Source organism: Corynebacterium sp. HMSC034E11 (assembly GCF_001835905.1).
In the GTDB taxonomy this organism is placed as follows: Bacteria; Actinomycetota; Actinomycetes; order Mycobacteriales; family Mycobacteriaceae; genus Corynebacterium; species Corynebacterium coyleae.
Genome location: NZ_KV826394.1, coordinates 340,541 through 397,555 on the forward strand (window position 1 = coordinate 340,541; position 57,015 = coordinate 397,555).

General features: G+C 61.3%; 55 protein-coding genes and 1 riboswitch (2 of these 56 only partly in view). Of the genes, 11 read left to right on the forward strand and 44 right to left on the reverse strand.

Annotated features, from left to right (window positions below; all coding sequences use genetic code 11):
- The 4 genes in view from HMPREF2690_RS05625 to lspA are tightly spaced (at most 38 nt apart) and all read right to left on the reverse strand, a layout consistent with a single transcriptional unit that may run on beyond the window.
- On the reverse strand, positions 1-197 hold the 5' end (the start) of the coding sequence (locus HMPREF2690_RS05625) for an efflux RND transporter periplasmic adaptor subunit (RefSeq protein WP_070450906.1). 1,393 nt of this gene lie to the left of the window's left edge; only the first 197 of its 1,590 coding nucleotides appear in the window; the start codon lies at positions 195-197; the stop codon falls past the left edge of the window.
- Between the two features lie 38 nt (positions 198-235).
- Positions 236-754, reverse strand: coding sequence for a hypothetical protein (locus tag HMPREF2690_RS05630; protein ID WP_070820355.1), 519 nt, complete (start codon positions 752-754; stop codon positions 236-238).
- Positions 735-1,661 (reverse strand): RluA family pseudouridine synthase, encoded by a 927-nt coding sequence (locus tag HMPREF2690_RS05635; protein ID WP_070422209.1) that lies wholly within the window; start codon positions 1,659-1,661, stop codon positions 735-737. Before HMPREF2690_RS05635 ends, HMPREF2690_RS05630 begins: the two co-directional genes overlap by 20 nt.
- Positions 1,654-2,160, reverse strand: coding sequence for a signal peptidase II (lspA, locus tag HMPREF2690_RS05640; RefSeq protein WP_070422208.1), 507 nt, complete (start codon positions 2,158-2,160; stop codon positions 1,654-1,656). Before lspA ends, HMPREF2690_RS05635 begins: the two co-directional genes overlap by 8 nt.
- A 63-nt stretch (positions 2,161-2,223) precedes the next feature.
- Between lspA and HMPREF2690_RS05645 the strand changes: the two genes are divergently transcribed.
- On the forward strand, positions 2,224-3,144 hold the full coding sequence (locus HMPREF2690_RS05645) for a hypothetical protein (RefSeq protein WP_083308108.1): 921 nt from the start codon (positions 2,224-2,226) through the stop codon (positions 3,142-3,144).
- A gap of 1 nt (position 3,145) precedes the next feature.
- On the opposite strand, the gene HMPREF2690_RS05650 is transcribed toward HMPREF2690_RS05645, so the two are convergent.
- Entirely contained in the window at positions 3,146-3,742 is a 597-nt protein-coding gene (locus HMPREF2690_RS05650; RefSeq protein ID WP_070570073.1) for a WKL family lipoprotein, read from the reverse strand.
- Between the two features lie 75 nt (positions 3,743-3,817).
- On the opposite strand from HMPREF2690_RS05650, the gene HMPREF2690_RS05655 reads away from it, so the two are divergent.
- Positions 3,818-4,711, forward strand: a complete 894-nt coding sequence (locus tag HMPREF2690_RS05655; RefSeq protein WP_070820422.1) for an asparaginase — start codon at positions 3,818-3,820, stop codon at positions 4,709-4,711.
- On the opposite strand, the gene HMPREF2690_RS05660 is transcribed toward HMPREF2690_RS05655, so the two are convergent.
- On the reverse strand, positions 4,700-6,082 hold the full coding sequence (locus HMPREF2690_RS05660) for a DNA polymerase IV (RefSeq protein WP_070820356.1): 1,383 nt from the start codon (positions 6,080-6,082) through the stop codon (positions 4,700-4,702). The two genes, HMPREF2690_RS05655 and HMPREF2690_RS05660, sit on opposite strands and share 12 nt — an antisense overlap.
- 42 nt (positions 6,083-6,124) lie before the next feature.
- Complete coding sequence (locus HMPREF2690_RS05665; protein WP_070820357.1) at positions 6,125-7,423, reverse strand: HNH endonuclease signature motif containing protein; 1,299 nt, start codon at positions 7,421-7,423, stop codon at positions 6,125-6,127.
- Between the two features lie 217 nt (positions 7,424-7,640).
- On the opposite strand from HMPREF2690_RS05665, the gene HMPREF2690_RS05670 reads away from it, so the two are divergent.
- Positions 7,641-8,804, forward strand: a complete 1,164-nt coding sequence (locus HMPREF2690_RS05670) for a S1 family peptidase (RefSeq protein ID WP_070820358.1) — start codon at positions 7,641-7,643, stop codon at positions 8,802-8,804.
- 74 nt (positions 8,805-8,878) lie between these two features.
- Here HMPREF2690_RS05670 and ileS read toward each other — a convergent pair whose 3' ends face one another.
- The 21 genes from ileS to HMPREF2690_RS05775 form a co-directional block, all read right to left on the reverse strand.
- The gene (gene ileS, locus HMPREF2690_RS05675; protein ID WP_070820359.1) at positions 8,879-12,043 is read right to left on the reverse strand and encodes an isoleucine--tRNA ligase; all 3,165 of its coding nucleotides are present in this window, start codon (positions 12,041-12,043) and stop codon (positions 8,879-8,881) included.
- A 218-nt stretch (positions 12,044-12,261) separates the two neighbouring features.
- Complete coding sequence (locus tag HMPREF2690_RS05680; RefSeq protein WP_070570081.1) at positions 12,262-13,221, reverse strand: DivIVA domain-containing protein; 960 nt, start codon at positions 13,219-13,221, stop codon at positions 12,262-12,264.
- Between the two features lie 131 nt (positions 13,222-13,352).
- Positions 13,353-13,661 carry a YggT family protein gene (locus HMPREF2690_RS05685; protein WP_070422201.1) on the reverse strand — a complete coding sequence of 103 codons (309 nt, stop codon included), beginning with the start codon at positions 13,659-13,661 and terminating at the stop codon, positions 13,353-13,355.
- A gap of 22 nt (positions 13,662-13,683) precedes the next feature.
- Positions 13,684-14,166 carry a cell division protein SepF gene (locus tag HMPREF2690_RS05690; protein ID WP_070820360.1) on the reverse strand — a complete coding sequence of 161 codons (483 nt, stop codon included), beginning with the start codon at positions 14,164-14,166 and terminating at the stop codon, positions 13,684-13,686.
- Positions 14,167-14,201: 35 nt separating this feature from the next.
- Positions 14,202-14,888: a YggS family pyridoxal phosphate-dependent enzyme gene (locus tag HMPREF2690_RS05695; protein WP_070820361.1), complete on the reverse strand. Its 687-nt coding sequence runs from the start codon at positions 14,886-14,888 to the stop codon at positions 14,202-14,204.
- Positions 14,881-15,606 carry a peptidoglycan editing factor PgeF gene (gene pgeF, locus HMPREF2690_RS05700; protein WP_070820362.1) on the reverse strand — a complete coding sequence of 242 codons (726 nt, stop codon included), beginning with the start codon at positions 15,604-15,606 and terminating at the stop codon, positions 14,881-14,883. Before pgeF ends, HMPREF2690_RS05695 begins: the two co-directional genes overlap by 8 nt.
- A gap of 14 nt (positions 15,607-15,620) precedes the next feature.
- A complete protein-coding gene (gene ftsZ, locus HMPREF2690_RS05705; protein ID WP_070422197.1) occupies positions 15,621-16,835 on the reverse strand; it encodes a cell division protein FtsZ in 1,215 nt (404 codons plus the stop codon).
- 132 nt (positions 16,836-16,967) lie between these two features.
- Positions 16,968-17,645 (reverse strand): cell division protein FtsQ/DivIB, encoded by a 678-nt coding sequence (locus tag HMPREF2690_RS05710; protein WP_070422196.1) that lies wholly within the window; start codon positions 17,643-17,645, stop codon positions 16,968-16,970.
- A 17-nt stretch (positions 17,646-17,662) separates the two neighbouring features.
- A complete protein-coding gene (gene murC / locus HMPREF2690_RS05715; protein WP_070422195.1) occupies positions 17,663-19,084 on the reverse strand; it encodes a UDP-N-acetylmuramate--L-alanine ligase in 1,422 nt (473 codons plus the stop codon).
- On the reverse strand, positions 19,084-20,160 hold the full coding sequence (locus HMPREF2690_RS05720; protein WP_070570093.1) for a UDP-N-acetylglucosamine--N-acetylmuramyl-(pentapeptide) pyrophosphoryl-undecaprenol N-acetylglucosamine transferase: 1,077 nt from the start codon (positions 20,158-20,160) through the stop codon (positions 19,084-19,086). The genes murC and HMPREF2690_RS05720 overlap by 1 nt, the downstream gene beginning before the upstream one ends.
- Before the next feature lie 12 nt (positions 20,161-20,172).
- On the reverse strand, positions 20,173-21,567 hold the full coding sequence (locus HMPREF2690_RS05725; protein WP_070422193.1) for an FtsW/RodA/SpoVE family cell cycle protein: 1,395 nt from the start codon (positions 21,565-21,567) through the stop codon (positions 20,173-20,175).
- Between the two features lie 43 nt (positions 21,568-21,610).
- Positions 21,611-23,005, reverse strand: a complete 1,395-nt coding sequence (murD, locus tag HMPREF2690_RS05730; protein ID WP_246819513.1) for a UDP-N-acetylmuramoyl-L-alanine--D-glutamate ligase — start codon at positions 23,003-23,005, stop codon at positions 21,611-21,613.
- Positions 23,002-24,108 (reverse strand): phospho-N-acetylmuramoyl-pentapeptide-transferase, encoded by a 1,107-nt coding sequence (gene mraY, locus HMPREF2690_RS05735; protein WP_070816328.1) that lies wholly within the window; start codon positions 24,106-24,108, stop codon positions 23,002-23,004. Before mraY ends, murD begins: the two co-directional genes overlap by 4 nt.
- A 39-nt stretch (positions 24,109-24,147) precedes the next feature.
- Positions 24,148-25,668, reverse strand: a complete 1,521-nt coding sequence (gene murF / locus HMPREF2690_RS05740) for a UDP-N-acetylmuramoyl-tripeptide--D-alanyl-D-alanine ligase (RefSeq protein WP_070820364.1) — start codon at positions 25,666-25,668, stop codon at positions 24,148-24,150.
- A complete protein-coding gene (locus HMPREF2690_RS05745) occupies positions 25,665-27,170 on the reverse strand; it encodes a UDP-N-acetylmuramoyl-L-alanyl-D-glutamate--2,6-diaminopimelate ligase (protein ID WP_070820365.1) in 1,506 nt (501 codons plus the stop codon). The genes murF and HMPREF2690_RS05745 overlap by 4 nt, the downstream gene beginning before the upstream one ends.
- 24 nt (positions 27,171-27,194) lie before the next feature.
- The gene (locus tag HMPREF2690_RS05750) at positions 27,195-29,147 is read right to left on the reverse strand and encodes a peptidoglycan D,D-transpeptidase FtsI family protein (protein WP_083279395.1); all 1,953 of its coding nucleotides are present in this window, start codon (positions 29,145-29,147) and stop codon (positions 27,195-27,197) included.
- A gap of 109 nt (positions 29,148-29,256) precedes the next feature.
- Entirely contained in the window at positions 29,257-29,964 is a 708-nt protein-coding gene (locus HMPREF2690_RS05755; RefSeq protein WP_141739360.1) for a cell division protein FtsL, read from the reverse strand.
- Between the two features lie 47 nt (positions 29,965-30,011).
- The gene (rsmH, locus tag HMPREF2690_RS05760) at positions 30,012-31,025 is read right to left on the reverse strand and encodes a 16S rRNA (cytosine(1402)-N(4))-methyltransferase RsmH (RefSeq protein WP_070483991.1); all 1,014 of its coding nucleotides are present in this window, start codon (positions 31,023-31,025) and stop codon (positions 30,012-30,014) included.
- 175 nt (positions 31,026-31,200) lie between these two features.
- Complete coding sequence (gene mraZ, locus HMPREF2690_RS05765; RefSeq protein ID WP_070422186.1) at positions 31,201-31,635, reverse strand: division/cell wall cluster transcriptional repressor MraZ; 435 nt, start codon at positions 31,633-31,635, stop codon at positions 31,201-31,203.
- 428 nt (positions 31,636-32,063) lie between these two features.
- Positions 32,064-32,456 carry a DUF3040 domain-containing protein gene (locus HMPREF2690_RS05770; RefSeq protein WP_070422185.1) on the reverse strand — a complete coding sequence of 131 codons (393 nt, stop codon included), beginning with the start codon at positions 32,454-32,456 and terminating at the stop codon, positions 32,064-32,066.
- 81 nt (positions 32,457-32,537) lie between these two features.
- Entirely contained in the window at positions 32,538-32,972 is a 435-nt protein-coding gene (locus tag HMPREF2690_RS05775) for an SAV_6107 family HEPN domain-containing protein (RefSeq protein WP_070820366.1), read from the reverse strand.
- Positions 32,973-33,139: 167 nt separating this feature from the next.
- Here HMPREF2690_RS05775 and HMPREF2690_RS05780 point away from each other — a divergent pair, with 167 nt between their 5' ends.
- From HMPREF2690_RS05780 to HMPREF2690_RS05790, 3 genes are read left to right on the forward strand one after another with little or no spacing between them, the layout of a single operon-like run.
- The gene (locus HMPREF2690_RS05780) at positions 33,140-33,727 is read left to right on the forward strand and encodes a GNAT family N-acetyltransferase (protein ID WP_070820423.1); all 588 of its coding nucleotides are present in this window, start codon (positions 33,140-33,142) and stop codon (positions 33,725-33,727) included.
- A gap of 44 nt (positions 33,728-33,771) precedes the next feature.
- Positions 33,772-34,863: a polyprenyl synthetase family protein gene (locus HMPREF2690_RS05785; protein ID WP_070422183.1), complete on the forward strand. Its 1,092-nt coding sequence runs from the start codon at positions 33,772-33,774 to the stop codon at positions 34,861-34,863.
- Positions 34,863-36,308, forward strand: a complete 1,446-nt coding sequence (locus tag HMPREF2690_RS05790; RefSeq protein ID WP_070614590.1) for an alpha-(1->6)-mannopyranosyltransferase A — start codon at positions 34,863-34,865, stop codon at positions 36,306-36,308. The genes HMPREF2690_RS05785 and HMPREF2690_RS05790 overlap by 1 nt, the downstream gene beginning before the upstream one ends.
- Here HMPREF2690_RS05790 and HMPREF2690_RS05795 read toward each other — a convergent pair.
- Entirely contained in the window at positions 36,277-36,666 is a 390-nt protein-coding gene (locus HMPREF2690_RS05795; RefSeq protein WP_070422181.1) for an Rv2175c family DNA-binding protein, read from the reverse strand. The genes HMPREF2690_RS05790 and HMPREF2690_RS05795 overlap by 32 nt on opposite strands.
- On the opposite strand from HMPREF2690_RS05795, the gene HMPREF2690_RS05800 reads away from it, so the two are divergent.
- The gene (locus tag HMPREF2690_RS05800; RefSeq protein ID WP_070820367.1) at positions 36,665-37,966 is read left to right on the forward strand and encodes a protein kinase domain-containing protein; all 1,302 of its coding nucleotides are present in this window, start codon (positions 36,665-36,667) and stop codon (positions 37,964-37,966) included. The genes HMPREF2690_RS05795 and HMPREF2690_RS05800 overlap by 2 nt on opposite strands.
- A 21-nt stretch (positions 37,967-37,987) precedes the next feature.
- Here HMPREF2690_RS05800 and HMPREF2690_RS05805 read toward each other — a convergent pair whose 3' ends face one another.
- The 14 genes from HMPREF2690_RS05805 to HMPREF2690_RS05875 all read right to left on the reverse strand — a co-directional run bounded on the left by HMPREF2690_RS05805 (position 37,988) and on the right by HMPREF2690_RS05875 (position 51,942).
- Positions 37,988-39,376, reverse strand: a complete 1,389-nt coding sequence (locus HMPREF2690_RS05805) for a class II 3-deoxy-7-phosphoheptulonate synthase (RefSeq protein WP_070422179.1) — start codon at positions 39,374-39,376, stop codon at positions 37,988-37,990.
- Positions 39,377-39,454: 78 nt separating this feature from the next.
- Positions 39,455-39,967 carry a polyadenylate-specific 3'-exoribonuclease AS gene (locus HMPREF2690_RS05810; RefSeq protein WP_070820368.1) on the reverse strand — a complete coding sequence of 171 codons (513 nt, stop codon included), beginning with the start codon at positions 39,965-39,967 and terminating at the stop codon, positions 39,455-39,457.
- Between the two features lie 9 nt (positions 39,968-39,976).
- Positions 39,977-40,192 carry a hypothetical protein gene (locus HMPREF2690_RS05815; protein WP_070422177.1) on the reverse strand — a complete coding sequence of 72 codons (216 nt, stop codon included), beginning with the start codon at positions 40,190-40,192 and terminating at the stop codon, positions 39,977-39,979.
- The gene (locus HMPREF2690_RS05820; protein WP_070422176.1) at positions 40,192-40,944 is read right to left on the reverse strand and encodes a lysophospholipid acyltransferase family protein; all 753 of its coding nucleotides are present in this window, start codon (positions 40,942-40,944) and stop codon (positions 40,192-40,194) included. Before HMPREF2690_RS05820 ends, HMPREF2690_RS05815 begins: the two co-directional genes overlap by 1 nt.
- A 14-nt stretch (positions 40,945-40,958) precedes the next feature.
- Entirely contained in the window at positions 40,959-41,921 is a 963-nt protein-coding gene (locus HMPREF2690_RS05825; RefSeq protein WP_070820369.1) for an ROK family protein, read from the reverse strand.
- A 35-nt stretch (positions 41,922-41,956) separates the two neighbouring features.
- Positions 41,957-43,084, reverse strand: a complete 1,128-nt coding sequence (locus HMPREF2690_RS05830; RefSeq protein WP_070820370.1) for a glycosyltransferase family 4 protein — start codon at positions 43,082-43,084, stop codon at positions 41,957-41,959.
- A gap of 7 nt (positions 43,085-43,091) precedes the next feature.
- Complete coding sequence (locus tag HMPREF2690_RS05835) at positions 43,092-44,120, reverse strand: C40 family peptidase (RefSeq protein WP_070820371.1); 1,029 nt, start codon at positions 44,118-44,120, stop codon at positions 43,092-43,094.
- 194 nt (positions 44,121-44,314) lie between these two features.
- Positions 44,315-45,061 (reverse strand): C40 family peptidase, encoded by a 747-nt coding sequence (locus tag HMPREF2690_RS05840; protein ID WP_070422172.1) that lies wholly within the window; start codon positions 45,059-45,061, stop codon positions 44,315-44,317.
- A 14-nt stretch (positions 45,062-45,075) separates the two neighbouring features.
- Positions 45,076-45,218: riboswitch (cyclic di-AMP (ydaO/yuaA leader) on the reverse strand.
- 391 nt (positions 45,219-45,609) lie between these two features.
- The gene (locus HMPREF2690_RS05845; RefSeq protein WP_070422171.1) at positions 45,610-47,232 is read right to left on the reverse strand and encodes a cytochrome bc1 complex cytochrome b subunit; all 1,623 of its coding nucleotides are present in this window, start codon (positions 47,230-47,232) and stop codon (positions 45,610-45,612) included.
- A complete protein-coding gene (locus HMPREF2690_RS05850) occupies positions 47,232-48,452 on the reverse strand; it encodes a cytochrome bc1 complex Rieske iron-sulfur subunit (protein WP_070422170.1) in 1,221 nt (406 codons plus the stop codon). The genes HMPREF2690_RS05845 and HMPREF2690_RS05850 overlap by 1 nt, the downstream gene beginning before the upstream one ends.
- The gene (locus HMPREF2690_RS05855; protein WP_070422169.1) at positions 48,449-49,297 is read right to left on the reverse strand and encodes a cytochrome bc1 complex diheme cytochrome c subunit; all 849 of its coding nucleotides are present in this window, start codon (positions 49,295-49,297) and stop codon (positions 48,449-48,451) included. Before HMPREF2690_RS05855 ends, HMPREF2690_RS05850 begins: the two co-directional genes overlap by 4 nt.
- A 62-nt stretch (positions 49,298-49,359) precedes the next feature.
- Positions 49,360-49,980 (reverse strand): aa3-type cytochrome oxidase subunit III, encoded by a 621-nt coding sequence (locus HMPREF2690_RS05860; RefSeq protein WP_180950032.1) that lies wholly within the window; start codon positions 49,978-49,980, stop codon positions 49,360-49,362.
- A 417-nt stretch (positions 49,981-50,397) separates the two neighbouring features.
- Positions 50,398-50,829, reverse strand: coding sequence for an aa3-type cytochrome oxidase subunit IV (locus HMPREF2690_RS05870; RefSeq protein WP_070422166.1), 432 nt, complete (start codon positions 50,827-50,829; stop codon positions 50,398-50,400).
- 18 nt (positions 50,830-50,847) lie between these two features.
- Positions 50,848-51,942 carry an aa3-type cytochrome oxidase subunit II gene (locus HMPREF2690_RS05875; RefSeq protein WP_070422165.1) on the reverse strand — a complete coding sequence of 365 codons (1,095 nt, stop codon included), beginning with the start codon at positions 51,940-51,942 and terminating at the stop codon, positions 50,848-50,850.
- Positions 51,943-52,347: 405 nt separating this feature from the next.
- On the opposite strand from HMPREF2690_RS05875, the gene asnB reads away from it, so the two are divergent.
- Together asnB and HMPREF2690_RS05885 are read left to right on the forward strand one after the other, a co-directional pair.
- Positions 52,348-54,270 (forward strand): asparagine synthase (glutamine-hydrolyzing), encoded by a 1,923-nt coding sequence (gene asnB / locus HMPREF2690_RS05880; RefSeq protein WP_070820372.1) that lies wholly within the window; start codon positions 52,348-52,350, stop codon positions 54,268-54,270.
- Positions 54,271-54,344: 74 nt separating this feature from the next.
- Entirely contained in the window at positions 54,345-55,331 is a 987-nt protein-coding gene (locus HMPREF2690_RS05885) for a S41 family peptidase (protein WP_070450852.1), read from the forward strand.
- Positions 55,332-55,403: 72 nt separating this feature from the next.
- Here the strand turns inward: HMPREF2690_RS05885 and HMPREF2690_RS05890 are convergent, their stop codons facing one another.
- Positions 55,404-55,748: a HesB/IscA family protein gene (locus HMPREF2690_RS05890; RefSeq protein WP_070422162.1), complete on the reverse strand. Its 345-nt coding sequence runs from the start codon at positions 55,746-55,748 to the stop codon at positions 55,404-55,406.
- Positions 55,749-55,885: 137 nt separating this feature from the next.
- Here HMPREF2690_RS05890 and HMPREF2690_RS05895 point away from each other — a divergent pair, with 137 nt between their 5' ends.
- On the forward strand, positions 55,886-56,602 hold the full coding sequence (locus HMPREF2690_RS05895; protein WP_070820373.1) for a DUF3043 domain-containing protein: 717 nt from the start codon (positions 55,886-55,888) through the stop codon (positions 56,600-56,602).
- Between the two features lie 3 nt (positions 56,603-56,605).
- Positions 56,606-57,015: the start of a nicotinate-nucleotide--dimethylbenzimidazole phosphoribosyltransferase gene (locus HMPREF2690_RS05900; protein WP_070820374.1), read on the forward strand. It continues 577 nt past the right edge of the window; the window shows 410 of its 987 coding nt (coding positions 1-410); its start codon is at positions 56,606-56,608; its stop codon lies beyond the right edge, outside the window.

A 57,015-nucleotide genomic window follows, 5' to 3' on the forward strand; every position in this document is an offset into this window, starting at 1 on the left:
ACGACAACACTGTCAGAGACGCCTTCCTGGGACACGACGGTGTAATCGCCGGGCTGCAGCCCGTCACCTTCGCCTTCGCCGTTGCCATCGCCACCGAATCCGCACGCGCCGAGCAGCAGTGCGGACGACGTGACAATTGCCAGGCTCACGCGTGTCAGCCGGCGACGTGCGGTCGAGTGATTGGTCTCGGAAGCCAAGGGGTCTCCTCCCGGTAGCAGGCATATAACTCCGCAAACTATACACGGCCCCCAGAGACGTTTCGGGTCAATGCAAACGCTCCCCACACAGCATCAGAAGGCAATACTTCCACGGCGAAAACAGCTGGCTGTTCGGCAACCGCGCGGAGTTCATCGCCTGAACCGTAAACGATCACTGCGTCAATTGGCTGCGTGGTTGCTTGCTGGAAGATTTCGTCACGTAGCTGCCCCGCAAGCGGTTCACCAACCGCGATAGGCGCTCCGCCGTCCGCGACCAGAGCACTCGCCCGGCGCGCCGGCGCAACCGTCACCGCAGCATCGTGAGCAGATAATGCTGTATCGAACGTCACAAGCGCGAACGCGGGGGCGTCGGCGGCACGCAAGGTGTCGTCGGCACGTTGCTTGTAGTTCTCTTCCCCGTCTTCGGGCCCGAGGGTGTCGCCTTGCAGCACAGATGGCAGTGGTGGCGTCGCAACGCCAATCGCCCACAACGCTGAGAGCGCAACAACGGCTGCAAGCAGCGTTGCGACGACCCGCCTACCCGTTACGGACCGCATCAAGCGCCACACGAAGGTCCTCCGGATACTCGGAGGTGACCTCCATATATTCACCGGTACGCGGGTGGACGAACCCAAGGCTGGTGGCATGCAGCCACTGGCGCTTCAACCCGAGTTGCTTCGACAGTGTCGGGTCCGACCCATACATCGGATCTCCCACGCAGGGATGGCCCACCGAGGACATATGCACTCTGATCTGGTGGGTCCGGCCCGTTTCTAGGTGCACCTCGATGAGACTCGCCCGGCGGAACGCTTCAATTACCTCGTAGTGGGTCACGCTCGGCCGGCCGTCCTGCGTGACGGCAAACTTCCACCCGGCGGAAGGGTGGCGTCCGATCGGTGCATCGATTGTGCCAACTGTCGGGTCCGGCAGCCCCTGCACCAACGCGTTATAGGTCTTGTCCACGGTGCGTTCTTTAAAGGCGCGTTTCAACGCGGAGTAAGCGGGCACGCTTGCGGCAACGATCATGACGCCGGATGTGCCGACGTCGAGACGCTGCACGATGCCCTTGCGCTCCGGCGGGCCGGCATCGGGAAGCGTGAATCCCATGGCTTGCAACCCACCGACCACATCGGGGCCTTCCCAGCCCAAGGTCGGGTGCGCCGCCACGCCCACAGGCTTATCCACCGCGATGACGTCGGCATCCTTGTACAGGATCTCCAGACCTTCAACGAGTTCGGTGACCGGCTGCGGCGCCCGCTTCGGCTCCGGCAGAGTGACCTCCAGCATGGCGCCTGTGTGGACTCGTTCCGATTTCTGTGCAGCAGTGCCGTTGACAAGCACGTCACCGTTCGCGGCAATTTCTGCGGCGACGGCACGGGAGACACCGAACAGCTTCGACATCGCAGCATCGACACGCATCCCGTCCAGCCCTTCCGGCACTGGAAGCGCCCGGAACTTACCCATCGTTGTCCCCCTTCCGCTCTGCAACAAAGGTGGCCACGACAAACACCACCACACCGACCGTAATAGCAGCATCGGCCAGGTTAAACACCGCGAAACTGCCTACGGAGATGTAGTCCACCACATGTCCGAACCAGAATCCAGGCTCACGGAACAACCTGTCGCACAGGTTGCCCAGTGCGCCACCTGCGACCAGCGCTAGACCAAACGCCTCCCAACGTGTGGACATGCGAGGACCAAACCACAGCGCACCAATGACAAACGCAAGTTGGAGGGTGGTGAATAACCACGTCGAATTCTGCCCCATTGAAAATGCGGCGCCCGGGTTAAACAGCAGGTAGAAGCGGAACCAATCTCCGATCACTGGGTGGGGCACTCCGGGTTCCAGCCATGCGACCATGATGATTTTCAGGAGCTGGTCCAGCGCCGCCACGATGAGCATCACAGCGATCACGACACCAAGGTAGCGGGGTGTCGAGCGGGGTTTCGTTGCCTGTTCCATCGCCGTCCCACCTTAGCGCCTCGGACGCTACCCCTGCGTATGCCGTGCGGTACGTTCTTAAAGATGTCTCGTTTAACTGCCGCCGTTGCCGCCGTTGCTTTGTCGCTGTCCCTCACCGCATGCGCGGGCGAGGAAGACCTGATCGAGGGCGTGCCCGCGTTCCCTGTGGACGAGCCGGGTGTCACTGTCGTCGATACGGGCGAACATGCTCGCGTGTTGTCGTACACCGAGAACGCCGAGCCCTGGTCCACCACGGTTGCGGTCTCGTCCGGTGTCGCGCAGACAGTGGGCGATCAGGTCCGGGGCGGCGATGTGGCGATCACGACGTTGCCGCTGGACATCTCGGTTGGTGACGCACCTGAACCCGGCGAGGGAGAAGCAGCTGCTTCTCGACGAATCGACTTCACCGTCGGCTCCGGCAAACACTCCAACCTGGACATCGGCCAGGACGTCGCCGCCACTGAAGGCTTCCGCATGAGCTGGCGTGGCGACGACTCTGGGAAGATCTCCACCATCAAACTGCTCGCCCCACCGGAAGCACCGGAGCGCGGCCTGCAGCATGTGGAGCCCGCCCTGCTGGCGCTGATCACCCAAAACGTCGTGTTCCCCACCGAACCAATCGGTGAGGGTGGCGTGTGGAAGGTGGAAAACCGAGTCGCCGGCGACAACACGATGTTGCGCACCACCACCTACACTGTCGAGTCGCTTACCGATTCCACCGTTGACCTCGCCGTCGACATCGAGGAACGCCCCTCGGAAAAGGACATGACGATCGACGCCGATGCCGCCGGGGACCTCAACGGCCAGCACATCGAGGTGGAGTCCTCTTCCACCACGTCGAAGGGGCACATCACCGTCGATTTCTCCCGCCCGTTGCCAGTGTCAGGCGAGGTGGAAGCGACAACCCACCTGGTGTACTCCGGCGGGGAGCAAACAACCCGCGTGGTCCAAGACATCACGCGGGCTGTGCGGTACGGCGCTTAACTTACAGGCCAGGAGCTGCCGGAGGCGCCTGCTCGGCTGGGGCTTCGGCCGGGGCCTCAGCCGGTGCGGCCGGTGCGGCCGGTGCGCCGGTGTTGCACATGTCCGGCACCTGCTCCGGCGGCAAGGTGTTGCTGACCAGGAAGCACGCCCAGCTTTGCGAGATCTTCCAGTGGCCCTCCTCGTACACAAACTCCACATCCTCAGCCAGCTGCGATTCCGCGTCCGGTCGGGTGAAGTTCACCGTCGCCAACACCGAGTTGGTGGTGTAGCCCGGCAACACCGGGTTGACCACCTGGAAGTTCGCGCCTGATTCCTGCTGAGACTGGGTCATCAGATCGAACAGTTCCGGCGTGGTTTCGCCACCCTGGACGGTGTTCGCGCGTTCTGCGATGGGCAGGTTCGGGTCGGCAGCGCGCTGCAGGACTGCGTTGAGCTCTTCTGCGGTGGGCATTTCTGCCACGGGCGCTGCGTCGGATGCGCTTGCCTGTTCGGCTGCGGTGGTGGTGTTCTCCGTGTTGTCGGACTCGCCCGAGCAGGCGGTCAGACCCAGCGCGAGGCTGGCCGCTGCAAGTGCCGCAGCAAATCGCTGTGCTTTCACGTGTTCTCCTTGCATACCTTGATTGACTTGCTCAACGTTACTGCACTGAAGCCCATTTCTGGCACTCTGGTGCACATGACCGTCTTCGTTGTCTCTACTGGAGGCACCATCGCCTCTACCGCCGATGCGTCCGGGGCGCTTGTGCCGACCTTGTCCGCCGATAAAATTGTCGCCCGCAGCGAAACCACCCGTGACGTGCAAACTCGCGAGATTGCTAGCCTGGATTCGTCGTCAATGGGGCTTGCCGACATCGATCGTCTTCGTGCGCTCACAAGCGCGTTGCTTAACGACGACACCCTCACCGGCCTCGTCATCACCCACGGCACCGACTCCATGGCAGAGACCGCCCTCGCACTGGACCTCGTCCACCGCGATGATCGCCCGGTTGTGCTCACCGGCGCCATGCGTGCCGCCGACCATCCCCACCCTGATGGACCCGCAAACCTGCGTGGCGCGATCGAGGTGGCCGCCACCCAACGCGGCGGTGGCGCCTTCGTTCACTTCGGTGGCGCAACCTTGCCTGCACGCGGCCTACGCAAGCGGCACACTACCGATCTGGACGCCTTCGACGTCCCCGTTTCACTGCGCCGACCTATGCCTGTCCCCGCTGCGCCATTGGACGGCTTGTTCGTGCCGATCCTGCGTGCATGGCCAGGTGACGACGGCACCGTTGCACATCTTGTCGCCTCGAAGTCCCCCGACGGCGTCATTGTCGAGGCCCTCGGTGCCGGCAACGTCTCCGACGGCACCGGCGAAGCACTTCGCGACATGCTGCGCCGCGGCATCCCCGTAGTGATTGCCACTTCTGCCCCCTACGGTGCAGTGACCTTCGCCTACGGCGGCGCAGGTGGCGGCTCTACCCTCGGCGACCTCGGCGCGCTGCCCGCCGGCCATCTCTCCCCCGGCCAAGCTCGTATCGCACTGCTCACCGCCCTGGCCACCGGTGTGAATCCCAGCTCACTGCTCTGACAGCCAGTCCTCCCACGCCAACGAATCGACGGGGTCGGCCGGGACGAGCGCGGGGTCGTCGCTACGCAAGCTCTTGACCCTGCCAGGCCCCGTCGCGCGCGTTTCAAACCGCACCGTGACCCATCCCTTGCCGGCCCCTTGCACCCAACCGTGCCCAAACTCAGGGTGAAATACATCTTGTGTAGCGCGCCACTGCCCTGGCGTGTCTCCCATCTCTGAGACCACCTCGAGTCCAGCCGGTGCGGCATGATCACTCACCCCAGTTTCGTAGTCCTCCGCCACCGGCGCCGGCTTCACAATCTCCTGATCCAACTCCGGAAACAACACATCCTGCAGCGCATCCTCCAGGCCCGAATACGACACCCCCACAAGCCTGATTGGCCCGACTTCGTCCGGGTAACGCACCAGTCGAAACGCCGTTGCGAGCAGGGTTTCCGCATCGTCGGTTGCATACGGCAGGGTCGCCGAGCGGGATTCGATGCGAAAGTCCGCCATCCGCAGCTTCACTGTCACCGTGCGAGCCCCTCTCCCGTCCTTGAGCAACCGTCGATGCGAATCCGCTGCCGCACGTTCCAGCGCAGTGTCTACCTCCGACGGCTGGGTTAAATCGTTCGGGTAGGTGTGCTCGGAGGAGATCTGCTTCGCCACAGCACGCGGGGCAACCGGCCGCTCATCCACACCGCGAGCAAGCCACCACAGCTGCTTGCCCACCGCACCACCAATCGCGATATCGAGTTCTTTCTCGGTCAGCGCCGCCAAATCCCCAATCGTCTCGATCCCCGCCGACGCTAACTTCGCCTCCGTCACCGGCCCCACACCCCACAACTCATTGACCGGCATCGGATGCAGGATCTCTAACTGTTCTTCATGCGGGATGACAAACACTCCGTCCGGTTTCGCGCGGCCCGAACCAATCTTGGCGTATTGCTTGCCCGACCCAACTCCGATCGAGCTCGGCAAGCCAGTCTCCTCCTTGATCTCCGCGCGCAACTGGTTCGCCCACTCACGCACCTCGTCAGGGGTAGCACCAATGAGCTCAGCTGGCTCCATGAAGGCTTCATCGATAGACAGTTGCTCCACCACATCAACGTGCTTGCTAATCACCTCGAACACTCGCCTCGACGCGGTCGTGTACACCGCCCGCCGGGGTGCCACAAGAACTGCTTTTGGCCCCACCAGACGTGCCGCCCGGTGTGTTGGCATGGCGGAGCGCGCCCCATACTTTCTTGCCTCGTAACTGGCGCCCGCCACGACCCCGCGGCCGGTCACACCCGCAACGAGCACTGGCCGCCCTTTCAGCGTGGGACGGGTGAGCTGCTCACATGACGCGTAGAACGCGTCCATGTCGATATGCAGCACCCAGCGAGTCATGCCACCACTGTGCACCACCGCTACCGCCGAGTTCCAATTTCGTCATTCATCGAATGAGGTACCCGTGATGAAATCCAGGCGACGCGGCAACCCTCGCCCGCGGGAAACAAACCGCGCACCATCGTTAAACGTGAAGAACAGGTCGGTTCCCCTGCTTTCAATTGTGATCGTCCCGTGGCTAACCTGCGAGTGACAACTCGAGCACAGTGGAATGAGGTTATCCATGTTGGTCGAGCCACCATGCTCCCATTCTCGGATGTGGTGGATCTCAATAAACCGGCGATGCGAGCACCCAGGCATGGCACATTGATACCCCCACGTTGCTAGCAACGCCTGCACCTGGCCGTCAGTGGCGAACCGCTGTGCACGGCCGACGTTGATGGTCAGCCCATGTTTGTCCATCAAGTGCAACCGCACCACGGCGTTAGCAAGGTAGCTTCGCACATCCTCTGACCGTGCGGCACGGTTTTCGGGCATCCAACAGCCCCCGCCCTGATTCACCATGAGATTGACCTGCACACCGGGGCTACGAAGCGGACTAATCGGGTGAGCCCGCACCATATCCACCATGGCCAGCAACGCTGCGTAAACGTCCTGTTTCTCCGGAGGCCCGTAGCGCGAAACCGTCTTCGCGATGTCTTCGGCGGTGATCTTTGTCCGTTTCCGTGGTTCGCGATCCTGCTCAGAGGCGACAGCATCCTTGGCGTTGGTGGCGTCGTCGATAAGCAATTGCACCTTTTGAGGATCGTTGAGATCCTCCGGATCGACGTCCTCCAGACCAAAACTGGCCAACTGCGCCATTTTCAGTGCGGTCAGAAGTTTCTGCCCAGCCACGGCGGGAAGGCGGGCCTCGAACGCAAGCATGCCATCGTCGCACTCTCTGGCCCGGGCGAAAGGTTCGGTCGGCTCATCGCCTTTCGGCCCGGCACCGGCGAGCACAAGTTTCAGGTCCGAAAACGCCAGAGACAACGCAAGAGCGACAAGCTCCTCTTCGTTTTGCTCGTCCAGAAACTGCAGGAGAAAACGAACCGTCGAATACGGCATCACCCCAGACTCAAACGCATCAAATAACCGGCGATACCTGCGCAGGCCCCGGGCAACCCGCACATACTCAAAGGCCGTCGGTTCGGGCAGGTTGAGTTCCCTACGCAACCACGTCGCGGTCGACTTCTCCCCATACTGCGACGCGAGATCCTGCTCATCGAACTGCCCGACTGCTTCAAGCATCCGCGCACGATGGTGATTGGCCGAAAGGTGGTTGACCTTAATCCGGTCTTCGAGCACCTCTGCCGACAAATCATTCGTTCGATCAGCCACCCACTGGCTCACTGCAACTGTCATGTTCACACCCCTTGTTTACAAACATTCACACCTTTATATATCGCATGCGTGTTCGAGTCAATAGTTTTCCTCAAATCTACCCAAAGAGGCCATTCCCCCACCTTGGCTGCCCAGCCTATTCACTATGCCGCTGCATAGTTTGGAGCAGACGGCGGTTCTTTGTTCGAAAAACTATGCCGCTGCATAGTCGACACATTCGTCGCCACGATGTGTCACCATGACATCTGTGAAGATCATCCGAACGTTAATCTCGCTAGCGCTCGCATCCGCGACCACGCTCACTGCGCTCACTGCCTGTTCCGATGCAGAAGATATCGCCGCCGATGCTCCCGAGACCAAACTGACACCGACTGAGGTCGCCGAATTATGTCAGAACGCCGCCAGAAACGCGTCCACCGCCGACGGCGTTGCCTACGACGCCCTAACGGTCTATGCACACGAAGTGCCCACTGACGCAATCACAGGACAGACGTTCGACAGCGAGATCTCCGGTTTTCTCAGCAATGACGAATACATCGGTGAATTCACATTCCGTTGCAGGATCGACGACTCCGACGCCCAAGTGAGCAATTTTTATTTCCCTCCCGAGAACTTTCTCGCCCCGCAATCGGAATCCAGCCCCACAAGGCAAGCACAGCGACAGCACGCACAGCCGCAGCAACCACAGGCACAGGCCGTGGACCCGCAACGCATCGACCCACGAAACAACGGCGCGGGAGTAACCGGCAGGGACGACAACCTGGGCATTTACTATCACAACAAACAAGACTGGCTGTTTCTCGAGGCTCCGGGCAAGGTTGTACCTGGCGCGAAGATTTACAACGTGAACAAAAGCTACTGCTCTACTGGTTTTATCGCGTCGCGGGAAAACCGCACATTCATCGTTACTGCCGGGCACTGCGGCGATGTGGGTGACCAGTTCTACGTCAATGACCAATACGGCGGGTCACTGGTTGTGGGCGAGATGGTCGAATCCTTCTACGAGCGCGACAACACGGGCTTTATTGGCACCGACATCGGACTGATTGAGATTTACGACGATGCCAAGCCGTACGTGGATTCCGCACTGCCCGTAAATTCCCGATTGAAGGGCTGGATCACCCCAGCCCAAGCGGGGCAAGGCAACATGACCATTTGCCGTCTCGGTGCCACCACTGGCTACTCCTGCGGCAAATTCGTCGAGGTAGATAGGGCCGGCCAATTCGTGTTTCGCAACATCGCTGACAGAGGCGATTCCGGAGGCGCGATCTTCGCGTTCGACGGCACGGACGCATGGGCACTAGGGGTGACGTCGAACGGCAGCGACTACAACAAGACGCTCACCAGCGGCATGGAAATCGCCGGCGCAATGCAGCACTGGGGCCTCACGCTTCACGGCTAGCCCCTAAAAACACTATGCCGCTGCATAGTGGTCCGGGTCAGGATCCACTATGCAGCGGCATAGTCCGTCAGCGCCTAATTCTTGCGAACGGTGGCGGTCACACCGTCGACAACATCATGGCCTTCGACTGGTTCGGTGACCACATCGAAGGAGGTTGCCAACGTTTCAGCGGCGATGTGCTCTGCGTGACGACGAGCCCACTCCTCCTTCTCAGCCGGCACCGCAAGCACAACCGCAATGCGATCGGAGACCTCAAGGCCCTCACGCTTGCGCGCATCCTGCAGGCCACGGATGACATCGGCGGCCCAGCCTTCAGCCTCGAGTTCCTCAGTGACGTTGGTGTCCAGGACGACGAGGCCGACGGCGGCGTCGGCGTCGACACGCGCAGTGCTCTCCGGGTTCTCAGCGACGAGACGCTCGGTGTAGAGCTCCGGAGTCAGCACGATGTCTCCGTCGACCACCACGTCGTCGCCACGACGCTCATAGTTGCCAGCCTTGACGTTCTTGATCGCGCGCTGGACATCCTTGCCCAGCTTCGGACCAGCAACCTTCGCATTAACGACGACCTCGAACGAACCAGCCGAGTCCACATCCGCGGTGAGCTCAACGTCCTTGACGTTCACTTCGTCGCGAATGGTGGAGCGGAACGGCTCAAGTAGATCAGCCTCTGGCAGAGCAACAGTGAGCTTCGGCAGTGGAAGACGGTTACGCAGCTTGTTCGCCTTGCGTACCGACGACGCCGCCGAACACACCGCACGCGTCGCATCCATCGCAGCGACCAGGTCAGCATCCGCCGGCAGGTTGTCTGTCTTCGGGAAGTCAGTCAGGTGCACCGAACGGCCGCCGGTGAGACCACGCCAGATCACCTCAGAGATGTACGGCAGCAACGGCGCGACGGTACGGGTCACGACTTCAAGCACCGTGTAAAGCGTATTGAACGCCTCCGGGTGGGCCTCCTGGCCTTCCCAGAAACGATCACGGGAGCGACGCACGTACCAGTTGGTCAGGGTGTCCGCGAAGCGACGCACCTCATCGCAAGCATCGGCGATGCGCGTGTCGTCGAGAGCCTCGCCCACGGCCTCCACCAAGTCGTGGGTCTTGGCCAGGATGTAACGGTCGAGCACGTTGTCGGAATCCACCGACCACTGAGCGTCCTCAGAGGAGTACAGCTGCAGGAAGGTGTACGCGTTCCAGATCGGCAGCAGCGCCTGGCGCACGCCCTCGCGGATGCCCTGCTCAGTGACGATCAGGTTGCCACCACGCAGGATCGGCGAAGACATCAGGAACCAACGCATCGCGTCGGAACCGTCGCGGTCGAAAACCTCGTTGACGTTCGGGTAGTTGCCCTTGGACTTGGACATCTTCTGGCCGTCGGAACCAAGCACGATGCCGTGGGCGACGACCTTCTTGTACGCCACACGGTCGAACAGCGCGGTAGACAGCACGTGCTGGACGTAGAACCAGCCACGGGTCTGGCCCGAGTACTCGACGATGAAGTCAGCCGGCTGGCGAGCGTCGTGCTCCTCGCGGTTCTCAAACGGGTAGTGGTACTGCGCAAACGGCATAGAGCCGGATTCGAACCAGCAGTCGAGCACGTCCGGCACGCGGCGCATCATGGACTTACCGGTCGGGTCGTCCGGGTTCGGACGCACCAGTTCATCAATGTGCGGACGGTGCAGCGACTTGGGGCGCTCACCGAAGTCACGCTCGAGCTCATCGAGGGAACCGTAGACATCCACGCGCGGGTACTCCGGGTTATCGGATACCCACGCCGGCACCGGGGAGCCCCAGTAGCGGGTACGCGAAATGTTCCAATCGCGAGCGCCTTCGAGCCACTTGCCAAACTGGCCATCGCGGATGTGCGACGGGATCCAGTCGATCTCCTGGTTGAGCTCGACCATGCGGTCGCGGATGTCCGTGACCTTCACAAACCAAGCCGGCAGCGCCATGTAGATCAGTGGCTCGCCGGAGCGCCAGGAGTGCGGGTAAGAGTGGACGATGGTCTGGTCACGCACGACACGGCCCTTGGCGCGCAGGTCGCGGATGATGTCGCGGTTCGCGTCGAAGACCAACTTGCCTTCGTAGTCCGGAACCAGCGAGGTGAACTTGCCGTCGGCGTCGACGGGGATGACCAAATCGATGCCGTAGTCCTGGCAGGTGAACATATCGTCTTCACCGAAGGCGGGCGCCTGGTGGACGACACCGGTGCCGTCCTCGGTGGTGACGTAGTCCGCGTTAAGCACCATGAACGCGTTCTCATGATCGCGGAAGTAATCGAATACCGGCTCGTACTCCAGGCCCTCGAGCTGGGCGCCGGTGAACGTGGAGATGACCTCGTACTCGCCGAGTTCCTTCGCGTATGCGCCGAGCAGGTTCGTCGCCAAGAGCAATGGCGTATCGACGACACCCTCATCCCCCGGCTTCACCAACGAGTATTCAACCTCCGGGTGAACCGCCAACGCCAAGTTCGACGGCAGCGTCCACGGCGTGGTGGTCCAGGCGATCGCAGCCGCATCGTGCAGTTCAGGGTGCTCAGCCCACGTCTTCTCCGCAGCGTAGCCGGCGCGCCCGCCGGTGAACGGCATGGTGACGGTGACGGTAGGGTCCTGGCGGTCGCGGTAGGAATCGTCGAGACGCGTCTCCTGGTTGGACAGCGGCGTGTGCTCTGCCCAGGAGTACGGCAGCACACGGAAGCCCTGGTAGATCAAGCCCTTGTCGTAGAGCTCCTTGAACGCCCACATGACGGATTCCATGTACTCCGGGTCCATGGTCTTGTAGCCGTTCTCAAAGTCCACCCAACGAGCCTGACGGGTGACGTACTCTTCCCACTCGCCGGCGTAGTTCATGACGGACTTCGCGCAGTATTCGTTGAACTTCTCCAGGCCCATGTCCTCGATCTGAGCCTTGTCGGTGATACCGAGCTGCTTTTCCGCCTCAAGCTCCGCAGGCAGACCGTGGCAGTCCCAGCCGAACACACGCGGCACATGGAAGCCGGTCATCGTGCGGTAGCGCGGAACGATGTCCTTGACGTAGCCCGTCAGCAGGTGGCCGTAGTGCGGCAGACCGTTAGCAAACGGCGGGCCGTCATTGAACACGTATTCTTCGCAACCTTCACGCTGCTCAAGCGATGCCTGGAACGTTTCATCCTTGTTCCAGTAGTCGAGCACAGCGCGTTCCATCTCGGGAAACTTGTCGCTGCCTCCGGTCATATCGACCTTAGGGTAGACGTTGCCAACCATGACACTCCTCCACACACAATCTGCAGGGACGCATGTGCTGCGCGGTACCACCCTGCTTGGGGCGAAAGCCCCCACTTCATTTGTGGTGAAGGAAGTGACGTCTTCCCATTTAACGTCCGGTTCTAATAAGCGTAATGCCGTTCTTCCGGAATGCTCCCCGGTGATAGCCGGATCAAAGCGTTACGCCCGGAAGTGTAGCACTCCCGGGCGTTGAGGTTTTACTTCTCGTTCGGCGCCGTAGTTGAGCGGGCCTCGAGTTCCTCGAGCTGGGACTCAAGCAGCGTCTTCAGGCGAGTACGGTACTCGCGCTCGAAGGTGCGCAGCTCCGCAATGCGATTCTCCAGCGCAGTCTGCTGCTGCTTCACCGTGTTCATAATCTCGGTGTGCTTGCGCTCTGCATCTGCCTTGAGCTTGTTGGCCTTCTCCTCCGCTTGGCGGATCTGGGCCTCGGCGCGGGAAGCGGCCTCGCCAGTGGTCTCCTCGGCCTTCTTCTGGGCCTCGGCGACGAGCTGCTTGGCGCGAGTCTCCGCCTCCTGCAGCTGAGACTGGGAGCGGGTCTGAGCGTCCTGCAGTTGCTTCTTGGACTTCGCCTCAGCCTCGGCCACCTCACGCTCTGCAGCGCTGCGTGCGTCTGCCAGCATGGAGGTTGCCTCTGCCTGGGCATCGCTGGTCAGACGGTCTGCCATCTCCTGTGCAAGGCCGAGCACCTTGGCAGCCTGGATGTGCGAATCCTGCGAAGGCTCTGCCTTCTGCGGGGCGGTGTTGACCGCCTTGGACACGCCTTCAGCCGGACGCTTCGCAGCCTGTGCGCGAGCTTCCTCAGCCTGCTTGCGGGCTGCTGCCGCATCTTCCTTGGCAGCCTTAGCCTCAGCCTCAGCCTTGTCCTTGGCTTCCTTCGCGGAACGCAGCTGCGCCTCGTAGTCAGCGCGGATCTTCTGCTCCACCTCGCGGCGGATTGCAGCCTCGTCTGCGGAAGAACCGGCTGCTGCCGGTGCCGCTACGCCAGCGCCACCCTCTTCGAGTCGTGCGCGGAGCTCTTCGTTTTCATCCTGGAGCTGTGCAAGCGCGTCTTCAACCAGGTCGAGGAACTGATCAACTTCGTCCTCGTTGTAGCCCCGCTTGCCAATCGGGGGCTTGCTGAAAGCGACATTGTGCACGTCAGCTGGCGTCAACGGCATTTGCGTTCCCTTCATGTTCTTGTAACGGACCCGCGTCTGCGGGTCGCGAATGCGCCCCACGTTACGGGAACGTACTTAATTTGTCTGCTGAATTGTAACTGTTTCGTCTACACAACGCACATGACAGCGCGCTAATGCAGTGCCGGAACGATCATCGTCGCCCGGATAACCATCTGGAGCAGGGAAAGTGCCAGGAAAAGCACGATCACGCTCACATCGAGCCCTACTCCCCCGTTCAACCTCAACGGGGGGATGAGCTTGCGTAATGCAAACACTGGAGGGTCGGTAATTTTGAACAGTGGTTCCGCCACCATGATGAACCAGTGGGGCGGGTCGAAGTGCTTCGAAAATGCCTGAATCATCTCAATGATGATGCGCACGACGACAATCAGCGAGTAGATGCCGATGACGGCGTAAAGAATTGCTCCGATAAGTGCCACGCGTTCACACCCTACAGGTTGTCTAGCGCAGGCCCGCGGAGCGCTTCAGCGCTTCCTTGTCCACATTGCCGTGCTCCGGGACGATCGCGAACAGACGCTTGCGAGTGTCCTCACCACGGGACAGGTTGTGCATGCTGCCACGCAAGCCAAAGCATAGGCCGGCGGCGAAGTCGACGATGCGCTTTGCATCGGCGGTGTCCAGATCGGTCAGATCCATAACCACTGCGTCGCCATCGCGGAACGGCTCGCCGATCTCCTTGGCATCGTTGTAATTACGCGGAGACACGTTGACGATGCGCGGGGTCGGACGGTAGCTGGCGCGTGTCGACGACACCTCGCGGTGGTCACGCTCATAACGCGACGGACGCTCAGCACGGTCGTACGCGCCAGCGCCAGCAGTCGAGGAAGTTTCGGAGTAGCGCGAATCCTCAAAGTAGGCGTCGTCCTCGTTGTTCTCGATCGGACCGAGGCCGAAGAATTCTTTTGCGCTGCCAAAGAAGGACATAGTGGGGCTCCTTGGGGGTGGTTTTGCAATGAAGGTCAGCCTACGGGGCGGGGCCCAAGCAGCGCTGTTCCGACACGCACGAGATCGGATCCGCACGCGATTGCTGTCTCAAAGTCCCCGCTCATACCGGCCGACAAGATGAGGTCGCGACCGAGGTGGGCGGAGGTGTCGTCGACAAGCGCACGTGCCCTGCGGAACACCGTCTCGGGGTCGGAGTTCAACGGGGGCACGACCATGAACCCGTCGAGGCGAAGATGCTCGGAGTTTTCGACTGCCTCGATGATTTCCGGCACGTCGTCGTAGGAGGCGCCGCCACGGGCGGTATCGCCGTCGTCGGAAAGCTGGATCAGGCACGGCAGGGTGTCCGTGGTGCGGTCGCCGCGCTCGAGGGCAAGCGCCATGCCCCGGTCAAGGCCGTGGGCGAGTTTGACCGAGTCGAGCGAGTGGACCTGAGCCGCCCAACGCGCGACGGCGTTAGCTTTCTTGGACTGGATCTGGCCGATCATGGCGATCTGGCACCGCCCATCCAGAGCTTCAGCCTTCGCGCGGGCCTCCTGCTCGCGGTTCTCACCGACGAGGGTGATGCCTGCCTCGGCGAGTTCAATAATGCGCTCAACGGGGTGGAATTTGGTCACGGGCAAGAGTTGCACGCTGCCTTCCGGGCGGCCGGCGGCGCGCTCAGCATCGTGAATCTGCTTGGTTACGGTTTCAAGGTTATGCATCTGGCATCCAAATCACGCCGGCCTGACGTCCGGTGACGCCCTCGCGGCGATGGGAGAAGAAATCGGTATCGGTGATGGTATCGCGCGGATCTGCGTCGATGTGGGTCACGCCCATGCTCATCAGTTGGCGCACAAGCCCGGCACGGACGTCGATGCCCGCGGTCCCCTGCTTGGTGGTTGTGCGCGAGCCGGGCAAATGCTTTTCGACGTCCGCAGCCATCTCGGCAGGCACCTCATAGGACTCACCTGCCGCCGCCGGCCCGAGCAGCACCTGGATACGCTCCGGGGCTGCGCCAAGCGCCACCATCTCCTCGACGGTGCGGTGCACAATGCCGTTGCGCGCTCCCATACGGCCCGCGTGGGCTGCGGCGATCACACCTGCGCTGTGGTCGGACAGCAGCACGGGGGTGCAGTCCGCAACCAGCACGCACAGTGCGAGGTTTTTCTCGCGAGTCACGATCGCGTCAGTGGTCGCAACCGGCTCATCCGCAGGCCCGTCGACCACGGTGACGGTGTTGGTGTGGAGTTGTTCCATCCACACGAAACGCTCGGCGGGAAGGCCCAAGATGTCGGCGAGACGCTGACGGTTCGCGGCGACGTCGGCTGGGTCGTCGCCAACATGCGTTCCCAGGTTGAACGCATCGTACGGAGAACGCGAAACCCCGCCAGCACGGGAAGTAAACACCATGCGGACGGGGCGGTTGGAAAGATCTGGCATGCCAGCCAGTCTAACTAGCGCATGAAATCAGGCACATCCAAGTCGTCGAAGCCGCCGCCGAACTCCTCGTCGCGGCGCGGACGGGAGTCCTCACGGTCCGTAAACAGGCCACGGTTTGGCTCGTAGCGGTGACGAGCCTGGTAGCTCTCCGACGGCTGCTCGGCGCGGGTCTCGGTCCGGGTCTCAGTGCGTGGCTCGGCCGGCTTCTCCGGCTGGGACTCAAGCTCCTCGGCCGGAGCGACGACGCTTGCCTGCGGGGCGTCCTCGGCAGGACGAGCGTTGGCCTTCTCGTCGAAGCCAGTGGCGATGATGGTCACGCGGACCTCGTCGCCCAGGTTGTCGTCGATAATCGTGCCGAAGATGATGTTGGCATCGTCGTCGGCCTTCTCCTCCACGATGGAAGCAGCGTTGTTAACTTCCATCAGGCCGAGGTCGGAGCCACCGGCGACGGAGATGAGCACGCCCTTGGCGCCCTCCATGGTGGTCTCCAGCAGCGGGGAGTTGATGGCCTGCTCAGTTGCGGTCATCACACGGTTCTCGCCGCGCGCAGAGCCGACGCCCATGAGCGCGGAGCCAGCGTCAGCCATAACGGAGCGCACGTCCGCAAAGTCGACGTTGATCATGCCCGGGATGGTGATCAGATTGGTAATACCCTGAACACCGTTGTAGAGCACCTCGTCAGCCGCGCGGAACGCTTCCATCATGGAGAGCTCCGCGTCTCCCAGCTGCAGGAGGCGGTCGTTCGGGATCACGATGACGGTGTCGCAAACTTCCTTCAGGTTCTCAATGCCAGCCAGCGCCTGGCGGGTACGGCGCTTGCCCTCAAAGGTGAACGGGCGGGTCACAACACCAATAGTCAGTGCGCCCATCTTCTTTGCAATACCTGCGACGACCGGGGCCGCACCAGTACCGGTGCCGCCGCCTTCGCCTGCGGTAACGAAGACCATGTCGGAGCCCTTCAGGGACTCCTCAATCTCCTGCTTGTGGTCCTCGGCGGAAGTGCGGCCAACCTCGGGGTTCGCGCCTGCGCCCAGCCCACGGGTGGCTTCTCGACCAATGTCGAGCTTGGTGTCGGCATCGGTAAACAGCAGCGCCTGCGAGTCAGTGTTGATGGCGACGAATTCGACGCCCTTCAACCCCTCCTCAATCATTCGGTTCACAGCGTTGACGCCGCCCCCGCCGACACCGACGACGCGGATCATGGCGAGGTAGTTGGCGGGAGAAGTCATAGCGTAAGTCTCGCCTTTCAAAACTCGGGTGTTCAGTTGCGTCCCATCATGTTTGAAAGCGAAGCATTTTTTGTGTTCTCCCCCGGCGTGTCACAACCCTAAACCTGTACTTTAGGGTTGTGACCTGGGGTTTTATCGCGAGGTCACCAACTCGGGGTTAGAAATATTGAACTCGTGGCCTTCCAACTGGAGCACGGTTTCGAGCGCCAGCGCCTTATTCGCATTGTCGGTTGCAGCTCCCCACTGGACTACGCGGTCGTCGTCAAGCACGAGCGTGTAGGTGTAGTCACCGTTGGCTTTGAGCGCGCGGACGCGAGGCCGGGCAACATCGCTAATCGACGACGCCACCTCCACCGCCTGCGCAAACCGCTCCTGGGCCACCCCCTGGATCTCCACAGCGCCTGCGGGCGGCGCCGCAACGATGAAATCGCGGCCCTCCCGGTCGATCAGGTGCGGCTGGCCATCAATGTCCACCCACGCCACCGGATCATGCTCTGTGATCTCCACACTGACACCGTTCGGCCACGCGCGCGACACTGTTGCGGAATCCACCCAGGGGTTTGCGGCAACATTCTCGGCGGCTCGGCGCGGCTTCACCTTGCCTATCGGCGTGCCGTAATCAATCCCGGTGAGGTTGCGTACTTCCTCCTCGGGCAGGTTCACGGACCCCTCGACGGCAATATCGTTCACGCTCATCAGCGGCGTGAACGGCACGGCCGCGCACACAGCCACAACAATGGCCACCGTTGCTGCGATCGCACCGTACGGGATCTTCCGGTGCTTCGGCTGCTCCTCGGTTGAGTCAGGCATGGGAACTTTTGTGGACATTACTTGCCCGCCAACGCATCCAGGATCTCGTCTGCCAGCATGGTCACACTGCCCGCCCCCATCGTGAGCACCAAGTCACCCGGCTCGGTCACGGACGCAACGGTTGCAGGAGCAGCAGAGAAGTCCGGTTCAAGGTGCACCGGGATGGTCATTTCGTCGCTAATAATGCGCGAGGTCACACCCTCAACCGGGGTTTCACGGGCACCGTAGATATCTAACAGCACGCACTCGTCTGCCAGCGACAATGCCTTAGCAAACTCGCTGGAGAACTCCTGGGTGCGCGAGTACAGGTGTGGCTGGAAGCACACGACCACACGCGCACCGTTGCCTTCTGCTTCCACCTTGTCGCGGGCCGCGGTAAGCACCGCCTCCACCTCGGTCGGGTGGTGGGCGTAGTCGTCGTACACGCGAGTCTCGCCGACGCTGCCTTTGTACTCGAAACGACGGCGCACGCCCGTGAACTCGCTGAGCCCCTGGGCGAGCTTCTCCGGATTCGCGCCGACGAGTACCCCACCGAGCAGCGCTGCTGCCGAGTTGAGCACCATGTGGCGGCCCGGGATAGCCATGCTGTAGGTGACCTCGCCGGAGACATCAGGCGTGCGCAAACGCACACCGACTGCGGTGTGCTCGCCTTCCTGGCGCTCTTCGGTAATCACCGCCGCTGCCGGCACGCTCGGGTGGCGCTTTGCGGCTTCTTCAGTGCCGTATCCGTAAACCGTCAGACCACGCTCGATTGCGCGTTCACCGCAAGCTGCGGCGTGTTCGTCATCTAGGCACACCACGATGTTCTTCGCAATGTCCGCAAAATCATCGAACACCTTGAAATACGCCTCACGCGTGCCGTAGAAGTCCAGGTGATCCGGCTCAATGTTCGTAATCACGGCGACATCTGGGGAGTAACGCAACAGCGACGCGTCCGACTCGTCGGCCTCCGCGACAAAAACCTCGCCCTGGCCGTGATGAGCGTTCGTGCCGGCACGGTTGAGCTGCCCGCCGATCGCGAACGACGGGTCTTGCCCTGCTGCTTGCAACGCCACGACCGCCATCGACGTCGTCGAAGTCTTGCCGTGCGTGCCAGCGAGCAACAGCTGAGTACGGCCCTCCATCAACTCGGCCAGCAGGTCCGAGCGGCGCAGCAGCGGAACACCCTCCCGCTTGGCGCGGACGAGTTCGGGGTTGTCCTGCGGGATAGCAGCAAAGCTCGTCACCACCGCGGTGGGCAGCTCGCCTGAGAGCTGCAGGTTGGCCTCGTCGTGGCCAAGCGCCACCTTCGCGCCCTTGGCCTTCAGTGCGCGAACCGGACGGGAGTCCTTCGCGTCAGAGCCAGTCACGGTTGCGCCTCGGTCCAACAAGATATGCGCCACGCCCGACATGCCGGCACCGCCGATGCCAATGAGGTGCACGCGTGAGAGATCCGTCATCAGTTTTCCTTTCCAGCCGCATCAGCAATGCGGCGCGCGAGGTCCTCGGCAACATTGCCGGCACCGGATTGAGCAATTGCGCGACGCATCTCGGCACGCGCATCGTCGTTATTGAGCAAAGGCAGCAGCTTCTCGACGAGTACGTCGCCGTTGAGCTCGGCGTCGTCGATACGCAATGCCGCCCCTGTGGCAACCAAATGTGCCGAGTTCAACCCCTGCTCGCCATTGCCATGCGGCAACGGGATGTAGATCGCCGGCACACCAGCCGCAGAGTTCTCCGCAACCGTCATCGCACCGGAGCGACACACAACAACATCTGCGACCGCGTACGCCGCCTCCATGTCGTCGATGTACGGCACTGCCGTATAACCCTCGTGGGGTGCAGGGGCATCATTTTTGCGCCCATAGGCGTGCAACACCTGGTGACCCGCAGCGGTAATACGCTCAACCGCGCCAGCGAGTGCCGTATTGATACTCACCGCACCCTGAGAACCACCCGTAACCAACACCGTGGTCTTCTCCGGATCCAGCCCCCACGTGCGCAAGCCACGCTCGCGCTTCGCCCCGTCCGGATCCACTCCGACACCAGGGCGCACCGGAATACCGACGACATCGCCAGCCATGCCCGAATTCGCCACCGCATTCAAGCCCACGCCGCCGAGCTTGACCCCAAGCTTGTTCGCCATGCCCGCAAGCGCGTTGGTTTCCAGCACGAAAAACGGCAGCCGCAGCGACTTCGCCGCCAAGTACGCCGGCGCGGACACATACCCGCCGGTACCGAGCACCACCTGAGCACCCGAAGACTTCATCGCCTCCTTGGCCTGATTGACCGAACGCAGCAGCTTCGCCGGCACCGCAGCCAACTTCCACGGCTTCTTGCGCGGAATGGGCACCGGATCAATCAACGCCAACTGAAAACCGCGGGCGGGAACAATCGTGGTTTCCAAACCACGCTCCGTGCCCAACGCGACAACATTGGCACCGAACTGATCACGCAACACCTCCCCCACGGCGAGCGCCGGCTCAATATGGCCTGCGGTGCCGCCGCCTGCCAAGACGACGTTGAGTTCACTCATGTAATCCTCCTGCTATCTACGCACGCGGCGCGGCCCACCAGTGGCTTGACGCACCGGCGCCGTCGGGCGGTGATTGCGCTGTACCTGCTCACGTGGGTGCTCGCGAGGCTGGCGTTGCTGTGTGATCGGACGGGGCTCCTGGACGCCAAGCATGCGGTCGAACACTGGGCGGCCGTAGTTCTGCATCGCGGAAATCGCATCCGGCTCGTGGCGAGCCACGTTTGCCAACACACCCATCGCCCCCAGGGTGATCACAGCCGAGGTACCGCCGGCAGAGAGCATCGGCAGCTGAATGCCGGTCACCGGCAGCAGACCGATGACGTAGCCGATGTTGACAAACGCCTGCGAAACAACCGCTGCCGTCAGCGCCGCCGCCATCAGCGTCTGGTACTGCGACTGCGCACGCCGAGCGGTACGGAAACCGAAAAAGCCGAGCAAGGCGAACAGGGAAATAACCAAGGTGCCGCCCCACAGGCCGAGCTCTTCGCCGATGATCGCGAAAATAAAGTCGTTGCGTGCCTCAGGCAGGTAGAACCACTTCGCGCGGGACTGGCCAAGACCGACACCGAAAATGTGACCGTCTGCGAGCGACAAAAAGCCTTGGTGGGACTGGAACGCAATACCTTGCGTGTCATCGAAGTGGCCGCGCAGTGCGTCGAAGTACACGTGGAAACGCGCAGAGCGGAAACCTCCGGACAAGAACGCCACAATCAGTGAGAACGCGCCACCAATTCCCAGGTAAACGATTGCCTTCTTTGGCACACCCGCGAAGATCAGGATGAAGGCGACCACAACCGCGAACGACAAAGCCATACCCATGTCGCCCTGTGCGGCAATCAGCGCGACACAGATTGCAGCCACGATAAAGAACGCGAGGAAACCGTTGTTGGCCTGGAACAAACGTTGCGGATTTCTGTGTTCGAGCACCTTCGCGCCCCACATCGCGATAGCCACACGGGCCACCTCCGATGGCTGCAGGCGCAGCGGGCCCAGCACAATCCACGACTGGGAACCTACCTCTTCGCGGCCGGTGCCCAAGGGCGTGAGCACCAAGATCAGCAAAATAACGGAAGCGGCCATCAGGACAGCGGAGAAGCTGCGCAGCCGCTCAGGCGGCGTTTTCAGCGCCACCCAAAACGCGATCAGGCCACCGATGACCATGACGGTTTGACGGATGGCCACGCCCCAGACGCTCTCGGAATCTGCGAACGACGTCGCCATTGACGACGACATCACCATGACCACACCAAGACCTGCAAGCACCAGGACAATGCTGCGGATCATGGTGTAGTCGATGAGCGGCCGGGAATCCAGAAACTCCTCGAATTTGCGCACCTTAAGCGCCAATTTTGAGGTTGGCTCGGTCGATCGCGGGGCACGCCGCGTTGTCCCCTGTTGCACCGCCATGCAGCTGCCCTTTCATTCGAGAAGTCTCAACGTGAAGTTGAGCTTACTTGTTATCCGGGCTCCAGTGTCGCATCGCTGCCGCTGCGAAGGCGTCGCCACGCGCTGACATGCCCGAAAACATATCCAAGCTCGCAGCAGCCGGCGCCAACAGCACCGTATCGCCCGGCTGCGCCTGGGTCGCCGCCCACGCAACAACCTCATCCATGGCTTGTTCCGGATCCGTGGAGTCAGAGACAAACACCGGAACGTCCGGGGCGGCCGCGTTGACAGACGCGCGGATGAGCTCACGATCCACACCGAGCAGAGCAACGGCGCGGAACTGATCAGCGTGTGCTTTGACGACACCGTCGACGGCAGCGCCTTTGAGCTGTCCTCCCGCGACCCACACCACCGTGCCCGCACCGGTGAGCGCAGAATCCGCCGCGTGCGGGTTCGTGGCCTTGGAGTTATCCACCCAATCCACACCGCCGCCGGAGTGCACCACCGCCCCACGGTGACCGGCCACGCGGTACTTCTCCAGTGCCCGCTGGATGTGATGCGGCTTGGCCCCCTGGGTCAACGCCACCGCAGCGGCCGCGAGTGCGTCAAGCAGACCGGCGGCTCCGGCGGGCTCGATGCCGTCGGCACTTGCAACGTCGATAGTTTCGCCGCCGAGTTTGGCCACGATCCTGCCGCCCGAAACACCGACCTGGTTGTCGCCAGGCTCTTGAAGTGTGAACCCGATGATGTCGTCGCGACCAGTCTGCTCAGCTAAACGCTGCACCTCCGTATCGTCGATACCTGCAACCGCATGCGTTGCTTGCAATACCTTCGCCTTCGACGCGGCGTATTCCGCAAACGAGCCGTGCCAGTCAATGTGGTCTTCAGCCAGGTTCAGCAGCACGCCAGCATCCGGCACGAGCTCGGAGGACCAGTGCAGCTGGAAGCTGGACAGTTCGGCAACGAGGACATCGACGTGTTCGTCGAGAAGCAGTACCTCTCCGACCGCGGTGCCGATGTTGCCGCAGGCACGTGCGATACGGCCGGAGTCGGCGCCGACTTCGGTCATCATCGCCGCCAGCATGCCCGTAGTCGTGGTTTTGCCGTTGGTGCCCGTGACGACGAGCCACGTCCGCGGTGCGCCAAACACGCCGGCGCGGTCAAGGCGGAAGCACAGTTCAACATCGCCGATGACGTCGATGCCGGCGGCGGTGGCGTCGACAAGCAATGGCGTATCAGGTCGCCACCCGGGCGAGGTGACCACAAGGCCAGTGTCAGCGAAGCGCTCGCGCGCTTCAGCGCTGGAACACACCGCGAAGCCTTTTGCGGTAGCGGCTGCGCGCCCATCCGGGTTGTCGTCGACAACCGTGAAATTCGCACCCGCCTTCGTCAGCAAGTGCGCTGCGCCGAGGCCAGAAACACCGGCACCGGCGACTAAAACATGATCTGGCAGCGTCACAGGCCCGCTCCGTTCAGCGAGAGCCACTCACCATAAAACGCGGCGAGGCCAAGCATGACCGACATCCCGGAGATGATCCAGAAACGCACCACTACGGCAGTCTCTGGCCAGCCGCCGTTTTCAAAGTGGTGGTGGAACGGCGCCATGCGGAACACTCGCTTGCCGGTGGTCTTGAAGGACGCAACCTGAATCACCACGGAGGCGGCCTCCAGGACGAACAACGCGCCGATGACAACCATCAGCAACTCGGTGCGCGAAGCAACCGACAGGCCCGCAACAAGGCCACCGAGTGCCAGCGAGCCAGTATCCCCCATAAAGATCTTCGCGGGTGCGGCGTTCCACCACAGGAAACCCACGCAGGCACCAAAACCGGCCGCCGCGAGGATAGCCAGGTCCAACGGGTCGCGCACCGAGTAACAGCCAGCGGTCGCGACAGCGTCACAAGAGTTACGGAACTGCCAGAACGTAATGCCCGAGTAGGCAGCCATCACAAGTGCCGTCGTACCAGCGGCCAACCCGTCGAGACCGTCAGTCAGGTTCACTGCATTCGACCACGCGGCGAGCAGGATGTAGATGAACACTAGGAAGATGATGGTGCCCACCACACCCCCGCCGATGGCGAGGTTGATCGTGTCGATGTCGCGCACGAACGACAAGAACGTCGAGCCAGGTGTCAGACCGTTCTCGTCCGGGAACTGCAAGATAAGCAGCCCGAAGGCGATCGAAATGGCAAACTGCGCCACAAGCTTCGCTGTCTTATTGAGGCCAAGGTTGCGGTGCATGAACAACTTAATGCCATCATCGGCAAAACCTACGAGGCCGAGCGACAGCGTAAGCCCCAGCACGATCAGGCCCGAGGCAGTAAACGCCGTGTGGCCCGTAGCCAACGCTGAGAGACTGCCGCCGACGTAGCCAAGCGCGATTGCTAACAAAATAGCGATGCCGCCCATTGTTGGCGTGCCACGCTTGCGGGCGTGCGACTTCGGGCCGTCCTCGCGGATCTCCTGCCCCATCTCGCGGCGATGGAAGTATCTAATGAGCAGCGGGGTCACAAAAATCGAGACCAGGAAACTAAGAATCCCGGCGCAAATGACTTGAACCATGAAGTGTTACCTCGCTGCTGTTTCGTTATTCATGTTGAACTATCTAAGCGTATGCCCTTGCAGTAGCGCCTCGGCCACTGCCCACAGTCGCGCAACGTTTGATGCTTTTACCAGCACGACATCGCGGTCGGTGCGCGACTGCCAGTCGTCGATACCCGCTGGCGGCATAGCCAACAGTTCGCGCACTACCTCGCTGGCTTCGGCAGCATCGGCGACGCTGCTGGTGCGGATGCCGAATTGCTCAGCACGCTCGGCCAGCGCTTCCATCGACGCATTATTCCCGACAGTGATGAGGTCGGTGACGCTGTAGCGCGCCAACTCATCGGCAAGCGCCGCGTGCTCGTGTTCCGCACCGGCGCCAAGTTCGCCCATCTCCCCCAGCACCGCAAGAGAGCGCACACCTGGGCGCGCCGCGGCGGTGTAACCCAACGCGGCAATGGCAGCCCGCATCGATTCAGGGTTGGCGTTGTAGGCATCGTTGATCACGGTCACGCCATCGGCGCGGGTGTTGACGTCCATGCGGTTGACCGACACGGAGTGCGCATCAGACAACGCCTGCGCGACAGTTGCGGCATCCATGCCCGATTCAATGCCGACTGCAGCTGCAGCCAGCGCATTGCCCACCTGGTGGGCACCGAACACGTTGAGGGTTACGCGCTGCGGATCACCCTTCGGGGTGTGCATGATAAACGACGCACGCGCCACCGCATCCAGTTCCACATCGGTGGCGTAGTAATCCGCTGCCGTATTGCCGTTGGCGGAAAAGCGCACCACGCGTGCCTTCGTCCGCGGAGCCATCGCGTTGACCAGGTCGTCGTCGGCGTTGAGCACCGCGATGCCATCGGCAGGCAGCGCCTCAACGAGTTCGCCCTTGGCCTGCGCGATGTTCTCGCGGGAGCCGAACTCCCCCAGGTGCGCCGAGCCCACGTTAAGCACCACACCGATCTGCGGTGGTGCAATCGTGGCCAAGTGCGCAATGTGGCCGATACCGCGCGCCGACATCTCCGCGACGAGGAACTTCGTCTCCTCCGTGCAGCGCAGCACTGTGTATGGGTGGCCGATCTCGTTATTAAACGACCCCGGAGGCGCCACCGTCTCACCCGCGCGCTGCAGCACCGCCGCGATCAGGTCCTTCGTCGAGGTCTTGCCGGCAGAACCAGTCACGCCGATGATCCGCAACCCGTGGTTGTCCGTCAGCTCGCGGGCCACATAGGTGGCCAACTTTGACATCCCATCCACAACGCCTGCTGCAGAGCCAGTTGGATCGTTGACCGCCAGGTCCGAGTTGTCGTCGGCACTGGGCGGTCGCTTCTCGACGACCACAGCCGGCCGACCGACCTCCCTCGTGGTCAACGACGCCGTGGCACCCGCCGCAGCCGCCTTGCCCACAAAGTCGTGGCCATCCACGTTCGCACCCGGGAACGCAACGAATAGCCCGCCGGGGCCGATCTTGCGGGAATCAAACTCCACAAACCCGGTCACCGAGGCGTCCGGATCAGCCTCCGAGCTCAAGTGTCCTCCGGTGATCTCCGCGATCTGGCGAAGCGTCAGTGCAATCATGCGTTCCTCTTCTCTCGGCGGGCGCGAAGTGCGCGCCGCATCTCTTCGCGGTCATCAAAATGGTGCTTGGTGTCGCCGATGATCTGTCCAACCTCGTGGCCTTTACCCACGACAATGATGGCATCGCCGGGCTTTGCCCACTCGACGAGCGCGTCGATCGCCCTCGCGCGGGAGCCTTCCTCAATGATCTCGGCTGCCGTTTCTGCGTCGCGTGCGCCTTGCAGCACCGCTGCGCGGATCGCTGCCGGGTCTTCGGTGCGCGGGTTGTCATCAGTCACCACAACAAAATCTGCGCCCTTCGCTGCTTCCGCTCCCATGAGCGGGCGTTTCGAGGAATCTCTGTCACCACCAGCGCCGATTGCCACACCAATCCGGCCATCGACCTGTCCACGCAGCGTCTGAAGCACTGCTGCGACAGCGGCCGGCTTGTGGGCGTAATCCACAACAGCCACAAAATCCTGGCCTTCATCAATTCGCTCCATGCGCCCCGGCACCGCCGCCTGCTCTAGGCCTGCGACAAACGCTGCTACATCGACACCAACCTGCGCCGCAAGCGTGGTGGCAAGGGCGGCATTGGCGACGTTAAACGCACCCGGCATCGGCAGAGCAAACTCCACCTGACGCTCTGGAGTGTGAAGTCGAATGTGCTGGGTTCCGGTGTCGTCGATACGCAATAGCTCCGCAGTGACATCTGCATGCTCACCGCGGGTTGCCACCGTCACCGGGTGCTCCGCGCGCGCGGCCATCTTCTGACCCCAAGAATCGTCGACACAGATCACGCTGCGCTTCGCGTGGAGGTCGCTCGACGGGTCAAAGAACAAGGCTTTCGCCTCGAAGTAGTCCTCCATCGTCGGGTGGAAATCAAGGTGATCCTGCGACAGATTGGTAAAACCAGCGACGTCGAACTGGGCACCCGTGACGCGCCCAAGCATGAGCGCGTGGGAGGACACCTCCATCACCACATGCGTAACGCCCTCGTCGCGCATACGGGCAAACAGTGCCTGCAACGTCGGCGCCTCAGGCGTAGTCAACTCGGTGGCCACATCGCGGCCCATGATCTTCGTGCCCGTCGTACCAATCAGGCCGACCTTGCAACCAGCCTGCGTCAGTCCACGCTCCAGCATGTACGTCGTGGTGGTCTTGCCCGACGTCCCAGTCACGCCCAGCAGCGTGAAGTCCTTCGACGGATGCCCGTACACCTCCGCGGCAACATGGCCAAGAATCGCGCGCACATTATCGACGACCAACACCGGCCGGCGATCCGACGTCTGCTGGATGATCGCAAGACCTTCTTCGTCAGTCAGAACCGCACCTGCGGCCGAATCGAACGCGTACGACGCGCCATGCACCCGCGTGCCAGGCAGCGCAGCAAACAAGCCACCGGGCTCCACATTTTGGGAATCAAGACCAATAAACGACACCTCAAACGGTGCCTGCGGCGCATTGACGATGCGTGCCCCCGCAATCTCAGCGAGGGATGTCAGCGTGGGCGCTGAGGACATGATAATTCCTTCCTTTCAGGGCCGTTACTGGGCTTGCAGAACAAACGGTTCCGCGGGCGGGCTCGGCGGGATATTTTCCTTATCCAACATCCAGCTCGCAATCTGACGGAACACCGGCGCCGCAGACTGGCCACCGGCACCGCCGTCGAGTACACCGCGCTGCGGCTCGTCCAGCATGACCGCCACAACAAATCTCGGATCGTTCGCCGGGGCAATACCCGCAAACGTAATCCAATACTGGCTCTGTGAGTATGCGCCCGTTTCCGGGTTCACCTTCTGTGCAGTACCTGTCTTGCCAGAGAACTGGTAGCCCTCTAGCGCATTTCCTTGTGCAGTACCCGACTGGTTGCCGGTCGGGTCTTCTTGGAATGCGGCACGGAACATATCCACCGTTGTACGCGCCGCCTCCTTGCTCACCACTTGGTTGCGCTGCGGCTCATCCTGCGGGATATCTTGCCCGTCCGGTCCGACGATGCGCTCGATGATGCGTGGCTGGATGCGCTCGCCGTCGTTGGCCAACGCCTGGTACACACTCGCCATCTGCAGCGCAGTCCAGCTCATGCCCTGACCGATTGGCAGGTTGGCAAAGGTACCGCCCGACCACTGTTCAAGCACCGGCAGCAGACCCGGCGACTCATTGGGCAATTCAATGCCGGTCGGAGCACCGATACCGAAACGGTTGAGGTAATCCCAGTAGCGCTCCTCGCCGAGGCGCTGCGCCAACTGCAATGTGCCCACGTTGGAGGACTTACCGAAGATGCCTGCGGTGGTGTACGGCAGAACATCGTGCTGCCAGGCGTCGCTCACTGTCACACCGGCCATGTCGATCGAGCCCGGCACCTGGTGCACCTCGAACGGGTCAGTCACCCCCTGATCGATTGAAGCCGCTGCAGCGATGACCTTTGCCACCGAGCCTGGCTCGAACGGGTGCGAGATCGCTGGGTTTTCAAAATCCTTACCCTGCTTGATCTGCTTTTCAATATCCCCGTTCGGGTTGATGGTGTCTGTATTTGCCATCGCCAACACCTCACCCGTGTGAGCGTCAAGGACGACAGCCTCAGCCGACTTTGCCAAAGAGTTTGCCTTTGCCTGCTCAAGCACTTGCTGCACATACGTCTGCAGGTCGAGGTCCACCGTGAGCTCAATGCGCGCACCAGGTACCGCTGGCACCACATCGCGCAGGGAGCCCGGAATGGACTGCCCACCTCCCGAGACGTCCTCGGTCGAGCGGCCGTCGATACCGGTAAGCACCGCATCGCTAGAGGCCTCAAGGCCGAACTGACCGTGCCCGTCCATGGAAACCTTGCCAATGATGTTCTCCCCCACAGCACCGTTCGGGTACTGGCGGATGTCCTGCTGGTCAGCAGCCACACCGTGGAACTTCGCCGCCACCTTCGCAGCGACATCCGGGTCAACGTTGCGCACTAAAACTTCGTACGACGTGTCGGCGTGGAGCTTGTCCAAAATCTCCTTGGCACTGACACTGCCCACAGTGCGCAACTGCTCTGTGTCTGTACCCGTAGGCTGTGGATCAGTTTCGCCACCGATCATGCCGGGGATCTCATTCGCCATTGTGCGCAGCACGTCTTCAACGCGGGCGTCGAGCTGCGCGTCGATATCTGCCTTGGGGACGCCGTCGATACGCATCTGCAGCTCTTGCTGCTGTCGCAGTTCCTCACGCAACTGCTTCGGCGAGACCGTCAACGACCTTGCCTGCATCGTGTACGCCAACTGCTTGCCGTCACGGTCCACGATCTCACCGCGACGTGCTGGCTCAACATACTCGCGCTGGCGTTGCACCTTGGCAACTTCACGCAACTCGCCGCCGATGATCACTTGGACCCAAAACAGGCGTGCGATCAGCAAGGCTGCGACGCTGAGGAACACAAGCGTCAAAAGGAATACACGGTGGTTGGTGATGTGACGCTGACTCTTCCGTGGCGCCGGACGCTTCCGGGGTGTGCCCGTGGATGTCACGTGCCCTCCTCACCTACCAAAACTGCTCATTGACTCGTTTATCATGCCCCGCACAAATGCGAAACGAGGTTGCGCCACACGCCTGCGGCACAACCCCCACCGTTAACGTCTATTCGCCGGCGGGCACATTTGCCTGATACGGCGCCACGTTGGCAACCTGCGGTGCTTGCTGCGGACGAGGCGGAGCTTGATTGCCACCTGGAACCTGAGTCAGCGCATCCGCCAGCTCGCGGGTTGCACGGTCATCACTGCTTGCACGGCCCTGCCGCAACGCTTCGCCGTTAACGTCGACAATCTTGGCAACCTTTTCTGGGTTGAAAGGCCGGCGCTCTTCAGCACGACCATCTTCCATGACCTCCACTAGGCCAGGTTCTCCAGCGACCACCATGCCTGCGCCTGCAGCGCGCTGTGCGATCTCCGCAGCAGAACGACGATCCTCTAAGTCACGGTTGAGCGACTCGACCTCGTTGGCAAGTTCACGCTCCTTCGACTGCAGCTGCTGGATGGTGAAGGTTTGTGTCGTGGCCACGCCGGACAGCAGCATCGCTATAGCAATACCGATCACCAGCAGAGGCACCGCAAGTGCGGACACTGCGGAAAAACGCGACGGCGCCGCGACCGTGCCAACCCGACGCCCACGCACAGACACAACCTGCTGCGAGCCGAGGCGCCCCCGCCCTCGGGAGTGCGGCACATGCGGCTTCACACCCGGCATCGTGCGACGACGTGCCGGAGCGCTTGTACGGCTGGTGCGGGCACTGCCATCGCGCGTCAGCGTCATCGCGCGGGAGCCACCTCGTGTGTCTCGTGCTGCCATGGTGTCCGTCCTCAGATGGTTGTGTGTTGTACGTGGTTTGTTGTGGGTTATGTGGTTGTCGTTGAGTGCTTAAGCTTCTCGACGCCGCGCACCCTCACCGGTGCTGCACGCGAGTTGCGCTCAATCTCTTCCTGCGGAGCCTTTTCCGCCCCGCGGGTGATGAGTTTGAACGTTGGCTCGGTGCCCGGCAGATCCATCGGAAGTCCCGCCGGCGTCTTTGAAGCTGTCAGTTCAGCGAAGGCAGATTTGACGATCTTGTCCTCGAGCGACTGGTAACTCATGAACACTGCTCGCCCGCCGACGCCGAGCAAATCCGTAATCACCGGAACCACTCGCTCGACAGCCTCAAGCTCGCGGTTGACCTCAATCCGCAGCGCCTGGAAGGTGCGCTTCGCCGGGTGACCGCCAGTACGTCGCGTGGCGGCCGGGATGGTGCTGTACAGCAGTTCCACGAGCCGGTCCGCACGGTCAAACGGCGCACGCTCGCGCTCCTTCAGCACAGCCGACGCAATCTTGCCTGCGAAACGTTCATCGCCGTAGGACTTCAGAATCCTCGCCAGGTCTCCGTGCGAGTACGTGTTAAGTACCTCGGCCGCAGTGATGCCGGTGGTCGGATCCATGCGCATATCCAGCGGTGCGTCACCGCGGTAGGAAAAGCCACGCTCCTCCTGGTCCAACTGCATCGATGAAACACCGAGGTCGAACAGCGCACCAGCCACACCGTGCTGCCTCACAAGGTCGAAGGTCTCGCCCTCCCCCGATGCGATCTCGTCGCCGATGTAGTCGAACCGGCATTGCACCGGAGTGAAACGCTCACCGAACTGAGCCAGGCGCTCAGTCGCCTGCTGCAGCGCATTCGGGTCGCGATCCACACCGATCACGCGCGCTTGCGGGAATACGTTGAGAAAGTGTTCGGTGTGGCCACCGGCACCAAGGGTTCCATCGACAATGACGGCGTTGGCGCCGAACGCCTCTACAGCTGGGGCCAGGAGTTCGGCCATGCGGTCGCGCATGACCGGCACATGCCCATGAGGGTCTGCAGCGTGTGTGCGGTACACCATCCGGGCTCACCCCTCGCGGTCAGTTAGTCGTCGGCTCCTTCTAAGCCGGGGAGTATGTAGAGCCCTGTCCGGGGCGGCTGTTCTGATGTCGGGGAAGTACACCAGAATGCTTCACGCCCCGGACAGAGTCCGTACACACTCTCCGAATTGGTTGCCCGCTGTTGGGTAGTCAGTCCTACAGCAGACCGGAGAGAATGTCGTCGTCATCCGCCGCGGAGAACGCGGCTTCAGTCTCTTCTTGATACTTATTCCAGGATTCAAGATCCCAGATCTCGAGAAAATCCACAGAACCGATAACTACGCATTCCTTGGAAAGGCCTGCGTACTCACGGTGTGCCGGCGACAGGGTGATACGTCCGGACCCATCGAGCGTTTGCTCATCCGCACTGGCAGCCAGATTGCGGATAAACGCGCGCGCCTTCGGGTTCGTCCTTGATGCTGCAGCGGCCTTGCGGGCGCGTGCAGCAAACTCGTCCCGCGGGTACACCGCGAGGGAGTGGTCCTGCCCTTTGGTCACCATCAGGCCGTCTGCCAAGTCCTCACGGAACTTCGCAGGCAGCGTCAGGCGCCCTTTGTCGTCGAGCTTGGGAGTGTAGGTTCCCAGAAACATCCGGCGACCTACCTTCCTTCACCTTCAGAGATTGGCATTTGCAGTTTTCTCGGCTTCGCTCCGCATTACGCACGTAGTCAAGATGCGCACCACGGTGCTCCGCTGTGCCCCACTTTAACCCACTTCCCCCCACAAACGCCACACTCTGAGCAACTTAGTTCCCACAACAAGAAGAACACGCAGGTCAACGGCCACAATCCCCGTGGGGCAATTACCCGCCAATGTCCCCCACTTACCGCCACATCCCCCACTACAACCCCATCAATCACCTACAGGCACACGAGACGCAACCCGCTCCGAACGTCCTTTAACAGGCAAAATGGCCGGATCAAACCAACGGGTGGGGCAAAGTGGGGAATGTGGGGCGAAGTGGGGATAAAAAATCGCCCTCCCGAAGAGACCCGGGAGGGCGAAGGGAAAGCTAAAAGCTACTGACGATCCTCAAACCGTCGACGGAAGCTCTCCTCCAGGCTAACACTGCGCGGCGAGCGCGACTTGGACTGAGCCTGCGCTCGCTGCAGCGAAACACCAGCGGCAGCCGGGGTACGGAGCGCCATGATCCCCCCATAGAACATCACACCGAAGCCGACGATGCTCAACACCACAGTCCACAGACTCCACGACGCCAGCGCCACTCCCCCAAGAAGAAGGACAAGGCCCAGCACAATGAGGGCGAGGCTACGCATAGTCAGCCGGCCCGACGGGTGCGAAGCACCATACCCAGAGGACGGAGCGACCGAGGAACCGAACTTCGGGTCGTCTGCAAGGAGCGACTGCTCGATCTCGCGCAGTGCGCGCATTTCCTGCTCAGAAAGAGACACTACTTTCTCTCCAGATCCCAGCTATGAATGAACAATGTATGGATACAACGAACATCGTACCCACATTGTTCCCGCGCCTTATTACGCCGCCATCGGCGCATCACCCCCAGTGGTGTCCAGGAGAAAGTCCTCAGCCGAACCGATAAGGCTTGAGACCACGACCGGCGACGGGTTGTCGTCGATCCCAGACGCCACCCTCGCCCGGCGCGCCGAGTATGCAGAAAATACCGTCGCCCAGTGCTGGCCACTTTCCCCGGTGAGCGCGAGCTTGTCCCACGCATTAGTTGGCAGCCGCTTCCGCTTCCGGAGCACAACGCTGCGAGCGTTGCATGCGCCAGCGATGCGCAGTGCAGCCCGGTATGCGTTTTCCATTGCAAGGTCGTAGCGCCTTGCCGCAAAGTCGGTGTGTGCCTGTGCAAGCAGTGCCTCCGCAGAGAAGATGAACGAGTCAAACTTTCGCGGCGCCCCCATATCCCCGTACGCCCTGCCCGTTGTGGCTGAAACTACGCTTCCCATGACACTTTCCCCTTTCGCTGTTACCAGTGCATGTCGCCTTTTGATTGCCCATGACCCTAGAAGTCACCCACGACACCACAACCAAAAATTAGCACGTTTGTTCGACTGTTCGAACGAGGATGTGTGGTCAAGCCCCGCAACAGGCACATAAGTGGTTCGATAGTGGGGTGCACATTGAGATCCAAAGGCTGACCAAGGCGGAGTTTTCTTTCCTCGTGCCACGGTTGGTGGACATCTACATGGAAGCTATGGGGTACCCCCAAACCATGCGCGCGCAGCGTTTACGCGTGTGGCGTGGAGAGGTCACCTGGCCAGGCTTTTCCGCCGTGGCCGCAATCTCGGACAACAGCGTCATCGGAGTGGCCTACGGTTTTCTCGGCGCGCGGGAGCGATGGTGGGACCAACAACTCGTCAAAGCACTCACTCAGCAACGTCCAGACGGCATGCTTTCTGACGACGACCGTGCGCTACTGGCCAACTACTTCGAAATCGCCGAAGTGCATGTGGATCCGAGGCACCAGGGCCGCGGCATTGGTGCGGCGATGCTCAGGGAACTGCTCGCATCGACATCAGCTCGTTGGGCTGTCCTATCTACTCCCGAGATAGACGGCGAAGCTAATAACGCATTTGGGCTTTACCGCAAGTTTGGGTTCCAGGACGTTGCTCGCAATTTTTATTACGGAAGCGACCCTCGCCCGTTTGCGATTCTCGCACTCGACATGGCGGGCACACCCCGTGTCGGCGAGGCTGACTAGGGTACGTTCCAGAGAGATTTTCGTAGACGACGGTGAGGAGCAGCGTGGCTACACACGAATTGGGGATTGGGAACTTAAGTGCGGTGCCTGGTGTCGTCGAAAAGCATTTGGAGCAGTTTTTCGACGAACACGGGCCGGCGATTTCCGCGATCGGTGAGCCTGTCTCGGAAGCAGTCGCGCACTTGCGCGCGTTCACACTGGGTGGTGGCAAGCGAGTGCGTCCGCTGTACGGCTGGGCAGGTTTTGTCGGCGCCGGTGGTTTGGAAACCAGCGGCGAGGACCCAAACGCGGTCTTGCGCGCGATGAGTGCGCTTGAGTTCATCCAGGCGTGTGCACTGGTCCACGATGACATCGTGGACGCCTCCGATACCCGTCGCGGAAACCCCACGGTGCACCGCAGTGTGGAGGCCCAGCACCTCGAAAACCGTTGGCTGGGCGACGCTGCGACGTTTGGCGTGAACACCGCGATTTTGCTTGGCGATCTCGCCTTAGTCTGGGCGGAAGATATGTGGCGCTACTCCGGTGTTTCGTTGGAGGCGCTGCAACGCGCCGCGGAACCGTGGGTGGGCATGCGCACGGAAGTCATCGGTGGGCAGATCCTTGATATTTCGTTGGAAAGCCGTGGCAGCGAGTCTGCGGACATGGCGGATCGGGTGAACCGGTTTAAGACCGCCGCGTACACGATCGAGCGTCCGCTTCATCTTGGTGCGACTATTGCTGGTGCCGACGATGAGACCATTGCGGCATTCCGTGGTTACGGACGCGATATTGGCATCGCATTCCAGCTTCGCGACGACCTCCTCGGTGTCTTCGGCGACCCAGCAATCACCGGAAAACCCGCGGGCGATGACCTGCGCGAAGGAAAGCGCACTGTCCTTTACGCGACGGCGCTTGAGCTTCTCGATGCCAACGATGCCGACGAGCTCCGCACCGGTGTAGGTACCGCCACCGACCCAAAGGTGCTTCAGCGCCTCGCCGATCTCATCCGCCAAAGTGGTGCGGAGGATGCGGTCGAAGAGCGCATTAACCGTCTCACCGCGTCCGGCATTGCTCACCTGGATACCGCCGGTATTACTGCTGAAGCTCGCCAGGCACTGTCCGAGTTGGCCCACAAGGCCACAGACCGGCGTATGTGATGGCCGGTAAAATCCGGCCGATCCCCCTCGGCGTTGTCGCAGCCGTTCTCATCGCGATCGGTTCCTTTGGTGCCGGAGCGACGCGTTACCGTGACGGCCTCATGCGCTCGATAGGCCTTGAGTTCCTCACTTACGGCCACGGCCGCGGCATGATGGACGGCCTCCTGATGGCGGGCACTGGTCTTCTCGTGTTTGCCTGGCTGTGGCTGTGGCGCACCCGCCCAGGCGAGCAGACCGTGCTCCGTGCGGTGTGGTCGTGGGCCGCTCCACTCGCCTTGAGCGCACCAATCATGTCGCGCGACGTGTACTCCTACCTCATGCAGGGGGCAATGCTTCGCGACGGCTTCGACCCCTACTCCGAAGGCGCCGCTATCAACCCCGGCCCGTATTTGTGGGAGGTCTCCCACGACTGGCGCAACACCACAACGCCGTACGGGCCACTGCACTTGGGCATTGGCAAAGCGGTGACCACGATTGTCGGCGACCACGTCGCGTTTGGCGTCGTTGCCTACCGGCTTATCGCGCTGGCAGGTTTCGCGCTCATTGTCTGGTCGGTACCGCGCATCGCGCGCCTCGCAGGTGCTAGCCCCGGGTTTGCACTGTGGGTAGGTGTAGCCAACCCTGTCATGCTGTTGCACCTGATTGGCGGCATGCACAACGAGGCGGTCATGGTCGGCCTGGTGTGCGCGGGCCTGTACCTGTGCATGCGACACACGTGGTGCACCCCCGGAATCGTGCTCATCGCATGCGCGGTATCGCTCAAGGCCACGGCTGCGTTCGCGTTGCCGTTTGTGGTGTGGCTGATGGTCACGCGTCGCGCCCGCGTCCACGATGTGCCCCACCACCTCGCCGCGCTTGCCGTCTCTGGAGCCTGGGCGCTGGCGGTCTCGGTCGCCGTCATCCAGGTGGTGACGTGGGTCTGCGGCTCAACGTGGGGTTGGCTCGAGGAAATCACCGGTAACTCGAAGGTGATCAATCCGCTGGCTGGTCCGACGTTCGCCGCAGAACTGATTACCCCGCTCGTGCAGTTGGTCAACGACGACTTCAGCTACAACACAACGCTTGCAGCCACCCGCACGGTGTTCAGCTTCGCGATGCTCCTCGCGCTCGTGATCACGTGGTGGTGGTTCCGCCCGGCGCGCGGCAAGGCCTACGCGCCGCGGATGCTGGCGGGCACCACCGTGGCGTATACGGCAGCGTTTGTCACCAACGCGGTAACGCTGCCGTGGTACTACGCCTCCATCTTGGCGCTCGTGGGCACGTTCCGGGCACCGGCCTGGGTAGCTAGAATTACTACCGGCGCATCCGTCGTCGTGGCACTCGCGTTTACAGGCAGCGGCAACCACAGGCTCTACGACGTGTGGTTCCTCGCCGCAGCCTTCATCGTCGCCGTGGTAGCGACTCGCTGGGTGTTTAAAACGCCATCGCTTGCGCACGACGAATAACTTCGCGCGCTTTCTGACCATGCAAGGCGTCAATCGGGCGCCCCGGTAGCGAATCCTCTTCGGTGTAGAGGAATGTGAGGATCTCCTCGTCGTTGTAGCCGCCATCGGCAAGCACGGTGATCGCGCCTGAGACGAACTTCGACAGCCCATCCTCACCGATCAGCCCAGCCGGGATGAATTTTTTACCATCCCGGATGTACATGACAAGTTTGCGGGCACCGACATAGTCGTGCACACGAGTGACCGGAACGCCCAACGCTTCGGCGGCGTCGGGAAAGGCCAGCAAGGTTTCGTCGCTAAGCAATTGCTCGAGATTCGTTTGTGTGCTCACGGCGCCCGATTCTACCCTGGGGTACATGGCAATACTCGCTCCAGGCACAACTCTCGACGAACGCTACGTCGTGGACCGCGCCATCGCCCGTGGTGGCATGGCCACGGTGTATCGCTGCATCGATTCCCGCCTGGGCCGGGAAGTCGCTGCGAAAGTCATGCACGAGCAATACGTCCACGACGCTGTGTTTCGCGACCGCTTCCGGCGCGAAGCCCGCGCGATGGCGCAGCTCAGCCACCCTAACTTGGTCAACGTGTACGACTTCTCCGCGTCCGGCAACAACGTGTTTCTCATCATGGAACTCATCACCGGCGGCACGCTGCGCGAATTGCTCGCCGAGCGTGGTCCGATGCCTCCCCACGCAGCCGCGGAGGTGATGCGCGGCATGCTCACGGGACTTTCTGTCGCGCATGAGAAAGGCATGGTGCACCGCGATATTAAGCCGGACAACGTGCTTATCGACACCTCCAGCCGCGTCAAACTCTCCGACTTCGGCCTCGTGCGCGCAGCCGCCGAAAACACACATTCGACCGACCAAATCGTGGGCACCGTCGCCTACCTCTCCCCCGAACAAGTCGACGGCAGCCCCATCACAGCCGCATCGGATGTGTACTCCGCCGGCATCGTGTTGTTCGAACTCCTCACCGGCCGCACGCCATTTCACGGCGACACCCCCATCGCGCACGCGTACGCACGCCTCCATGGAGATGTGCCCGCGCCGTCCTCACTCATTGCCGGGGTGCCAATGCTTTTCGACGAGCTCGTCGCCACCGCAACCGCCCGCACCCCCGAAGCGCGCTTCCGCGATGCGGGAGAATTCCTCGCCGCACTCGACGACGTAGCAGCCGAACTTGCACTGCCGGATTACACCGTGCCTGCCCCGCGCAATGCCGCAGCCACGCGAGCCGCAGCACACCCGACTAACTTCGGACTAGTCAACAACGCCGCACAGCGACGCCTCTTCCCCGATGACGAGGCGCCAACGCGAGTCGCCCCTGCAGTTGCGAGGCCAACTAAGCAGGCGTCCCCAGAACTGCCGTCACGCAGCCAATGGCCCGCTGCACAGGCGTCTCCGGCTCCGGTTCCGGCCCCCGTTCCGCCTGCAGCCGCCCCCGTGCCCGCACCCGTGCCACCACGTGCACCCCGGCCTGCCGCTCCCAATCCGGCAAAGCGCCCCGCTGTCAAGCCGGTAACTAACCGCTCTCTGATCGGTGTCGTGCTCTACACCGCTGTTGCAATCGCCGTGGTAGCTGCGGTTGGTCTGGGCGCGTGGTGGTTCGGCTCCGGGATGTATGGCGACATCCCGGAGATCGTCATCCCGCGGTAGCGCTGGCCGAGTAGCGCTGTCTTAGTAGCGCAGCATCTCTGCAACGAGGAAGGACAGCTCGAGTGCCTGCTCGGTGTTCAGACGCGGGTCGCAAGCGGACTCGTAACGGCCCGGCAGATCCACATCAGTGATGTCCTGCGCACCGCCGAGGCACTCAGTGACGTCTTCACCCGTGAGCTCGATGTGAATACCACCCGGGTGGCTGCCGAGTTCGCGGTGGACCTCGAAGAAGCCCTGAACTTCGTCGATGATCTTGTCAAAGTGACGCGTCTTGTAGCCATTGCTCGACGTGAACGTATTGCCGTGCATCGGGTCCGACTGCCAAATGACCTTGTGGCCGGAGGCCTCAACCGCCTTGACAATGCCAGGCAGTACTTCGCGGATCCGGTCCTGCCCCATGCGGATCACCATGGTCAAACGACCCGGCTCGCGGTTCGGATCAAGCTTATCTGCGTAAGCGACAGCCTCTTCTGGAGTGGTGGTCGGGCCCAACTTGATACCGATCGGGTTGCTGATCATCGCGGCGAAGTTGACGTGGAAATCGTCGATACCGCGGGTGCGCTCACCGATCCAGAGCTGGTGGGCGGACAGATCGTAAAGCTTCGTCTCACCCTTCGAATCCGTGGCCAAACGCAGCATCGCACGTTCGTAATCCACCAACAGCGCCTCGTGGGATGCGTACACGCTGGACGTGCGCAAGTTCGTGTCACTGACGCCACAAGCATCCATGAACGCAAGCGAACGCGAAATCTCGCGAGCAAGTGCTTCGTAACGCGCACCCGCAGGCGAGTTAGTCACGAACTCTCGGTTCCAGTTATTGATGTTGTGCAGGTCCGCAGTACCGGACGCCGTCAGGGCACGCACCAAGTTCATCGCCGCCGACGAGTTCGCGTACGCACGCACCATGCGGGCCGGATCGTGGCGACGAGACTCCTCGGTCGGATCCACACCATTGACGATGTCACCGCGGTAATTCGGCAAACCGTTCTCATCAAGATCAGACGAGCGCGGCTTCGCGTACTGGCCAGCAATACGAGCAAGTTTGACCACCGGCATCGACGCACCGTAGGTCAACACCGCAGCCATCTGCAGCAGGGTCTGCACGTTGGCACGGATGTGTGGCTCGGTGTTGGACTCGAACGTCTCAGCACAATCGCCACCCTGCAGCATGAACGCCTTGCCGTTGGCGACGTCCGCTAGATGCGACTTGAGCCCCTCAACCTCGGGCGCGAGCACGACCGGCGGGACGGACTCCAAAATCTTGCGAACATACTCAGCCTGGGCAGGGTCCCACGACGGCTGCTGCTTCGCATCGCGGGAAATAACATCTTCAAACTGCGCGTTTAAATCTCCCGGCAGCGGCGGCAGATCGGGCAGTACCTCTTTGGGGATATCAATAGTCCAGCTCACCGTTCTATATTTAGCACGGATTACTGCCCCAGTACAGGCGGTACAGCCTGCAACTTCTCACAAGGCGGTTTTATCGTCTCACATTTTGGATACGGCGCCGTCGCGGTTCAACGGCAAATGCTCCGCACATACACGAAACTTCCGCAGATTATGGCGCGCATCAACGAGAGCATCGTGGTTGCCCTCCGGCACCCGTGGCAGACGCGGCTTGCCTGCCATCTGCCAATACTGCTTCAGCTCGCAGGTGTAGCGCGGCAGCAAACGCGGCAGACCGGACATGTCACCCCATAGTTGCGCGAGCACCACGTGGTCATAGGCGCCAACCCAAGCCCACAGTTCTGGCCTGGTGTCACCCGAGGTGAGAAACTCATAGACCTCGTTACGGATGCGCTCCAGCGACTTCCACACTGGTTGGTTCTTCGGAGGGAGCTTCGACAACACGTGCGCTTTGACCCAAGCGTTGGCGCGTGCTGGGTCGAACTCATCGGACACCGCATAGTATTCGCGGCCATCCTCAGCAACAATGCCGATGGACACCAGCTCGATCGTCTCGCCGTCCTCAATGAATTCGGTGTCGTAGAAGAATCTCACTGCGTCGAACTACTTCCGTTGCTCCGATCGAATATCCCCCAACACCTCGCGCCGCGAAGGGCCCTTCTCACCCTCAACACGCCTCGGCCAAAACATCACTGCAGCCACCGCAACGACAGCAAGCGGGCCCGACAGTTTCGGGTACCAGCCCTGCTCAGACGCAATCAGGAACATCACAACAACGACGCATACCAACGCGATTCGGGTAACAAGTGGTTTATTCATTACTGCACACCTTTCGGCCCAGTTTTCGGTTCAGCACCTTCGGGGTACTTCCCCGTCTGCTCGAGGGACTTCTTCACATCCGTCGCGTAGACATCCACGTATTCCTCACCGATCATCTCTGCAATGCGATGCATGCAGTAGTCCGTAAAGGGACGCACGGCCTCGCGCGAGTCAGGGTCGTAGCCATTTTCAACCGCCCAAGCTCGCGGATCAATCGGCTCCGAAATCTTGATCTGCACCTTGACCGGCCGGATGAGCTTGGTGCCGATCGGGTTCGCGCGACCAGATCCAATCATGCCGACCAAAATCACAGGCACGCCGGTTGGCATAGCAATGCGCGCCATGCCAGTGCGCCCCTTGTACACACGCCCATCCGGCGAACGGGTTCCCTCGGCATAAATGCCGAAGAGCTCGCCGTCGTCGAAAATCTTCTTCACCGTTTCCAGCAAGACGTCCCCGGCGGTGTCGGAGCTTCGGTCAATGGGAACTTGACCCACGGCGGTGAAGAAAAACCGCTGCAAACGTCCACTGAGCCCCGTGCCAGTGAAGTACTCCATTTTGGCCGGGAACTTCAGCTGTCGGCGAACCATCAACGGCAAGTAAAAGGAATCCAGCACAGCCTGATGGTTAGAAACCAACAGGGCCGGACCTTCGTCCGGGATGTTCTCCACACCGTAAATGCGCGGGCGGTTCCACACCAACAGCGGCGGCCCGAAAATAGCCTTGAACAGGGAATACCACTTGTTTGCCATTGTTTCTCCCCTTTTTATCGCAGCTGGCGGGCCAAATCAGCAACGCCAATCATACCCGCCTTCGCTCCGAGCTCAGCACAGAGGATCTCCGGCAGCGGACGGTATCCAGCGCCGACGATGTTCGACGCCATGGACGCTTTGGCAGCGTCAAGGAAAAGATCAGCGTCTTCGCTCACACCACCGCCGAGGACGATCAGCGATGGATCCAAAATGTCGGACACCATTGCCAGGCCTCGTCCCAGCCAGATGGAGAAACTCTCCAGAGCCGCCACACCCAGCCCATCGCCTGCGCGTGCTGCGGCCATAATGTCGTGCCCGCTTGCTCGCTTTTCGACGACCTCCCGGTACAAATCGGAACCTCGATACCCTCCCCTGCTGGCAATCTCGATCGCACAATCGACCAGCGAGGTGCCAGAAGCGTATCGCTCAAGACAGCCCTGCTTGCCACACGAGCACACCCGACCTCCCGACACCACCGTGATGTGGCCAAACTCAGGCGCGGTGCCGAACGCACCACGGTAAATCTCGCCACGGTGCATCAGCGTTGCGCCGATCCCTGTGCCGACGGCGAAAAACACCCACGTCTCTGCGTCACGAGCGGCACCGAACCGATACTCACCCCAGGCTGCCGCATTCGCATCGTGCTCGAGCCGGACCGGCAGCCCCAGCGCATTCTCCAAATCTTTGCGCACCGGCTGATCATCACGCCACGGCAAATGGGGCGCAAAACGCACGATTTCACACTCCGGGTCGAGGAAGCCCGCAACGGCAGCGCCAACTGCCCCGATCTCGTGTTTGTCCTGGAGCTGCTCGACCATCTGCACGATCGTGCGGGTCAGCCCGTCAGCGTCCTGCGGGGTCCGCGTACTCACCGTGTCGAGGATCGACCCATCCGGCGCGACCACAGATGCACGAGCGTTCGTCCCGCCAATGTCAAAGCCGACTGTCAGCGCCTGGTCTCCTCGTTGTGAAGTCATAGCCGGACAGTTTATGCCCCTGACAGCGGTCAGCCCTAACCCGCCAACACGTCGCGCAGGCGCTCCCCCAGAGTGCCCCACGAAAACTCCCGTTGCACATGCTTGCGCCCGGCGGTGCCCATGGCGGTGCGGTGGTCGTCGCAAAGCAATTGCCCAATGGACCGCGCGACCTCATTCACATCGCGACCATTGACGACGACACCACTTTCCGGCACCACCGTCTCCGGCGCACCACCGGAATCGCCAGCGACCACCGCAACCCCACACGCCTGCGCCTCGAGATACACAATCCCCAGACCTTCCACATCAAGACCACCCCACCGCGTCCGCGCGGGCATCGCAAACACATCGGCGGCAGCCACAATGTCGCGCAACCGCTCGCGCGACACCCGGCCCGTGAATTCCACGCCCGGCGAAGACGCGGCGAGCTTGCGCAGCCGCTGCTCGTACGGCCCCTCCCCCACAATCACCAATCTCGCATTCGGCGCGTATCGACGAATCTCCGGCAACGCACGGATCAACACATCCTGTCCCTTGCGCGGGACCAACCGCGACGAACACACCACAAGTGGCGCATCACCCACGCCGAGCCAGCGCCGCGTTTCATCCCGCTTGTGCGCGCTCGCTGGCGCGAAGAAATCCGTGTCCACCCCCGACGGCAGCGCAACATAGTCGACGTCATCGCCGAACACCGCCTGCAAGCGCTCTATCGTGAACCGCGAAATGTACGTCACCACATCCGCGCTACGACCAATCCGGCGCAACACCTGACGGGCCACAGGAATCATCGCCCAGCCCACCTCGTGGCCGTGGGTGGTGGCCACCACACGTTTTGCTCCAGCACGTTTCGCCTGGGCTCCGAGAATTGCCAACGGTGCAGCCGCACCGAACCACACAGTGTCGATGCTGTGCGTTCTGATAATTCGAGCCATCTCCCGAGCAAGCCCCGGGGTAGGCAACATGATGTTGCGCGGCCAACGAATCACCGTAAAACTTTGTTCGGCGTCCCACTCGCGCGCAGCATCTGCTTCCTGGACGGATGCGAGCACCACGATTGATTCCGGGCCTTCGCGCTTGACGAGCTCGTCGACGTAATCCCGTAAGTACGACTGAATCCCGCCGACAGTGGGCGGGAAATCATTCGTTACCAACAACGTGGTCATAATCGCGCTAGTAGCGCACAGCCCCCTGAATCGGCATGGAGTTCGCCGGCACTACCTGGATCGGAATGCCGTAGTCAGACGAGTGAACGACCATGCCGTTACCGATGTACATACCCACGTGAGTCACACCCGGGTAGTAACCAATGATGTCACCCGGCTGCAACGCATCCAGCGACACCGGTGTGCCACCCGCAAGCTGCGCTTGGGAGGTACGCGGAATGCTAATGCCGTTCTGCTCATACGCCCACACCATCAGACCAGAGCAATCGAACGCATCCGGTCCAGCAGAGCCCCAGCCATATGGCTTACCCACCTGAGCCAACGCCGCACCAACGATTCCGGAGTCCACGCCCGGAAGCGAAGCGCCGCTAATCGGGTTGTCCTTATTGATCCAGCGCAGGCGATCGGCCTCGCTCAAGTTGTCTACGCGGTGTTCGATGTCACGAACCTTGTCATCCAGCTCTTCACGTTCACGTTCCAGCTTCTTTCGCTGGATCTCCAGCTCATTGCGCGCATGGCGTGCCTCTGCCACCGCAATATTGGCCGAGTTGGACTTCTCTGCCGCCACCCGGTTGGCATCCTCCAACTCGGTCAACGCACGCTGAGACTTGCGAGTGAGCGCCGCCAAATAAGCGGAACGGTCGATCGCCTCTTGCGGGTTGCCCGAATCCAGGGTGGTCAGGATCGCTTCAGATTTCGGGATACGGTAACGGGACTGCGCAATGTCACCGACATTCCTGCGATGCTCGTTACTTACCTCCTGAATAGCGGCAAGTTCTTGTTTCGCCTCTGCAGCGCGGCCATTGGCTTCCTCAACCTTGCGCTCTGAATCGGCGATTTTCTCTTCGAGTCCCTTAATTTCTTCCGACTTCGCAGTGGCGTCGTGGGAGATCTGCTCCATCTCATCGATGAGAGCATCGACATCATCGGCCTTCACAGGGGCCGCTACGCCGCCGGCGAGGATGACGCCGACGAGCGCGGACACTGCGGTCTTCTGAGCAGAAGGACGACGAGACTGAAAAGAGTGCTTACCCACGACCAAAACCTTTTCGCAATACTTGTGAGAACACAAAAACTATAGCGACATCGGTCCCACCGTCCAAGCAAAAAACATGGCCACACAGCATATTGTGAATCAAGAGCACTGGTGTGACGCACGAGGTGTCAAGGTCCCCAAAACGCACGAAAGCCCCAACTCCAAACACAGAGTCGGGGCTTGAAAACGTGCCGTTAGAAGCGAACCACAGAGTGGATCGGCATGAGGTGCAGATCGCGGTAGCCCACCGGGATACCGGAGTTCAGCGCATCGATGATCTGGCCGTTGCCAACGTAGATGCCAACGTGGGATGCACCACCGTAGTAAACAACGATGTCACCCGGCTGGATGTTGCTCAGCGCAACCTGCTGGCCAGCAGCAGCCTGAGCCTGGGAGGTACGCGGGATGGACTTGCCAGCCTGAGCGTAAACCCAGGAGGTGAAGCCGGAGCAGTCGAATGCGTTCGGGCCAGCTGCACCGTAAACGTACGGGGAACCAACCTTGGACTGTGCGATGGACACAACGCGCTCAGCGAAGGACGGCTGCGGGGCCGGAGCCGGCTGCGGCGCAGCGGCCGGTGCCGAGTAGTTGGTTGCGGCCTGTGCCGGCAGAACCTGCTTCTCGACGTTCGCGATGAAGGCGCTGAAGCCCGGAACGTTGTTCACGCCCGGCAGAGCCTTCACGCGAGCGATAGCAGCCTGAGCGTCGCCCGTAGCGGCTGCGCCCTTCAGCGACGGGATCCAGGCGTCAATGCCCGGGATTGCCGCTACGCCTGGAATGGTCTCAATACCCGGGACCTGTACTGCGATCGGCGAGTTGGGGACGCGGACCTCTGCTGCGGAGGCGGCGGCCGGCGCGATGAGCGCAGCGCCTGCTGCGAGAGCGGTGGTGGCCGCTGCTGCGCGGGCTGCGGTGTTGGTCTGGCGACGGTGCTTTGCCACTTTAGATTTTCTCCATATCTTCTCTTCGCCAACCGGGTTAGCTGTCGGGCGGGGTGTTGAGAAATGACCCTCGGTCCGAACGACCTACGCCCCACGGGAGCAGGTGCTCCACTCTGGTTCCCCGGTCCCCTTCGGCTTCGATCGGCTTTTCCGATCTCCACTTCAGAGTTACGGCTCATATGTTGTTTTCGATCCATGCTTCCAACGGCTGTTGTCGCAATGTCTCGAACAGGTTACGAAACGGCAACAAGAGTGTCCAGCCAACACGCCGTTACAGTTCCGTTATCAAAAGATTTGATGCGAAACAGCGTCGAAGTCTGCGTTTCTAAATGAAAACTAAGAACGGTCCAACAACCTCAAAACACGGCCATACGCTGCGCATTTATCCGCCGAACCAAGAAGCAAGTTGATCTCCGCAAAGTTAAAGACAACCCAATTAAAACGGATTGTGTGATCTTACTCACACTTGCTTGTTAACCTCATTGTTACAAAGAAAATCGCCCCGCACCACAGTGTGGTGCGGGACGATTCACGCAACTACTTACATGCTAGCGAGGCGATACGTCGCGGTCGTCGCGATCCTTGTTGGCCTCGAGAGCACGCAGCGTCTCGACAGCCTCCTCGTGCTTCTGCTTCTCTGCATCGCGTACACGCTCAGACACGCCGATCTCGGCGGGCGAGAACTTACCGATGGTCTCAGAGTCAGCGAAGCCAAGCTGGTTCATCTGCTTCGGCACACGAGCACCTGCGTACTCGAGCGGAACCGGGTGACCATTCTCATCCACTGGGCCAAGCGGCTGGTGGATCTCGATGAAGGCACCGTTCGGCAAACGCTTGATGATGCCGGTCTCGATACCGTGCTCCAGCACAGCGCGGTCGGAGCGCTGCAGGCCGATGCACAGACGGTAGGTGATGAAGAATGCCAGCGGCGGCAGAACAATGATGCCGATACGTCCCACCCAGGTCATCGCGTTCAGCGAGATCTGGAAGAAGTGAGCAACGTGGTCGTTACCACCGGAGATGGTCATCAGCAGGAAGAAGGTCAGACCCATCACGCCGATGCCGGTACGTACCGGAACGTCACGCGGACGCTGCAGCAAGTTGTGGTGTGCGTCGTCGCCGGTGACCTTCTTCTCGATAAAGGGGTAGGCGATGAGCAGCGCAACCATCAGACCACAGAGCAGTGCGACCCAGAATGCACCCGGGATGGTGTAGCTACCGATGTAGAGCTCCCAAGCCGGCATGACACGGGCGGCACCATCAGTCCACAGCATGTAGACGTCAGGCTGCGAACCAGCAGACACCTGCGACGGGTTGTACGGGCCGATGTTCCAAATACCGTTGATGGTGGTCAGACCAGCCATTGCAGCCAGCACTGCGAACACGATCATCATGTAGCCGATTGCGTGCGTTGCAAACACCGGCATGATGCGGACACCAACAACGTTGTTCTCGGTGCGACCCGGTCCCGGGAACTGGGTGTGCTTCTGGAACCACACGAGCAGCAGGTGAGCTGCGATCAGCGCCAGGATGATGCCCGGCAGGATCAGCACGTGCAGGATGTAGAAGCGGTCCAGCATCAGATCGGACGGGAAGTCGCCGCCGAAGATAGCCCAGTGCATCCAGGTGCCGATGATCGGCAGGCCCAGGATGATCGCGGACATAATGCGCAGACCAACACCGGAGAGCAGATCGTCCGGCAGGGAGTAGCCCATGAAGCCCTCAATCATGCCGAGGAGGACAAGGGTTACACCGATGAGCCAGTTTGCCTCACGCGGGCGACGGAACGCACCGGTGAAGAAGACACGCATCATGTGGGCGAACATGGCCATCATGAACATCAGTGCAGCCCAGTGGTGCATCTGACGAACAAACAGGCCACCGCGGACGTCAAAGGAAATGTCAAGCGCGGTTGCGTATGCACGGGACATTTCGACGCCGTTGAGCGGCAGGTATGCACCGTCGTAGATCACCTTGGTGATCGACGGGTCGAAGAACAAGGCCAGGTAGATACCGGTCAGCAGCAGGATGATGAAGCTGTAGAGCGCCATCTCGCCGAGCATGAAGGACCAGTGCGTCGGGAAGACCTTGTTGAGCTGCGGGCGCAGGACGCCCGCAACGGTAAAGCGGGAATCCGCATTGTTTGCGGCTTGCTGAAGTTTCGTACTCATTAGGACTGACGCTCCCAGAATGCCGGGCCGACGGGCTCAATGAAGTTCCCGTTGGCGATGAGGTAACCGTCTTCGTCAACCGTCACAGGAAGCTGCGGCAGTGCACGAGCGGCGGGACCGAAGATCGGCTTACCGTGCTGCAACGCATCGAACTGCGACTGGTGGCACGGGCACAGGATGCGGTTGGTCTGAGCCTCGTACAGCGAGGTCGGGCAACCAATGTGCGTGCAAATCTTGGAGTAGGCGTAGTAATCGCCGTAGTGGAAGTCTTCCTGACCCTCACGTTCGATAACGCGCTTCGCGTCCTCAGAACGCAGACGGATCAGCATGACAGCGTTGCGCGGACCATGGATGGAGTGCATGTGGTTCTCATACACATCGCGCTTCGGGTCGTATTCCTTGCCGTCATTGACGTCCTCTGGGTAGAGCGGGAACACGGTCTCCATCGCAGCGGCGGCAAGGTCCTCCGGACGCATACGCACCAGGCGAGACACGCCGGCGGTGGTGTAGTGCGAGCCGACCTCACCCTTGTGAAGTTCTGCAATCGCACCGGTGTCGCGGCCGAGGTAAACCTTCACGCCTTGATCCTGGACGGTCCAGCCGTGGGTCCACAGGGTGCCGTCGCCGAAGTAGTTCAGCTCGTGGCGGACCTTCCACGGGTTCTTGATCATGCCGCCAAGCGGAGCGATGACCATCAGACCGGCGAGGACACCAGCGGTGCCGAGCAGACCCTTGAGCGCCTTGCGACGACCAAGCGTCGAGGTCTCCCAAGCATCGTTCAGCAGTGCGGTCGTAGTGCGACGATCCAGCTCGCTGGACGGGCCGTCGTGGCGACGCTGTACAGCGATCTCTTCAGGGACGAACTTCTTCACGTACTGGATGATTGCAACACCCAGGCCGAGAAAGGCCAGGCCTGCAGTCAGACCAAGCAGTGGCGTGTAGAAGGTGTAGATCCAGAGACCTTCGTCGCCGTGGAACTTCGGCTCCCACGGCCAGAACAGGTAAACACCGAGGAAAGCAATCGCGGCGAGAACCGAGATGGCCAACCAAATCTTGATGCCACGCTCAGAGGACTTCTCGCGAGGGTCACCCTCGACCGGGAAGCGCTCCTTACGGTAAGCAACCGTTACGTCGTCAAGCTCCGTGCCGAGAGCAGCGAGCTCCGCATTGCTCATGCGGTCAAGCTCTTCCTTCGTGTAATTCTTCTTCACATCACTCATGAGCGGGATCCAATCCACATAGCACCAGCGGCGACCAGCGAGATGCCGATCATCCACATCGCAATACCTTCAGAAACCGGGCCGAGGCCACCGAGGGACCAGCCACCCGGGGACGGGGTCTCCTTGGTCGACTTAATGAAGGCAATGATGTCCTTCTTCTCATCAGCGCTGAGCTGACGGTCAGAGAACTTCGGCATGTTCTGCGGACCAGTGAGCATCGCCTGGTAGATCTCCTGCTCGTTCGCAGGGTCGAGCACCGGGGCGTACTTACCAGAAGACAATGCGCCACCACGACCGGTGAAGTTGTGGCAGGAGGCGCAGTTCAAACGGAAGAGTTCGCCGCCACGTGCGACGTCTGCTTCCTGAACCTTGCCGTCGTAGTTCTTGCCGCGCAGCTCTTCCTTAGCCAGGGTGCCGTCCGGGTTGTACACGAGCTCCGGGCCACCACCGTTGGCTGCGACATATGCAGCCAAGGCGAGAGCCTGGTTCTCCGTGTAGCGCGGCTTCTTACGCTCAGCCTGCGCGTCGTTCGACATCATCGGCATACGGCCAGAGTTGACCTGGAAGTACACGGCGCCTTCGCCGGTACCGATCAGAGACGGACCACGGTCGGCAACGCCCTGCAGGTTCGCACCGTGGCAGGTGATGCAAGCGACGTCGTAGATTTCCTTACCCTCCTGGATAAGGGCCTGGTCGTCACGCTGGGCGGTGGCCACCTGTGCATTAGGGGCCAACGCCGATGCGAGAAGACCCGCGCCGGACAAGCCCAGCGTCAACGCAGCAGCACCTGCGAAGGTGCGCTGCGCCTTGCGTGCGCGACGCTTCTTGTTGGGTGAGTTTTCCATTTTGTTCCTTATTAACGAGTTTTCAGAACACGTCTGCAGCCCGGGTTATACCCAGGGCACGGCTACTGGACGAGGTACAGGGTGATGAACACGCCGATCCAAATGGCGTCGACGAAGTGCCAGTAGTACGAAACCACCATGGCAGCAGTTGCCTGTGCCGGGGTGAACTTCGACTTGGCTACTCGCATCAGCACAACGATGAACGCGATGATGCCTGCAGTCACGTGCGCCATGTGGAAACCGGTGATGATGTAGAACACCGATCCATAAACGCTGGACTGCGGGGTCACGCCGTGCATGACCATCTCGGTCCATTCGAATGCCACCAGACCGAGGAAGATGACGCCAAGCACAACGGTTACGGTGAACCACTTGCGCAAGCCGTATACGTCACCTCGTTCTGCAGCGAACACGCCGAACTGAGAGGTGAAAGAGGAACCAATCAGCACGACGGTAATGATTCCGCCGAAAAGGACGTTGAGGTGGTCCGTCTGGTTGCTCCAGTCACCTGCGGCGAGGCCGTTTGCACGCGATGTGAAGTACATCGCGAACAAGCCGGCAAAGAACATGAGCTCTTGGGCGAGGAACGCGATCGTGCCAACGCTGACCATGTTCGGCCGGTTCAGCGCCGGAAGACGATTCTGCGGAGTCGCCATATTTGGGTTAGTAGTTGCGGTCGTCACGCATGCGATTATCCCCTATTTCTTCCTGATATTCATCTCATTCACCCCCACGATTTCCCTGTGAGACAGGGCCCAACCAGCAGCATTTAAAAACATTTTGGTTGCAAAAATAATTTTTAGAATTTCGGGAACTTTTTATAGCGTCTATCCGACGCACATCAACGCAGGTCATTGCCCCGCCACCCAAAGTCGCCGGCTCCCCCACAAGATAGTTCCTCCAATTACTCGAGCAAATAGGAGTCGCGCTGGGGTTCCAGAAAGTTCCCAAGTGTGCCCGACATCACATTGTGGCACACCCCCGCTTCGTGCCTAAACTTTCGATTGATTGATATCTCTTTAACAACAAAAGTGCCCCTTCCGATAACTCGGAAGGGGCACTATCGTGGGCCGGGAAGGCCGCGACCCACTCTTTCTGCGTTAGTGCTTCTCGCGCGGAATGCCGTACTGCAGGTTCAGCTGGGCGGTAGCCCAGATCAGCATGACCGCACCAAAGGCGATCAGCCAGAACTGCCAGAAGGCAATGCCGAGGCCGAGGAACAGAATCGATGCAGACATCGTAAACGGCCAGATCGAGCCCGGCGAGAAGAAGCCCAGCACGCCAGCGCCGTCTTCAATCTCTGCCTCTTCCCAGTCTTCCGGGAGGACGTCAGAGCGGGACTCCGCAATGTGGAGGTAACCGCCGAGCATGAAGCAGAGTGCGGTAGCAAGCACGAGGCCCACTGCGCCGATCCACTCAACACCGAAGAGGTATGCATCTTCGCCGATCCACGCCGTTGCGAGGATGTAGAACACTGCCATCAGGGCAAGAAATGTGCCAATGGCGTAGAAAACTTTTGAACCGGTTCCCATGGCTACGTTCTCTCTTTCTTAAACGGTCGCGTTCGGATCGACAGTGTTGACGCCGTCACGAGAACCCTCGCGCTCGGACACAAACGGACGGGTGCTGGTTGCGTACGGTGCTTCACCGATGGAGCGCAGTGCCTCGGAGTTCGGTGCCTCCGGGTTCTGGCGACGGAATTCGATGTACTGCTGGAACTTCTCGGGCGTGACTGCACGGATCTCGAAGTTCATCATTGCGTGGTAGGTACCGCACATCTCAGCACAGCGGCCGACGAATGCACCTTCCTTGTCGATGCGCTCAATCTGGAACTCACGCTGCTGCTGGTTCGACTCCGGGTGCGCGTAGACGTCGCGCTTGAAGAGGAACTCCGGAACCCAGAATGCGTGGTTCACGTCACCGGACGCGAGACGGAATGCAATCGGGGTGTCGGTCGGCAGAACCAGGACCGGAACTTCCTCGGTGGAGCCAACGGTCTCGATCTCGTTGAAGTTGAGGTAGGACAGGTCGCCCATCGAGGTGCCGTGGATCGGGTTCGCGTTGTGCATGTCCTCGTCGTCGTACTTCGTCGCCTCTGCAAGAGCCTGGCGCTCAGCGTCAAGACCGTCGTAGTCGCGACCGTCTGCAGTCAGATCGCCTGCGACCTCTGCGTAGCCGAACTTCCAGTTCCACTGGTAGCCGGTGACGTCAACGGTAACCTTCGGATCCTTATCCAGGGCGGTCGTGCGGGTCTGTGCCTGAACCGTGAAGAAGAACAGGACCATAACGATGACGATCGGGAGGATCGTCAGACCGAGCTCGAGCGGCACGTTGTACTGCAGCTGCTTCGGGAACTCGCCGGCACCCTGCTTTTCGCGGGCCTTGTGGTTCCACCGAACGATGGACCAGAGGAAAAGACCCCACATAATGATGCCGATTGTCCAGGCTGCTACCCAGACCCAAACCCAGAAGTTGTACATCTGGGTACCTTCAGGGGTGACCGGGTCCGGCCAGCCCATGTCGAGGATGCGCGCGACTGACTCCGGCGGAGCTACATCACAGCCCGTCAGCGCAAAGCTTCCGAGGAGCAGCGAACCGGCGACGGCAGCCTTCTTGGCGAATCCGCGCTTAACTTCCTTTTCCACGTGTGTTTGCCTTCCTGTCCACACTAGAACCATCGAATGCACATGCCGATGGCAGAACATTCCTACGGAGCCAGAATAGTTCAAACAGATCGTCGCTACGGAATCTTGTCGAGCCTCACGCTTTTCGACGATCGCCCCTCCGAACAAAACCACCTCTCCCCCGCAAATTAACCCGCAGTGCTGGGCATTAAGTTCATAAGCAAGGCGTTGCGAAGATCAGTCGAAATCTTCGCTTTGACCCCTCAACCATTAGTTGGCCCCCTTATGGGGCACCGCAAAAGGTGGACACTCCGCGACGCGTTCGGTTCACGAGTTCGCCGTTGAAAACCCTATTGTGGAATGCGTCATGACGGTGCCGCACGGTTCGAGGCGGCGCACCTTATATATAGGAGAGGTTTCACAACGATGTGCGGTCTTGTTGCACTGTTGACTGCCCGCGGCGATGCCCCAGTGTTTACCGACGCGGTCGGTCGCTCGCTTTCCTGCATGTATCACCGCGGCCCTGACGCTGCGGGAACATGGAACGACGATGACGCTGTTTTCGGCTTTAACCGCCTGGCGATCATCGACATCGAGCACTCCCACCAGCCACTGCGCTGGGGGCCGGCAGAAAACCCCGAACGTTACGCCCTGACGTTTAACGGCGAGATCTACAACTATGTGGAGCTGCGCGAGGAACTCACCAAGGCCGGATACACCTTCAACACCGCAGGTGACGGTGAGCCGATCGTGGTGGGCTACCACCACTGGGGCGCCAACGTCGTTGAGCATCTGCGCGGCATGTTCGCCTTTGTCATCTGGGACACCGAGACCAAGACGATGTTTGCAGCGCGCGATCAGTTCGGCATCAAGCCGTTGTTCTATGCGACGACCGACAAGGGCACCGTTTTCGCCTCCGAGAAGAAGTCGATCCTGGAGATGGCAGACGAGTTGGGTCTAGGCCTCGACCTTGATCGTCGTGCGATCGAGCACTACGTGGACCTGCAATACGTCCCGGAGCCGGAGAGCCTGCACCGCGAGATCCGTCGCGTGGAGTCGGGCTGCACCGTGACTATCAAGCCTGGTGGCGAGGTCCACTCGGACCGCTACTTCAAGCCACACTTCAATTCCCAGCCTGTGCCAAAGGGCAAGGAGCAGGACCTGTACGACAGGATTGCCCGGGCGTTGGAGGATTCCGTCGAAAAGCATATGCGCGCTGACGTGACGGTTGGTTCCTTCTTGTCTGGCGGAATCGACTCCACGGCGATCGCGGCGCTGGCGAAGCGTCACAATCCGAACCTGTTGACCTTCACCACTGGTTTTGAGCGGGAGGGCTATTCCGAGGTGGACGTCGCTGCAGAGTCTGCTGCGGCGATTGGTGTGGAGCACATCGTGAAGATTGTCTCCCCGGAGGAGTACGCCGACGCGATTCCGAAGATCATGTGGTACCTCGACGATCCGGTGGCTGACCCTTCACTGGTGCCGCTGTTTTTCGTCGCGCAGGAGGCACGCAAGCACGTCAAGGTTGTGCTGTCCGGTGAGGGCGCGGATGAGCTTTTCGGTGGGTACACCATCTATAAGGAACCGCTGTCGCTGGCACCGTTTGAGAAACTGCCGAGCGCGCTGAACAAGGGGTTGAACCGCCTCAGCCGCCTACTTCCGGAGGGCATGAAGGGCAAGAGCCTGCTTGAGCGCGGCACTACCCCGATGGAAGACCGTTACTACGGCAATGCGCGCTCGTTTAACTTTGAGCAGCTCCAGCGCGTCCTACCGTGGGCGAAGCGCGAGTGGGACCACCGCGAGGTCACCGCACCGATTTATGCAACGTCGACCGAGATGGATCCGGTGGCACGTATGCAGAACCTTGACCTGTTCACCTGGATGCGTGGTGACATTCTGGTCAAGGCAGACAAGATGAACATGGCGAACTCGCTGGAGCTGCGCGTTCCATTCCTGGACAAGGAAGTCTTCGAGGTCGCGCAGACGATCCCGTACGACCAGAAGATTGCCAACGGCACCACGAAGTACGCGCTGCGCAAGGCGATGGAGCAGATCGTCCCGCCGCACGTGCTGCACCGCAAGAAGTTGGGCTTCCCGGTGCCGATGCGCCACTGGCTGGCGGGCGACGAACTCTTCGGCTGGGCGCAAGACACGATCCGCGAGTCGCAGACCGACGACATTTTCGCCAAGGACCAAGTCCTGGAGATGCTCAAGGAGCACCGCGATGGTGTGTCCGACCACTCGCGTCGTCTCTGGACGGTGCTGGCGTTCATGGTCTGGCACGGCATTTTCGTGGAAAACCGCATCGATCCCCAGATCGAGCACAAGGATTACCCGGTCGAGCTGTAGGTAGTGCCAGCACTACCCCAGTTGGGCAGCCGTCTGTATTGTCGGGCTGCCCGTTCGCCGGTTGAATGTGGTGTATGTCAACTGCAAAGAAAGTACTCACCACCATCGCCGCGGTGTTCGGCGTCCTGTTGATCGCCGCCGGCGCCGCCGCCTATGTGTACGGGCCGACCATGACTGCCATGTTCACCGGCACCGCCAAGTTCATGGGTACCGATACGCCGAAGCGTTACGCCGCGACGGTGCTCGACCTGGCAGAACAGGGCATTTACGCGGACTCCCCCGAGTTTGCCGAGGCTAGTGACAAGGCACGCGAGGCCGCGAAACAGGCGGATTCGCTCGACGAGATCCGTCCGGCGCTCAACGACGCGGTCCAGGCTGCTGGCGGCAAGCACTCGAAACTTATCGACCCGAACGTCGAGCAGGAATACGCCGAGATGGAATCCACACGTGCGGCCGTCGAACGCAACGGGAACGTAGCGTGGGCAACGGTGCCGGGCGTCAGCCGCCACGACGATATCCAGTCCTACGCCGACACGCTGACATCCGGCCTAGTGCAAGCGCGCGACAACGGCGCCTGTGGCGTGGTTGTGGATCTGCGCGGCAACGACGGCGGCGACATGGGCCCGATGGTCGCCGGCCTGTCCCCTGTGCTGCCCGACGGCACGGTGCTCGAGTTCGTCTCGGCAGGCGGTTCGTCGCCGGTGACGGTAAGCGGCAACGCTGTCAGCGGTGGCGGCAGCCCCGTAGAAACCTCCGGCGGCAAATGGGACGGCGTGCCAGTCGCAGTGCTTGTCGACGACCTCACCGCCTCGTCCGGCGAAGCCACCATGCTGGCCTTCCGCGGCCTGGATCAGTCGCGTAGTTTCGGCACCCCCACCGCCGGATACGCCTCGGCGAACACCGTCTACGACTTCCCGGACGGCAGCAGCCTAATGCTGACCATCGCGAAGGATAAGGCCCGCACCGGCGAAACGTTTGCGGAAGACCCGATCGAACCCGATGTTCAAGGTGGCCAGGAACAGGCGCTGCAGTGGCTCCGGGACGAACACAACTGTTCGTAGCGGCACTACAGCACAGAAAAATCCCCGTACTGGCGTGATGGCCGGTACGGAGATTCGTCGATAAGCAGTGGCTTAGTTGAAGCTGTCGCCACAAGCGCAAGCGGAACCTGCGTTCGGGTTGTCGATGGTAAAGCCCTGCTGCTCAATGGTGTCGGCGAAATCGATCGTCGCGCCCATGAGGTACGGCACGCTCATCTTGTCCACGACAAGACGCACGCCGCCAACCTCATCGGCCTTGTCGCCGTCCAGGTCGCGGTCGTCGAAGTAGAGCTGGTAGCGCAGACCAGCGCAGCCACCAGGCTGAACGGCGATACGCAGGGACAGGTCGTTGCGCCCCTCCTGGTCAAGCAGGGCCTTTGCCTTCGCCGCCGCTGCCTCGGTGAGGTTCACGCCAGTTGCGGAAGTAGGTGCAGTCATTGGGTACTCCTTCGTGCTACGCGTTCGAGTGGCGCCCATGCTACGCGCGCCCCTTCATAGCCGGTGTAACGGTTCTCCCCCGCAGTCTATTCCCACTGGTTACAGGAATGTCGCGGTGGCCTTGTAGCCTAGGTGGCGTGAAACTACCCTGGCAAAAATCCGAGCAGACCGCTGAGGCTGGTTCGACCAAGGCCGAACTGCCTCAGACCGACAACGCGCCCGCGGCAGACACCCCAGAGGCCGCAGAGCAGAAGCTTCCGAAGGGCTACACCCCGCCGAAGGGCAAGCCGACGCCGAAGCGACTTGATCAAGAGATCAAGCGCGGTGTTGTGCGCGACCCGAATGCGGCCACCCCGGCGCAGATTCGTCAGCGGGAAAAAGAGCTGAAGAAGTCCATGACCAAAGAGGAGTGGAAGGCGCACAAGAAGGAGGTGCGCGAGGAGAATCGGGCCCGCAACCGCGAGATGCAGGCCAAGATCGACTCGGGCGACGAGCGCTACCTCATGGAGCGCGACAAGGGCGAGGAGCGTCGCTTCATCCGTGACTGGGTGGACTCGCAGCGCTTCTTCAACAACTACGTCATGCCGATGGCGCTGGTGCTGCTAATCGTGATGTTGATCGGCACGTGGCTGCCTCGCGTCGCGGCGGCATTGACTTTGGTGAGCCTGCTGTTTATCGTCACCATCTTCATCGAGGGCATCATCATCGGCATCCGCGCCAACCGTGCGGTCCGTGCAAAGTTCCCAGAGGCGAACACTGGTTTCAGCCTGGGTATGTACGCGTTCTCCCGCGCTACTCAGCCGCGTAACTGGCGCTCCCCCAAGCCACGGGTGGCGTTGGGCGCGAAGGTATAGCCCATGCAGTTTCCCCCGGTTGAGCCGCCGAAACGCGCGCATGCCCGTGCGGTGGCGGATGCGTTGGCAGGTGGCACGAGTGGCGTTGCCCTTGGAAGGCTGGGGGCGATCGGTGCGTGGGTTGCCTCCGTACAAGGCCGTGACGTGCCCACACCGTTTCTGCGCCCGCGTGCCGTGATCGTCGCTGGCAATCACGGCATTGCTACGCGAGGTTTGTCGGCGTGGACATCGGATGCCGGCGCCGCTCAGGTTGAGCAGCTGCGCGCCGGTGTCGGCCCTGCCTCCACGACGGCGCGGGTTGCGGGAGCGAGCATCAGGCTTATCGACGACTACCTGGACACCCCCACCGGCGCCATCGACGTGGAACCCGCCGTGTCGCAAGACGTGTGGGATGCGGCGTTGGCTGCGGGTGC

What these genes read in the sequence shown, in the direction of transcription:
- HMPREF2690_RS05790 (WP_070614590.1), top strand. Translation starts at nt 34,863, where the DNA reads ATGGCCGGTAAAATCCGGCCGATCCCCCTCGGCGTTGTCGCAGCCGTT.
- HMPREF2690_RS05645 (WP_083308108.1), top strand. Translation starts at nt 2,224, where the DNA reads ATGTCTCGTTTAACTGCCGCCGTTGCCGCCGTTGCTTTGTCGCTGTCC.
- HMPREF2690_RS05660 (WP_070820356.1), bottom strand. Translation starts at nt 6,082, where the DNA reads ATGACTCGCTGGGTGCTGCATATCGACATGGACGCGTTCTACGCGTCA.
- murC (WP_070422195.1), bottom strand. Translation starts at nt 19,084, where the DNA reads ATGACGGATCTCTCACGCGTGCACCTCATTGGCATCGGCGGTGCCGGC.
- mraZ (WP_070422186.1), bottom strand. Translation starts at nt 31,635, where the DNA reads ATGTTTCTGGGAACCTACACTCCCAAGCTCGACGACAAAGGGCGCCTG.
- HMPREF2690_RS05795 (WP_070422181.1), bottom strand. Translation starts at nt 36,666, where the DNA reads ATGTACCCCAGGGTAGAATCGGGCGCCGTGAGCACACAAACGAATCTC.
- HMPREF2690_RS05870 (WP_070422166.1), bottom strand. Translation starts at nt 50,829, where the DNA reads ATGGGAACCGGTTCAAAAGTTTTCTACGCCATTGGCACATTTCTTGCC.
- rsmH (WP_070483991.1), bottom strand. Translation starts at nt 31,025, where the DNA reads ATGGTGTACCGCACACACGCTGCAGACCCTCATGGGCATGTGCCGGTC.
- HMPREF2690_RS05725 (WP_070422193.1), bottom strand. Translation starts at nt 21,567, where the DNA reads ATGGCGGTGCAACAGGGGACAACGCGGCGTGCCCCGCGATCGACCGAG.
- HMPREF2690_RS05655 (WP_070820422.1), top strand. Translation starts at nt 3,818, where the DNA reads ATGACCGTCTTCGTTGTCTCTACTGGAGGCACCATCGCCTCTACCGCC.
- HMPREF2690_RS05855 (WP_070422169.1), bottom strand. Translation starts at nt 49,297, where the DNA reads ATGGAAAACTCACCCAACAAGAAGCGTCGCGCACGCAAGGCGCAGCGC.
- HMPREF2690_RS05815 (WP_070422177.1), bottom strand. Translation starts at nt 40,192, where the DNA reads ATGAATAAACCACTTGTTACCCGAATCGCGTTGGTATGCGTCGTTGTT.
- HMPREF2690_RS05690 (WP_070820360.1), bottom strand. Translation starts at nt 14,166, where the DNA reads ATGTCCTTCTTTGGCAGCGCAAAAGAATTCTTCGGCCTCGGTCCGATC.
- HMPREF2690_RS05830 (WP_070820370.1), bottom strand. Translation starts at nt 43,084, where the DNA reads ATGACCACGTTGTTGGTAACGAATGATTTCCCGCCCACTGTCGGCGGG.
- mraY (WP_070816328.1), bottom strand. Translation starts at nt 24,108, where the DNA reads ATGGTTCAAGTCATTTGCGCCGGGATTCTTAGTTTCCTGGTCTCGATT.
- HMPREF2690_RS05885 (WP_070450852.1), top strand. Translation starts at nt 54,345, where the DNA reads ATGTCAACTGCAAAGAAAGTACTCACCACCATCGCCGCGGTGTTCGGC.
- asnB (WP_070820372.1), top strand. Translation starts at nt 52,348, where the DNA reads ATGTGCGGTCTTGTTGCACTGTTGACTGCCCGCGGCGATGCCCCAGTG.
- HMPREF2690_RS05800 (WP_070820367.1), top strand. Translation starts at nt 36,665, where the DNA reads ATGGCAATACTCGCTCCAGGCACAACTCTCGACGAACGCTACGTCGTG.
- HMPREF2690_RS05630 (WP_070820355.1), bottom strand. Translation starts at nt 754, where the DNA reads ATGCGGTCCGTAACGGGTAGGCGGGTCGTCGCAACGCTGCTTGCAGCC.
- ftsZ (WP_070422197.1), bottom strand. Translation starts at nt 16,835, where the DNA reads ATGACTTCTCCCGCCAACTACCTCGCCATGATCCGCGTCGTCGGTGTC.
- HMPREF2690_RS05680 (WP_070570081.1), bottom strand. Translation starts at nt 13,221, where the DNA reads ATGCCGTTGACGCCAGCTGACGTGCACAATGTCGCTTTCAGCAAGCCC.
- ileS (WP_070820359.1), bottom strand. Translation starts at nt 12,043, where the DNA reads ATGGTTGGCAACGTCTACCCTAAGGTCGATATGACCGGAGGCAGCGAC.
- murF (WP_070820364.1), bottom strand. Translation starts at nt 25,668, where the DNA reads ATGATTGCACTGACGCTTCGCCAGATCGCGGAGATCACCGGAGGACAC.
- HMPREF2690_RS05890 (WP_070422162.1), bottom strand. Translation starts at nt 55,748, where the DNA reads ATGACTGCACCTACTTCCGCAACTGGCGTGAACCTCACCGAGGCAGCG.
- HMPREF2690_RS05775 (WP_070820366.1), bottom strand. Translation starts at nt 32,972, where the DNA reads ATGGGAAGCGTAGTTTCAGCCACAACGGGCAGGGCGTACGGGGATATG.
- HMPREF2690_RS05820 (WP_070422176.1), bottom strand. Translation starts at nt 40,944, where the DNA reads ATGGCAAACAAGTGGTATTCCCTGTTCAAGGCTATTTTCGGGCCGCCG.
- pgeF (WP_070820362.1), bottom strand. Translation starts at nt 15,606, where the DNA reads ATGCCAGATCTTTCCAACCGCCCCGTCCGCATGGTGTTTACTTCCCGT.
- lspA (WP_070422208.1), bottom strand. Translation starts at nt 2,160, where the DNA reads ATGGAACAGGCAACGAAACCCCGCTCGACACCCCGCTACCTTGGTGTC.
- HMPREF2690_RS05670 (WP_070820358.1), top strand. Translation starts at nt 7,641, where the DNA reads ATGACATCTGTGAAGATCATCCGAACGTTAATCTCGCTAGCGCTCGCA.
- HMPREF2690_RS05635 (WP_070422209.1), bottom strand. Translation starts at nt 1,661, where the DNA reads ATGGGTAAGTTCCGGGCGCTTCCAGTGCCGGAAGGGCTGGACGGGATG.
- HMPREF2690_RS05850 (WP_070422170.1), bottom strand. Translation starts at nt 48,452, where the DNA reads ATGAGTGATGTGAAGAAGAATTACACGAAGGAAGAGCTTGACCGCATG.
- HMPREF2690_RS05825 (WP_070820369.1), bottom strand. Translation starts at nt 41,921, where the DNA reads ATGACTTCACAACGAGGAGACCAGGCGCTGACAGTCGGCTTTGACATT.
- HMPREF2690_RS05695 (WP_070820361.1), bottom strand. Translation starts at nt 14,888, where the DNA reads ATGCATAACCTTGAAACCGTAACCAAGCAGATTCACGATGCTGAGCGC.
- HMPREF2690_RS05845 (WP_070422171.1), bottom strand. Translation starts at nt 47,232, where the DNA reads ATGAGTACGAAACTTCAGCAAGCCGCAAACAATGCGGATTCCCGCTTT.
- HMPREF2690_RS05745 (WP_070820365.1), bottom strand. Translation starts at nt 27,170, where the DNA reads ATGTCCTCAGCGCCCACGCTGACATCCCTCGCTGAGATTGCGGGGGCA.
- HMPREF2690_RS05665 (WP_070820357.1), bottom strand. Translation starts at nt 7,423, where the DNA reads ATGACAGTTGCAGTGAGCCAGTGGGTGGCTGATCGAACGAATGATTTG.
- HMPREF2690_RS05720 (WP_070570093.1), bottom strand. Translation starts at nt 20,160, where the DNA reads ATGAGTGAACTCAACGTCGTCTTGGCAGGCGGCGGCACCGCAGGCCAT.
- HMPREF2690_RS05755 (WP_141739360.1), bottom strand. Translation starts at nt 29,964, where the DNA reads ATGGCAGCACGAGACACACGAGGTGGCTCCCGCGCGATGACGCTGACG.
- HMPREF2690_RS05710 (WP_070422196.1), bottom strand. Translation starts at nt 17,645, where the DNA reads ATGCCTGACTCAACCGAGGAGCAGCCGAAGCACCGGAAGATCCCGTAC.